Source organism: Vogesella sp. EB, assembly GCF_001037925.1.
GTDB lineage: Bacteria > Pseudomonadota > Gammaproteobacteria > Burkholderiales > Chromobacteriaceae > Vogesella > Vogesella indigofera.
Genome location: NZ_LFDT01000025.1, coordinates 1 through 46,402, shown reverse-complemented (window position 1 = coordinate 46,402; position 46,402 = coordinate 1). Strand labels below are relative to the sequence as shown.

At 65.1% G+C, this 46,402-nt stretch carries 49 protein-coding genes and 4 tRNA genes; 25 read left to right on the top strand and 28 right to left on the bottom strand.

Annotated features, from left to right (window positions below):
• Window positions 1–152: 152 nt before the first annotated feature.
• Together ACG97_RS13300 and ppsA are read right to left on the bottom strand one after the other, a co-directional pair.
• Window positions 153–1,151, bottom strand: a complete 999-nt coding sequence (locus ACG97_RS13300; RefSeq protein WP_047967851.1) for a class 1 fructose-bisphosphatase — start codon at window positions 1,149–1,151, stop codon at window positions 153–155.
• Window positions 1,152–1,333: 182 nt separating this feature from the next.
• Window positions 1,334–3,721, bottom strand: a complete 2,388-nt coding sequence (gene ppsA / locus ACG97_RS13295) for a phosphoenolpyruvate synthase (RefSeq protein ID WP_047967850.1) — start codon at window positions 3,719–3,721, stop codon at window positions 1,334–1,336.
• Window positions 3,722–4,018: 297 nt separating this feature from the next.
• On the opposite strand from ppsA, the gene ACG97_RS13290 reads away from it, so the two are divergent.
• The 4 genes from ACG97_RS13290 (at window position 4,019) to ACG97_RS13275 (ending at window position 6,821) form a co-directional block, all read left to right on the top strand.
• On the top strand, window positions 4,019–4,840 hold the full coding sequence (locus ACG97_RS13290; RefSeq protein ID WP_047967859.1) for a pyruvate, water dikinase regulatory protein: 822 nt from the start codon (window positions 4,019–4,021) through the stop codon (window positions 4,838–4,840).
• 220 nt (window positions 4,841–5,060) lie between these two features.
• A complete protein-coding gene (gene trpS, locus ACG97_RS13285; RefSeq protein WP_047967849.1) occupies window positions 5,061–6,086 on the top strand; it encodes a tryptophan--tRNA ligase in 1,026 nt (341 codons plus the stop codon).
• A gap of 106 nt (window positions 6,087–6,192) precedes the next feature.
• Window positions 6,193–6,507 carry a chorismate mutase gene (locus ACG97_RS13280; protein WP_047967848.1) on the top strand — a complete coding sequence of 105 codons (315 nt, stop codon included), beginning with the start codon at window positions 6,193–6,195 and terminating at the stop codon, window positions 6,505–6,507.
• Complete coding sequence (locus tag ACG97_RS13275) at window positions 6,504–6,821, top strand: chorismate mutase (protein WP_047967847.1); 318 nt, start codon at window positions 6,504–6,506, stop codon at window positions 6,819–6,821. The genes ACG97_RS13280 and ACG97_RS13275 overlap by 4 nt, the downstream gene beginning before the upstream one ends.
• Before the next feature lie 25 nt (window positions 6,822–6,846).
• Here ACG97_RS13275 and ACG97_RS13270 read toward each other — a convergent pair whose 3' ends face one another.
• The 11 genes from ACG97_RS13270 to ACG97_RS13220 form a co-directional block, all read right to left on the bottom strand.
• Window positions 6,847–7,197 (bottom strand): hypothetical protein, encoded by a 351-nt coding sequence (locus ACG97_RS13270; RefSeq protein ID WP_047967846.1) that lies wholly within the window; start codon window positions 7,195–7,197, stop codon window positions 6,847–6,849.
• A 13-nt stretch (window positions 7,198–7,210) separates the two neighbouring features.
• Window positions 7,211–7,978, bottom strand: coding sequence for an MBL fold metallo-hydrolase (locus tag ACG97_RS13265; protein ID WP_047967845.1), 768 nt, complete (start codon window positions 7,976–7,978; stop codon window positions 7,211–7,213).
• Between the two features lie 10 nt (window positions 7,979–7,988).
• On the bottom strand, window positions 7,989–8,774 hold the full coding sequence (locus ACG97_RS13260; protein ID WP_047967844.1) for a TatD family hydrolase: 786 nt from the start codon (window positions 8,772–8,774) through the stop codon (window positions 7,989–7,991).
• A 125-nt stretch (window positions 8,775–8,899) separates the two neighbouring features.
• Window positions 8,900–9,613 carry a hypothetical protein gene (locus ACG97_RS13255; protein ID WP_047967843.1) on the bottom strand — a complete coding sequence of 238 codons (714 nt, stop codon included), beginning with the start codon at window positions 9,611–9,613 and terminating at the stop codon, window positions 8,900–8,902.
• A gap of 165 nt (window positions 9,614–9,778) precedes the next feature.
• Window positions 9,779–10,150, bottom strand: coding sequence for a PilZ domain-containing protein (locus ACG97_RS13250; RefSeq protein WP_047967842.1), 372 nt, complete (start codon window positions 10,148–10,150; stop codon window positions 9,779–9,781).
• A gap of 12 nt (window positions 10,151–10,162) precedes the next feature.
• Complete coding sequence (holB, locus tag ACG97_RS13245) at window positions 10,163–11,170, bottom strand: DNA polymerase III subunit delta' (RefSeq protein ID WP_047967841.1); 1,008 nt, start codon at window positions 11,168–11,170, stop codon at window positions 10,163–10,165.
• Complete coding sequence (gene tmk, locus ACG97_RS13240) at window positions 11,170–11,796, bottom strand: dTMP kinase (protein WP_047967840.1); 627 nt, start codon at window positions 11,794–11,796, stop codon at window positions 11,170–11,172. The genes holB and tmk overlap by 1 nt, the downstream gene beginning before the upstream one ends.
• 2 nt (window positions 11,797–11,798) lie before the next feature.
• Window positions 11,799–12,788: an endolytic transglycosylase MltG gene (gene mltG / locus ACG97_RS13235; protein ID WP_047967839.1), complete on the bottom strand. Its 990-nt coding sequence runs from the start codon at window positions 12,786–12,788 to the stop codon at window positions 11,799–11,801.
• A gap of 120 nt (window positions 12,789–12,908) precedes the next feature.
• Window positions 12,909–13,466 carry a DUF2946 family protein gene (locus ACG97_RS13230; RefSeq protein WP_047967838.1) on the bottom strand — a complete coding sequence of 186 codons (558 nt, stop codon included), beginning with the start codon at window positions 13,464–13,466 and terminating at the stop codon, window positions 12,909–12,911.
• A 16-nt stretch (window positions 13,467–13,482) separates the two neighbouring features.
• Entirely contained in the window at window positions 13,483–15,960 is a 2,478-nt protein-coding gene (locus tag ACG97_RS13225; protein WP_047967837.1) for an ABC transporter permease, read from the bottom strand.
• Entirely contained in the window at window positions 15,957–16,652 is a 696-nt protein-coding gene (locus ACG97_RS13220) for an ABC transporter ATP-binding protein (protein ID WP_047967836.1), read from the bottom strand. The genes ACG97_RS13225 and ACG97_RS13220 overlap by 4 nt, the downstream gene beginning before the upstream one ends.
• Here ACG97_RS13220 and ACG97_RS13215 point away from each other — a divergent pair.
• Together ACG97_RS13215 and ACG97_RS13210 are read left to right on the top strand one after the other, a co-directional pair.
• Window positions 16,651–17,253: an arylesterase gene (locus ACG97_RS13215; protein WP_047967835.1), complete on the top strand. Its 603-nt coding sequence runs from the start codon at window positions 16,651–16,653 to the stop codon at window positions 17,251–17,253. The two genes, ACG97_RS13220 and ACG97_RS13215, sit on opposite strands and share 2 nt — an antisense overlap.
• A gap of 136 nt (window positions 17,254–17,389) precedes the next feature.
• Window positions 17,390–18,613, top strand: a complete 1,224-nt coding sequence (locus tag ACG97_RS13210) for an MFS transporter (RefSeq protein WP_047967834.1) — start codon at window positions 17,390–17,392, stop codon at window positions 18,611–18,613.
• 70 nt (window positions 18,614–18,683) lie between these two features.
• On the opposite strand, the gene ACG97_RS13205 is transcribed toward ACG97_RS13210, so the two are convergent.
• Window positions 18,684–19,298, bottom strand: a complete 615-nt coding sequence (locus tag ACG97_RS13205; protein ID WP_047967833.1) for a peroxiredoxin — start codon at window positions 19,296–19,298, stop codon at window positions 18,684–18,686.
• A 286-nt stretch (window positions 19,299–19,584) separates the two neighbouring features.
• On the opposite strand from ACG97_RS13205, the gene ACG97_RS13200 reads away from it, so the two are divergent.
• Window positions 19,585–20,775, top strand: coding sequence for a SpoIIE family protein phosphatase (locus ACG97_RS13200; protein WP_162199011.1), 1,191 nt, complete (start codon window positions 19,585–19,587; stop codon window positions 20,773–20,775).
• A 90-nt stretch (window positions 20,776–20,865) separates the two neighbouring features.
• Here the strand turns inward: ACG97_RS13200 and aspS are convergent, their stop codons facing one another.
• The 3 genes from aspS to ACG97_RS13185 all read right to left on the bottom strand — a co-directional run bounded on the left by aspS (window position 20,866) and on the right by ACG97_RS13185 (window position 23,646).
• On the bottom strand, window positions 20,866–22,668 hold the full coding sequence (gene aspS, locus ACG97_RS13195; protein WP_047967831.1) for an aspartate--tRNA ligase: 1,803 nt from the start codon (window positions 22,666–22,668) through the stop codon (window positions 20,866–20,868).
• A 98-nt stretch (window positions 22,669–22,766) separates the two neighbouring features.
• Window positions 22,767–23,402 carry a DUF502 domain-containing protein gene (locus tag ACG97_RS13190; protein WP_047967830.1) on the bottom strand — a complete coding sequence of 212 codons (636 nt, stop codon included), beginning with the start codon at window positions 23,400–23,402 and terminating at the stop codon, window positions 22,767–22,769.
• 7 nt (window positions 23,403–23,409) lie between these two features.
• Window positions 23,410–23,646 carry an FmdB family zinc ribbon protein gene (locus tag ACG97_RS13185; protein WP_047967829.1) on the bottom strand — a complete coding sequence of 79 codons (237 nt, stop codon included), beginning with the start codon at window positions 23,644–23,646 and terminating at the stop codon, window positions 23,410–23,412.
• A 252-nt stretch (window positions 23,647–23,898) separates the two neighbouring features.
• Here ACG97_RS13185 and fabI point away from each other — a divergent pair, with 252 nt between their 5' ends.
• Genes fabI through ACG97_RS13170 form a run of 3 tightly spaced genes read left to right on the top strand, consistent with a single transcriptional unit; the run spans window position 23,899 to window position 26,774 of the window.
• Complete coding sequence (gene fabI, locus ACG97_RS13180; RefSeq protein ID WP_047967858.1) at window positions 23,899–24,675, top strand: enoyl-ACP reductase FabI; 777 nt, start codon at window positions 23,899–23,901, stop codon at window positions 24,673–24,675.
• An 11-nt stretch (window positions 24,676–24,686) separates the two neighbouring features.
• Entirely contained in the window at window positions 24,687–25,607 is a 921-nt protein-coding gene (locus tag ACG97_RS13175; RefSeq protein ID WP_047967828.1) for a bifunctional enoyl-CoA hydratase/phosphate acetyltransferase, read from the top strand.
• A 3-nt stretch (window positions 25,608–25,610) separates the two neighbouring features.
• Window positions 25,611–26,774 carry an acetate/propionate family kinase gene (locus ACG97_RS13170; protein ID WP_047967827.1) on the top strand — a complete coding sequence of 388 codons (1,164 nt, stop codon included), beginning with the start codon at window positions 25,611–25,613 and terminating at the stop codon, window positions 26,772–26,774.
• A 75-nt stretch (window positions 26,775–26,849) separates the two neighbouring features.
• Here the strand turns inward: ACG97_RS13170 and ACG97_RS13165 are convergent, their stop codons facing one another.
• Window positions 26,850–27,950: a phospholipase A gene (locus ACG97_RS13165; RefSeq protein ID WP_047967826.1), complete on the bottom strand. Its 1,101-nt coding sequence runs from the start codon at window positions 27,948–27,950 to the stop codon at window positions 26,850–26,852.
• A gap of 101 nt (window positions 27,951–28,051) precedes the next feature.
• Window positions 28,052–28,318 (bottom strand): 30S ribosomal protein S20, encoded by a 267-nt coding sequence (rpsT, locus tag ACG97_RS13160; protein WP_047967825.1) that lies wholly within the window; start codon window positions 28,316–28,318, stop codon window positions 28,052–28,054.
• Between the two features lie 128 nt (window positions 28,319–28,446).
• Between rpsT and murJ the strand changes: the two genes are divergently transcribed.
• The 9 genes from murJ to ACG97_RS13115 all read left to right on the top strand — a co-directional run bounded on the left by murJ (window position 28,447) and on the right by ACG97_RS13115 (window position 35,620).
• Complete coding sequence (gene murJ, locus ACG97_RS13155) at window positions 28,447–29,982, top strand: murein biosynthesis integral membrane protein MurJ (RefSeq protein ID WP_047967824.1); 1,536 nt, start codon at window positions 28,447–28,449, stop codon at window positions 29,980–29,982.
• Between the two features lie 65 nt (window positions 29,983–30,047).
• Window positions 30,048–30,890: an NADPH-dependent 7-cyano-7-deazaguanine reductase QueF gene (gene queF, locus ACG97_RS13150; protein ID WP_047967823.1), complete on the top strand. Its 843-nt coding sequence runs from the start codon at window positions 30,048–30,050 to the stop codon at window positions 30,888–30,890.
• A gap of 117 nt (window positions 30,891–31,007) precedes the next feature.
• A tRNA-Arg gene (locus ACG97_RS13145) sits at window positions 31,008–31,084 on the top strand.
• A 7-nt stretch (window positions 31,085–31,091) separates the two neighbouring features.
• Window positions 31,092–31,166, top strand: a tRNA-Glu gene (locus ACG97_RS13140).
• A gap of 4 nt (window positions 31,167–31,170) precedes the next feature.
• Window positions 31,171–31,247: transfer RNA gene (locus ACG97_RS13135), tRNA-Arg, on the top strand.
• Window positions 31,248–31,256: 9 nt separating this feature from the next.
• Window positions 31,257–31,331, top strand: a tRNA-Glu gene (locus tag ACG97_RS13130).
• Window positions 31,332–31,542: 211 nt separating this feature from the next.
• Window positions 31,543–32,469 carry a sulfate adenylyltransferase subunit CysD gene (gene cysD / locus ACG97_RS13125; protein WP_047967822.1) on the top strand — a complete coding sequence of 309 codons (927 nt, stop codon included), beginning with the start codon at window positions 31,543–31,545 and terminating at the stop codon, window positions 32,467–32,469.
• A gap of 88 nt (window positions 32,470–32,557) precedes the next feature.
• Window positions 32,558–33,994, top strand: coding sequence for a sulfate adenylyltransferase subunit CysN (gene cysN / locus ACG97_RS13120; protein WP_047967821.1), 1,437 nt, complete (start codon window positions 32,558–32,560; stop codon window positions 33,992–33,994).
• A gap of 213 nt (window positions 33,995–34,207) precedes the next feature.
• Window positions 34,208–35,620 carry a sodium:proton antiporter gene (locus ACG97_RS13115; protein WP_047967820.1) on the top strand — a complete coding sequence of 471 codons (1,413 nt, stop codon included), beginning with the start codon at window positions 34,208–34,210 and terminating at the stop codon, window positions 35,618–35,620.
• Window positions 35,621–35,703: 83 nt separating this feature from the next.
• Here the strand turns inward: ACG97_RS13115 and coq7 are convergent, their stop codons facing one another.
• Complete coding sequence (gene coq7, locus ACG97_RS13110; RefSeq protein ID WP_047967857.1) at window positions 35,704–36,324, bottom strand: 2-polyprenyl-3-methyl-6-methoxy-1,4-benzoquinone monooxygenase; 621 nt, start codon at window positions 36,322–36,324, stop codon at window positions 35,704–35,706.
• Window positions 36,325–36,433: 109 nt separating this feature from the next.
• On the opposite strand from coq7, the gene ppa reads away from it, so the two are divergent.
• The 3 genes from ppa to ACG97_RS13095 all read left to right on the top strand — a co-directional run bounded on the left by ppa (window position 36,434) and on the right by ACG97_RS13095 (window position 38,582).
• Complete coding sequence (gene ppa, locus ACG97_RS13105; RefSeq protein ID WP_047967819.1) at window positions 36,434–36,964, top strand: inorganic diphosphatase; 531 nt, start codon at window positions 36,434–36,436, stop codon at window positions 36,962–36,964.
• A 72-nt stretch (window positions 36,965–37,036) separates the two neighbouring features.
• Window positions 37,037–37,930: a LysR family transcriptional regulator gene (locus ACG97_RS13100; RefSeq protein WP_047967818.1), complete on the top strand. Its 894-nt coding sequence runs from the start codon at window positions 37,037–37,039 to the stop codon at window positions 37,928–37,930.
• Between the two features lie 7 nt (window positions 37,931–37,937).
• The gene (locus ACG97_RS13095; protein WP_053068177.1) at window positions 37,938–38,582 is read left to right on the top strand and encodes a hypothetical protein; all 645 of its coding nucleotides are present in this window, start codon (window positions 37,938–37,940) and stop codon (window positions 38,580–38,582) included.
• A 63-nt stretch (window positions 38,583–38,645) separates the two neighbouring features.
• Here the strand turns inward: ACG97_RS13095 and ACG97_RS13090 are convergent, their stop codons facing one another.
• Window positions 38,646–39,677, bottom strand: a complete 1,032-nt coding sequence (locus tag ACG97_RS13090; protein ID WP_047967817.1) for a CDP-6-deoxy-delta-3,4-glucoseen reductase — start codon at window positions 39,675–39,677, stop codon at window positions 38,646–38,648.
• Between the two features lie 33 nt (window positions 39,678–39,710).
• Here ACG97_RS13090 and ACG97_RS13085 point away from each other — a divergent pair, with 33 nt between their 5' ends.
• Window positions 39,711–40,577 (top strand): SDR family oxidoreductase, encoded by an 867-nt coding sequence (locus ACG97_RS13085; protein ID WP_047967855.1) that lies wholly within the window; start codon window positions 39,711–39,713, stop codon window positions 40,575–40,577.
• Window positions 40,578–40,669: 92 nt separating this feature from the next.
• On the opposite strand, the gene ACG97_RS13080 is transcribed toward ACG97_RS13085, so the two are convergent.
• A complete protein-coding gene (locus tag ACG97_RS13080) occupies window positions 40,670–40,978 on the bottom strand; it encodes a hypothetical protein (protein ID WP_047967816.1) in 309 nt (102 codons plus the stop codon).
• A 241-nt stretch (window positions 40,979–41,219) separates the two neighbouring features.
• On the opposite strand from ACG97_RS13080, the gene trmB reads away from it, so the two are divergent.
• Window positions 41,220–41,900 (top strand): tRNA (guanosine(46)-N7)-methyltransferase TrmB, encoded by a 681-nt coding sequence (trmB, locus tag ACG97_RS13075; RefSeq protein ID WP_047967815.1) that lies wholly within the window; start codon window positions 41,220–41,222, stop codon window positions 41,898–41,900.
• A gap of 69 nt (window positions 41,901–41,969) precedes the next feature.
• Here the strand turns inward: trmB and ACG97_RS13070 are convergent, their stop codons facing one another.
• Entirely contained in the window at window positions 41,970–42,455 is a 486-nt protein-coding gene (locus ACG97_RS13070; RefSeq protein WP_047967814.1) for a glutathione peroxidase, read from the bottom strand.
• Between the two features lie 50 nt (window positions 42,456–42,505).
• Between ACG97_RS13070 and ACG97_RS13065 the strand changes: the two genes are divergently transcribed.
• Window positions 42,506–42,985: a DUF1841 family protein gene (locus tag ACG97_RS13065; protein WP_238377336.1), complete on the top strand. Its 480-nt coding sequence runs from the start codon at window positions 42,506–42,508 to the stop codon at window positions 42,983–42,985.
• 99 nt (window positions 42,986–43,084) lie between these two features.
• Here ACG97_RS13065 and ACG97_RS13060 read toward each other — a convergent pair whose 3' ends face one another.
• The 5 genes from ACG97_RS13060 to ACG97_RS13040 all read right to left on the bottom strand — a co-directional run.
• On the bottom strand, window positions 43,085–44,008 hold the full coding sequence (locus ACG97_RS13060; protein ID WP_053068176.1) for a MerR family transcriptional regulator: 924 nt from the start codon (window positions 44,006–44,008) through the stop codon (window positions 43,085–43,087).
• Between the two features lie 43 nt (window positions 44,009–44,051).
• Window positions 44,052–44,465, bottom strand: a complete 414-nt coding sequence (locus tag ACG97_RS13055; RefSeq protein ID WP_047967813.1) for a nuclear transport factor 2 family protein — start codon at window positions 44,463–44,465, stop codon at window positions 44,052–44,054.
• Window positions 44,462–45,235 (bottom strand): SDR family oxidoreductase, encoded by a 774-nt coding sequence (locus ACG97_RS13050; RefSeq protein WP_053068175.1) that lies wholly within the window; start codon window positions 45,233–45,235, stop codon window positions 44,462–44,464. Before ACG97_RS13050 ends, ACG97_RS13055 begins: the two co-directional genes overlap by 4 nt.
• Complete coding sequence (locus ACG97_RS13045) at window positions 45,232–45,774, bottom strand: DUF3833 domain-containing protein (RefSeq protein ID WP_047967812.1); 543 nt, start codon at window positions 45,772–45,774, stop codon at window positions 45,232–45,234. Before ACG97_RS13045 ends, ACG97_RS13050 begins: the two co-directional genes overlap by 4 nt.
• On the bottom strand, window positions 45,771–46,402 hold a 632-nt coding region (locus ACG97_RS13040), incomplete at its 5' end, for an MFS transporter (RefSeq protein ID WP_047967811.1). The genes ACG97_RS13040 and ACG97_RS13045, both read right to left, overlap by 4 nt.

Sequence of the window (46,402 nt, the reverse complement as noted above, 5' to 3'; positions counted from 1 at the left end):
CCCCGCCACCTCCGTCAACACCCCGCCACGCACTTTATCGCACAAAATCGGCAAGTCGTTGATTCCACAGCCACCCCGCCGCCAGGAAAAATGAAAAAGGTTGGCCGCAACGCTTGCGGCCAACCTTGAGCACTTCAAATACGGCGCGTGAATTACGCGTGATAAGCGGTGACGCGCTCCACTTCTTCCCTAGAGCCGAGGAAGACCGCCACCCGCTCGTGCAGACCGTTAGGCTGGATATCCAGAATACGCTGATGGCCGTTGGTCGCCACGCCACCGGCCTGCTCGATGATGAAGGCCATCGGGTTGCCTTCGTACATCAGGCGCAGCTTGCCCGGCTTGCCCGGGTCGCGGGCATCCTTCGGATACATGAACACACCGCCACGCACCAGGATGCGATGCACCTCGGCCACCATGGAGGCTACCCAGCGCATATTGTAGTCCTTGGCCAACGGGCCTTCGCTACCGGCCAGCAATTCGCCGATGTAGCGTTGCACCGGTGCTTCCCAGTGACGCTGATTGGACATGTTGATGGCGAATTCCTTGGTGGTTTCCGGCACCTGCATGCGCGTATTGGTCAGCACCCAGGAACCCAGCTCACGATCCAGCGTGAAACCGTACACACCCTGGCCGAAGGTCAGCACCAGCATGTTCTGCGGGCCGTACAGTGCATAGCCGGCGGCCACCTGGCGACTACCCGGTTGCAGGAAGTCCTGCTCGGTTGGCTGTTCGTTACCTTCCGGCGCTTCCAGCACCGAGAAGATGGTGCCGACCGAGATGTTGACGTCGATATTGGAAGAACCATCCAGCGGGTCGAACAGCAGCAGGTAACGGCCACGCGGCATGTGATCCGGGATCGAGTGCGGCAGCTCCATCTCTTCGGAGGCCATCGCACCGAGGTTGCCACCCCACTCGTTGGCTTCCAGCAGGATGTCGTTGGCGATCACGTCCAGTTTTTTCTGGGCTTCGCCCTGCACGTTGCCGGTACCGGCCTCGCCGAGCACACCAGCCAGCGCGCCCTTGTTGACGGAGTGGGCGATGGCCTTGCAGGCGCGGGCCACGGTTTCGATCAGCAGACGCAGGTCCGGCGGCAGTGCACCGTGCTGGCGCTGTTCTTCGATCAGGAAGCGGGAAAGGGAGATACGGCTCATCGTTGTCCTCGTATCGCAAGGTAGGTGGAAAAGGGCTATGGGCAAAGTTTACCATCGCCCTTCTGCCATCGGGGGTGTTACCTGCGAACTACATGAATTGACAAAGAAAAACGCCCGACTTGGGCGGCGAGTGCACTCGATGCGCTCGCCAGTCGGGCGTTGACAGGATCAGACGGTCAGGCTCAGGCGTTGAGTTCCTTGGCCAGGTACAGCCAGGTTTCCACCACGGTGTCCGGGTTCAGCGAGATGGTCTCGATGCCCTCTTCCACCAGCCACTTGGCGAAGTCCGGGTGATCGGACGGGCCCTGGCCGCAGATACCCACGTACTTGTCGAGCTTGCGGCAAGCCTGGATCGCCATGTGCAGCATGGCTTTCACCGCCTCGTTGCGCTCGTCGAAGGTGGTGGCGATCGGGCCGCCGGAGTCGCGATCCACGCCCAGGGTGAGCTGGGTCATGTCGTTGGAGCCGATGGAGAAGCCGTCGAAGAATTGCAGGAACTTCTCGGCCAGTACCGCGTTGGTCGGCAGTTCGCACATCATGATCAGGCGCAGGCCGTTTTCGCCACGCTTCAGGCCGTTGGCGGCCAGGATCTCGATCACTTTCTCGGCTTCGGCCAGGGTACGCACGAACGGGATCATCACTTCCACGTTGGTGAGGCCCATCACGTCGCGCACCTTCTTGATGGCGCGGCATTCCAGCTCGAAGCAGTCGCGGAAGCTGTCGGCCACGTAGCGCGCCGCGCCACGGAAGCCCAGCATCGGGTTTTCTTCGTGCGGCTCGTACAGTTGGCCGCCGATCAGGTTGGCGTACTCGTTCGACTTGAAGTCGGACATGCGTACGATGACCTTTTTCGGGTAGAAGGCAGCAGCCAGCGTGGACACGCCTTCGGCGATTTTATCCACGTAGAAGTCTACCGGGCTGGCGTAACCGGCGATGCGATCGGTAATGGTCGCTTTCAGGTCGGCCGGCAGGGTATCGAACTCCAGCAGCGCTTTCGGGTGGATACCGATCTGACGGTTGATCACGAACTCCATGCGCGCCAGGCCCACGCCTTCGTTCGGCAGCTGCGCGAAGTCGAAGGCCAGTTCCGGGTTGCCCACGTTCATCATGATCTTCACCGGCGACTTCGGCATCTTGTCGAGTTCGAGCTCGATGATTTCCACTTCCAGCAGGCCATCATAGATGTTGCCGGTGTCGCCTTCGGCGCAGGATACGGTTACCTGCATGCCATCACGCAGCAAGTCGGTAGCGTCGCCGCAACCCACTACTGCCGGGATGCCCAGCTCGCGTGCAATGATGGCCGCGTGGCAGGTACGGCCGCCACGGTTGGTCACGATCGCGGCAGCGCGCTTCATCACCGGTTCCCAGTCCGGGTCGGTCATGTCGGTTACCAGCACGTCGCCGGCCTTCACCTGGTCCATCTCGGACGCGTCCTTGATCATGCGCACGGTGCCCTGACCGATCTTCTGGCCAATGGCGCGGCCTTCGACCAGCACGGTGGACTTGTTCTTCAGGCGATAACGGCGCAGGGTGTCCTTGCGGTCTTCCTGCGACTTCACGGTTTCCGGACGCGCTTGCAGGATGTACAGCTTGCCGTCGGTACCGTCACGGCCCCACTCGATGTCCATCGGGCGGCCGTAGTGTTTTTCGATGATCAGCGCGTAGTGGGCCAGTTCTTCCACTTCCGCGTCGGAGATCGAGAACTGTTTTTGCAGTTCCGCTGCCACGTCGACGGTTTTCACCGAGCGGCCGGCTTGCGACGCGTCGGTGAACTCCATCTTGATCAGCTTGGAACCCATGTTCTTGCGCAGCACGGCCGGACGGCCGGCACGCAGGGTCGGCTTGTGGACATAGAACTCGTCCGGGTTCACCGCGCCTTGCACCACTGTCTCGCCCAAACCGTAGGAAGAGGTGATGAAGACCACGTCTTCGAAGCCGGATTCGGTATCGATGGTGAACATCACGCCGGCAGCGCCGCTATCGGAACGCACCATGCGCTGCACACCAGCCGACAGTGCCACCACATCGTGGGCAAAGCCTTTGTGTACGCGATAGGAGATGGCGCGGTCGTTATAGAGGGAAGCGAAAACGTGCTTCATGGCGTCCTTGACGTTGTCAAGGCCACGAATGTTCAGGAAGGTTTCTTGCTGGCCTGCGAACGAGGCATCGGGGAGGTCTTCTGCGGTTGCAGAGGAACGGACTGCGACGGAAATATCGGCACCACCGGCATCGGCGACCATTTTGTCCCAGGCAGTCTTGATGTCTTCATCAAGCTTGGCCGGGAATGGGGTGTCGATAATCCATTGCCGAATTTCCTTGCCGACGCGGGCCAGTTCGGTGACATCATCGATATCGAGTTTGCCAAGGGCTTGGTTGATTCGGTCGGCGAGGCCATTGTGCTGCAAAAAGTCACGATAGGCGTCTGCAGTAGTTGCAAAGCCTCCCGGTACTCGCACGCCGGAGTTTGCCAGCTGACTGATCATTTCGCCGAGAGAGGCATTCTTGCCGCCTACTTCTTCAACGTCGGTCATGCGCAGCTTCTCGAACCAGATGACGTAGTTCTCTGCCATCACTTCACTTCCTGTATGTGGATTGGACGATAGGGATAGCGCATTCTAGCCGAACAAGTCGCTGTTTGCGTAGCTACTTCTGCACTGCACAACACGGGGTTTGCCCTCACTCAAGGCACAATGCCGCTTTCTGGTGTTCCGTCCTGCACCACAATGTCGCAGTTTTGCCGACTGCCGCTGTAGTCGGCAAACTACAGCGCTCCGCCGCCAGGTGCCGCGCTTGCGGCTTGCATCCGCCGCCGCCTGCCCGCAGACTTGCCGCTGTAGACCGCCACTGGACATTTGCAGGAAATCACCATGCCGCATCGCCGTTCCGTTTTTTTTGTTTCCGACCGCACCGGGATCACCGCCGAATCACTCGGAAACACCCTGCTGACGCAATTTGATGCCCAAGAGTTCAAGCGTGAAACGGTGCCGTTTATCGATACCGTGGAGAAAGCGCAGGAGCTGACACGCCAGATTGACGAGGTCGGCGCCACCGACCACCTCAAGCCGCTGGTCTTTACCAGCATCATCAAGGCCGATGTCCGCGCCGCACTGCAGATCAGCCACGCGCTGGTGATCGATTTCTTCGAGACCTTCATTGGCGAGCTGGAACGGGAGCTGGGTGAAAAAGCGACACTACAGCTGGGCAAGGCGCATGGCATGAGCAACGAAGCGGAATACGATCACCGCATCGAGGCGGTGAACTTCTCGCTCAATCATGACGACGGCGTGAAGCTGAAGGATCTGGCCGAGGCCGACGTGATCCTGATCGGCGTGTCACGCTCCGGCAAGACACCGACCTGCCTGTATCTGGCACTGCAGTACGGCATCAAGGCGGCCAACTATCCGCTGACCCCGGAAGACCTCGACAGCCCGACATTGCCGAAAATGCTACTGCCGTACCGCAGCAAGATGTTCGGCCTGACCATCGATCCGGCGCGACTACACTACATCCGCTCCGAACGCCGTCCCGATTCGCGCTACGCCAGCATGGACAACTGCCGCCGCGAGGTGAACGAGGCCGAGTCGATGTTCCGCCATCATTCGGTGCCGTTCATCAGCACCACGCACAAGTCGATCGAGGAAATCGCCTCCACCATCATGCACAAGGCGCACCTCAACCGCCGCTTCTAAAAACGGCTTGACGCCCGCAGCAATGCCGTGATCTGATAAAAAACATGACTACCAAACCCGCAACCGCAGCTTTCTTTTTTTCCTGGTGGCGCCTCTGACGGCGGCACCGCGGTTGCGTACGTAAAGCAAACCCGGGAGCAGCCGACAAGGCGCCCGGGTTTTTTGTTGCACCATCCCCCCCTGCGCCAAGTCGGTCTCCCGCAAAATAACGGAGATCAGCATGGACATCCTCAGCACCGTATCCAGTAACGACATCATCCTCACCGGTGACCGCACCACCGGCCCGCTGCACCTCGGCCACTACGTCGGCTCGCTGCGCAACCGTGTCATCCTGCAGGAGCGCTGCCAGCAATTCCTGCTGCTGGCCGACGCCCAGGCGCTGACCGACAACATGGGCAACTACCTGAAGGTGCGCGACAACGTGCTGCAGGTGGCGCTGGACTACCTCGCCGTCGGCATCGATCCGGCCAAGAGCACCATCTTCATCCAGAGCCTGGTGCCGGAGCTGATGGAGCTGGCCTCCTACTACCTCAACCTGGTCACCGTGTCGCGGCTGGAACGCAACCCGACCATCAAGGACGAGATCAAGCTGCGCGGCTACGAGCGAGACATCCCGGCCGGCTTCCTCACCTACCCTGCCGCCCAGGCCGCCGACATCACCGCGTTCAAGGCCACCATCGTGCCGGTCGGTGCCGACCAGATCCCGATGATCGAGCAGACCAACGAGATTGCCCGCCGCTTCAACAGCAGCGTTGGCCGCGAGGTACTGGTCGAGGCGCGGGCGGTGGTGCCAACCGCCGGCGCGCGCCTGCCCGGCATCGACGGCAAGGCCAAGATGTCGAAATCGCTGGGCAATGCGCTGCCGCTGTCGGCCACCCCGGACGAGATCAGCCACGCGGTGAAGATGATGTACACCGACGCCAATCATCTGCGCGTCGATGATCCCGGCCAGGTCGAGGGCAATGTGGTGTTCGCCTATCTGGACGCCTTCGAGCCGGACAGCGCACTGGTGGCCGATCTCAAGGCGCACTACCAGCGCGGCGGCCTCGGCGACAGCGTGATCAAGAAACAGCTGGAGGAGCGGCTGCAGGCGCTGCTGGCCCCGATCCGCGCCCGCCGCGAACACTACGCGCAGGACCCAGCGCAGGTGATGGCACTGCTGAAGGAAGGCACCTACAAGGCACGCGCGGTGGCGGCACAGACACTGGCGGAAGTGAAGGCAGCGATGGGCCTCAACTACTACTGAACGCAGCCTGCGGCCAAGCTTGCCAGCGTTGGCCGCGACCAGCACACCCTCACCGGCACCTGGCAACCAGCAGGCGACCGACCATCACCAGCGCGGGAGAGACATCATGGAATGGGTTTACCAGTGCCGTAACTTGCAGGAAGTCCGCGACCAGATCGACACCCTGGATCGCGCCATCGTCAGCCTGATCGCCGAGCGCGGCCTGTACGTGCAGCAGGCGGCCGATTTCAAACAGCCCGGCGACGGTGCGGAAGACGGCAAGCGCCGCGACCAGGTGATGCGCCGCGTCACCCGCCTTGCCGGCGAGCTGGGTGCCGATGCCGCGCTGACCGCGAAGATCTACCGCGAGATGATCGGCCACTTCAGCCAACGCGAGCGCGCGGCACTGCTGGCAGCGCTGCCGGACGGTAACGCCGCATGAGCGCGCCACGTTTGCCGGCGCAGTGCCGCGACATGGCGGAAATCCGCGGCGAGATCGACCGTATCGACCAGCAGGTGATCGCGCTGCTGGGCGAGCGCTTCCGCTACGTCAAGGCCGCCACCGCGTTCAAGCACAGCGCCGACACCGTGCGCGCCAAGGCACGCTTCGATAGCATGCTGGCGCAACGCCGCGTGTGGGCCGAGCAACAGCAGCTGTCCGCCGACGTCATCGAACGGCTGTACCGCGAGCTGGTGAACTACTTCATCGCCGAGGAACTGGCGGCATGGCAGGTGCAGCAGCCAGCGAGTGGCTGAGCGCCGGCCGGCCAGCGGCGAGGACTTACTGCGCTACAGGACCGGCCGGTAGTGGCAGCAGCTTGCCCATGGCGCTGGCGCCCTGCGCCGCGTGCTCCGGCAGCAGCTGCATGCCGAGCCAGACGCCGCCGACGATCAGCAGCACCACCAGCCCGCCCTTCCAGATGAAGCCGAACGACCAGTCCGCCTCGGCACGGTGTCGCAGTGCAAACAGGAAGGACAGCGGCGGAATGAAGAAGGTCAGCGAGCCCCACACGATGCGCCCGTGGTTGAAGGCCGCCATCGTCGCGCCCAGGCAGCCGAGGTAGAACACCACCACGGCCACGGAAAATACCAGACCGATCAGCGCGACCAGCCCCAGAATCAGCATGCTCATTGTTTGTCAGCTCTTAGAAAGTCAGTTGCAGGCCATCGTACGCCACCGCCACCCCCGGCGGACACTGTGCCGACAGCACGTGGTATTCCAGCTGGTGCGTCATGTGGATCAGGAAGGTCTGCCTTGCGGCCAACCTTTGCGCCCACTCCAGCGACGCCGCCAGATGCAGGTGCGAAGGGTACGGCTCCGGCCGCAGGCAGTCGAGGAATAGCGTGTCCAGCCCCTGCAGCAGCGGCAGACTGGATTCGGGAATGTCGGACAGGTCGGTCAGCCACGCCACATCGCCGATGCGCCAGCCCAGGCATGGCCAGGGGCCGTGCTGCAGCGGAATCGGCGTCACCGTCACGCCGCTGATGGTCAACGGCGCAGTCACCAGCTCGGTATGCAGCACCGGCTTGTCCCACACCGGCGACGGCGGCGCCAGCGCGTAATCGAAGCGGCGGCGGATGTTGTCGAGGGTGAAGGCATTGCCGTACAGCGTGATCGGCCCCTTTTTCACGTAGCAAAAGGCGCGCAGGTCGTCGATGCCGTTGAGGTGATCGGCATGCGGGTGGGTGTACAGCACCGCGTCGACGCGGCTGATGCCCTCGCGCAGCGCCTGCTGGCGCAGGTCGGGCCCGGTGTCGATCAGCACGCCGGCGTCACCGATGCGCACATAGGCGGAGCAACGGGTGCGCCGGTTGCGCGTATCCGTCGAGCTGCAGCTAGGGCAGCCGCAACCGATGGCCGGCGTGCCGCTGCTGGAGCCGCAACCGAGGACTGTCCACTGCAGCTTGCTCATCGTCATCGCCTCAACCCTGTCCCGCGACGCGCTGCGCCTTGGCGAACAGGCGGAAGAAATTGTCGGTGGTGGCTGCCGCCACCGTCTCGAACGACAGGCCGCGCAGCTCGGCGATATGCGCCGCCACGTGCTTGACGAAGGCCGGCTCGTTGGTCTTGCCGCGGAACGGCACCGGCGCCAGATACGGCGAGTCGGTTTCCACCAGCAGGCTCTCCAGCGGCACCTTCTGCGCCACTTCCTTTACCACCGCCGCGTTCTTGAAAGTGACGATGCCAGACAGCGAGATGTAGAAGCCCAAATCCAGCGCGGCGCGGGCGGTATCCCAGTCTTCGGTGAAACAGTGCATCACGCCACCGGCCTGATCGGCGCCGTGCTCACGCATCATGCGCACGGTATCGGCGGCGGAAGCGCGGGTATGGATAACCAGCGGCAGGCCGGTGCGGCGCGCGGCGCGGATGTGCACCGCGAAGCGCTCGTGCTGCCACGCCAGATCGCCCTGGCACCAGTGGTAGTCGAGGCCGGTCTCGCCGATGCCGACCACCTTCGGGTGCGCCGCGTGCGCCACCAGCTCGTCCTCGCTGAACTCCTCCGCCTCCGGGTCATCCGGGTGGATGCCGACGGTGGCGAACAGGTTGGCATGCGCCTCGGCCAGTGCGAGCACCTCCGGATACTTCGGCCGGCTGACACCGATCACCAGCGCGTGGCCGACACCGTTGGCGGCCATATTGGCCAGCACTTCCGGCATGCGCGCGGCAAGGTCGGGGAAATTGATATGGCAGTGCGAATCGACCAGCATGATGGGCTTTCAAAAAAAATTGCGGCCAACGTTGGCCGCAACAGATTGACAGCAGAAATTGTAGAAGATTGCCCACTACTTGTGAACTTGCCTGCTCACAACGAACAGCCCCCCATTACTGCTGTTCAGAAAAAGGTGCTCTGGAGACTGCTACGCATCCTGACCAGCTCATCGCTCAGTTGCGGCAGCGCCCTGCCTTCCGCCGGCATGACCCGATACAAGCGGAACAGGTTACTGCTCCTCGTTTCATACAGTTCGGTAATGTACAGTTTTGTGCTGCCCTGGCTATCCGCCTGGAACAGCATATCGCCATAGGCATTTTCGACAGCACTGTAGATATCGGAACGCTTCGTCTCCAGTGCCGGGCTGCCTACCCGTACCGCGAGACAAGACATGCGCTGATTTCTGGCTTCGAGAATGTCCTGATAGACATAGTCTTCGCTTTTCTGGCACACCGGGAGAATATTGGTCAGATACTCGGTACGGACACGGCGGTAAAGGCTGACATCCAGCCGCATGAATTCATTCAGTCGCTCGGCATTGAATTTGCCGAGATAAAGATAAGCGGTCGCTACACCCCGCCCGGAAATCGGTGAGCCGACTTCGTCAACCGTATCCAGATAATAACCGCTATGCAGCACCTGCCAGGAGCTGCCCAACTCAAGCGGCTTGCTGCCCAGTGTCAAGCGACTCAGCTCGGTACCTTTCGGCAGGGCTTGCACGAACTTGTCCCCTTGCTCCTTGGCCGAGTCAAAAAAGCCGAAGTCGACACGGACTTCCGTTGCCTGCGCGCCGCCCATCAATGCCAACAGCACCAGCGCGCCAATGAAGCGTTTCATTTTTTCCCCTTTCCGGCGCTGCGCACCGGATCATTACGCATTATCAATATTCAGCCTGCTTTTCTGTTGCCATTGTCTTGCCACAGAAAAAACCAAAATGAATACTATTTCAAAAAGGAGAAAAACAAAACAATTTAAACCAAAAGCATAAATCGTGAGAAAAAACTACATGGTATGGGTTGGCCGCGTCGAGTTCAGCGCGCCGCCGAGCAGGCTCTCGATCTTCAGCCGCGCCTGCTTGCAGGTTTCGTCGGCGGCGAATTCGATGCCGATGCCCTGGTTGCGGTTGTTGTTGGCACCGGCGGGGGTGAGCCACGCCACCTTGCCGGGGATTGCCAGCTTCTGGGTGTCGTCCAGCAGCGTCAGCAGCAGAAACACCTCGTCGCCGAGATTGTAGTCGCGGTTGGTCGGCACGAAGATGCCGCCGTTGCGCAGGAAGGGCATGTAGGCCGCGTACAGCGCGCTGCGCTCCTTGATCGACAGCGACAGCACGCCGGGGCGGCTGGCGTCGGGCTTGATCTCGACTGCGTTATCCATGCTGATCCTGTGTCATGTGGGCTTGCCAGCAAAGGCTTTCAGGTAGTTCATCAACAGGGCTTCCAGTTGCAGCCTTGTCACCAGGGTGTGCTGGCCATACGGCGCCAGTGCGGTCAGTTCGCGCTGGCAATCCATTAAAGCATGGATATTCAGCCGTGGCAGCAGGCGCTGCATCGCCGCCTGCTGTGCCGGGAAGTAGCGCACCGCGCCGCCCAGCCGCAACGCGGCCAGGTCGTGCAGCCATTTGCCCAGCCAGCGCAGCGGCAGTTCCAGCGCCACCTTCTGTTTGTCGATGGCGTCGGCGAGGCTCAGCACGCTGCCCATGCTGCACTCGGTCAGCCCGGACACGAACTGCTTGCGCAGCGCCGCCTCCGCCGCGTCGTGCTCGAACAGCGGCATGCCGCCGTGAAACGCCAGCTCGGCCTCGGCGTCCTCGACGCCCTGTTCGTTCACCCACGCCAGCGCCTCAGCCGCCGACGGCAGGCTGAGCGGAAACTGGCGACAGCGACTCTTGATGGTCGGCAGCAGCCGCTGCGGCGCATCGGACACCAGCAGGAACACCACCTCGGCCGGCGGTTCTTCCAGCACTTTCAGCAGTGCGTTGGCGGCGGCCGGGTTCAGCGCTTCCGCCGGTTCCACGATCACCACCCGTCGTCCGCCACGGTGGGCGCTGAGATGGGCGAATTCGATCACGTTGCGCACGCCGTCGATCTTGATCACCGGCAGCTTGCGTTTCGGCGCCTTGGCTTCCTTGCCGTCTTCCGCCTCCTCGTCATCGCCGTGCGGTGTCAGCACGCGCAGGTCGGGATGGTTGCCGGCGGCAAACCAGTGGCAGGCCTGGCACTGGCCGCAGGCGTGGTGATCGGCCTGCGGCGCCTCGCACAGCAGCGAGCGCGCCACTTCCTGCGCGAATTCGCGCTTGCCGATGCCGGCCGGGCCGCTGAGCAGCCAGGCATTGGGCAGACGCTCGAAGTTGGCGGCCAACCTTTGCCAGTCGCTGGCTTGCCACGGGTAACGCATCAGGCTTGCGCTTTCAGCATGGCGAGACGGCCGGCCAGCTGCTGCTGGATGTCGGCGATGTCGCCGGTGGCGTCGACCACGAAGAAACGCTGCGGATAGGCGGCGGCGCGGGCGAGGTAGCTGTCGCGCACACGCTGGTGGAAGTCCTCGCGCTCGCGCTCGAAACGGTCCGGCAGCCGCGTCTGGCTCAGCCGCTGCTGCGAGACCTGCAGCGGCACGTCGAGCAGGATGGTCAGGTCCGGCTGCAGCCCCTGCTGCACCCACTCCTCCAGCTGCGCGATGCGCTTGGCCGGCACGCCGCGGCCACCGCCCTGGTAGGCGAAGGTGGCGTCGGTAAAGCGGTCGCTGACGACCCAGCGCCCCATGGCCAGCGCCGGGCGGATCACCGACGACAGCAGCTCCTGGCGGCTGGCGAACATCAGCAGCGTCTCGGTATCCAGCGTGGCTTCGGTGTCGACGTCGAGCAGCAGTTCGCGCAGCTTCTCGCCAAGCGGCGTGCCGCCCGGCTCGCGGGTGAACACGGTGTCAACGTTGGCCGCAGCCAGCCAGTTGCGGATGAAGGTCAAATGCGTGGTCTTGCCGGCACCGTCGAGTCCCTCCAGCGTAATGAAGCGCGCTCTGGACATCATCAACCTTTCTTCAGGATGTATTGGCGGACGGCGGCGTTGTGCTCGTCCAGTGTTTCGGAGAATTGGGTGGTGCCGTCACCGCGCGACACGAAGTACAGCGCGCGGCTGGGCGCCGGGTGCGCGGCGGCGTCCAGTGCCGCGCGGCTGACCAGCGCGATCGGCGTCGGCGTCAGCCCGGCGCGGGTATAGGTGTTGTACGGCGTGTCGCGGCGCAGCGCGTCCTTGCCGATGCGGCCGCGGTAGCGCTCGCCCATGCCGTAGATCACCGCCGGATCGGTCTGCAGCCGCATGCCGATGCGCAGGCGGTTGACGAACACGCTGGCCACCATGCTGCGGTCTTCCTCGCGCGCGGTTTCCTTCTCGATCAGGCTGGCCATGATCAGCAGCTGGTACGGCGTCTGGTACGGCAGGTCGGCGGCGCGCGATTCCCACACCGTCTGCAGCTGCTGCATCAGCGTCTGGTTGGCGCGGCGCAGCAGTTCCACATCGCTGCTGCCGGGCAGATAGTAGTAGGTGCTGGGGAAGAACAGGCCTTCGACACTGCCCTCGCTCATGCCCAGCTCGGCCAGCAGGCGCTGCTCGCTCCAGCCGGCGCTGTCCTGGCGCAGGTCTTCCTCTTCACGCAGCGCCGCGCGGAACTGGCGGAAGGTCCAGCCCTCGATGATGGTAACGCTGGCCTGGTCCGGGTGGCCGTCGTTGAAGCGCGACAGGTACTGCCACAGCGCGGTGGCGCCGGAGAACTGGTACAGCCCGGCCTTCAGCTTGCGGTCGCTGCCCATCATGCGCGAGATCGCCACCATCACCCAGCGGTTGCGGATGGCGCCATCCTCTTCCAGCGTGCGTGCCAGCTGGCCCATGGTGCGGTTGGGGGCGACGCTGACGGTGTAGGGCGAGCCGGGCGGGGTCACCGGCACGGCAACCACCCAGGCCAGCCACAGGGCAAACAGCAGCGCGAACGCGGCAAGGATACGGCCTATCAATCGGTGCATACGGACTTCATCAACTTAGCTAAAAAGAGGCGCTTGCGCCGGGTGAAAAGGCGCGCTGGCGCCGGACGCGCGATGATACCACGCACGCCGGCCGCCTTCCGCGCCAAAGCGGCACGCCGTTCAGGGCTGCGGCGACAGCACCACACCGTAGCGCTGCGACACGTCGGCGGCGGCCAGCGGCCGCAGCGGCAGGCTGCCTTCGGCCAGGCACAACTGCAGCGCCAGCGTGCCCTGCTGCCACGCCGTCCAGTCCGCCGCCGTCGGCGGCAGGCCGTCGGCGCTGCGCAACATCACCTCGCTCAGCGCCAGCAGCTCGCGGTCGTCCACCACCGCCAGCTCGCCGCCGGCCTCGACAAACAGCCGCCCGCCTTCGTCCAGCAGCGCCAGCCGCGGCGTGCCGGGGTCGATGTCCGGCAGCCAGTGCCAGCCGGCCTCACCGCGCCGCACCACATAGGGCGCGGCATCCAGCGCGACGTAGACCTTTTGCGGGCCGTTCTGCACGTAGTAGCGGCCGTCGCCGTCGCGCGCATAGTTGCGGCGGAAGAAATCCACGATCGCGGCCTGGTTCAGCCGCTCCTCGCGCAGCCACCACTGGCCGCGCGCATCCAGCCGCAGCCAGCCGAACACCGCCGGCACGTTCGGCCACTTGGCGAGTGACGCCAATACCATTGCATCCATGTCGTTCGCTCCTGTCTCAGCTGTTGCGCAGTATGTCGGTGGGTGGGGTGCGCGTGATTTTACGCAGCAGCGGCCAGCCGGCAAGGCCGACCACCGCGCCACCGCACAGCGCGCCCAGCAGCGGCAGCCACAGGTTCGGCGCCAGCGGCAGGTTGAACAGCTGCACCGCCACCAGGCTGCCGATCGCCATCGCGCCGATGCCGGCCATGAGCCCGGTCAGGCCGCCCAGCCACGCCAGCTCGGCGAGGATCACCGCGCGCACCTGCTGCCGCGAGGCCCCCAGCGCGCGCAACAGCGCGACATCGAACTGCCGCTCGTCGCGGGTGGCGGCCAGCGCCGCCCACAGCACCAGCACGCCGGCGGCCAGCGCCAGGCTGAACATGGTTTCCACCGCCAGCGCCAGCCGCCCGATCACCGCCTTCACCTCGCGCACGATGACGCTGATATCGATCACGGTGACATTGGGCAGCGCCGCCACCAGCCGGTTGTTGAAGTCCTTGTCCGGCGCGCGGTAGCTGGTGATGTAGCTGGCGCTCTCGCCCCCCATCCAGCCCTGTGGCGCGATCACGAAGAAATTGGGCTGGAAGCTGTCCCACGCCACCTTGCGCAGGCTGGTCACCGGCGCCTGCCAGCGGGTGCCGGCGATGTCGAACACCAGCACGTCGCCCATGCGGATGCCCAGCGTCTCGGCCAGCCCCTGTTCCACCGAGAATGCCGGCTGCGTGCTGTCCGCCGGCCACCACTTGCCGGCGGCAAAGCCGTTGCCCGGCGGCGGCGCGGCGCGCCACGACAGGTTGAACTCGCGCTCGGCCAACCGCTGCGCGCGCTCGTCCTCGTAGTCGCTGCCCTTCACCGCGCGCTCGTTGATCATCAAGAGCCGCGCCCGCGTCATCGGCGCCGCCTGCGGCGCGCTGCGGCCAACCTTGGCGAACAGCGCGTCCAGCGTCGCCTGCTGCGGCGCCTGCAGATTGATCAGGAACGAATCCGGCGCATCGGCCGGCAGCGACTTCTGCCAGGCGCCGATCAGGTCGTCGCGCACCACGGTCAGCGTCAGCAGCGCCATCAGGCTCACCGACAGCGCCGCGATCTGGATCACCGCCAGCCACGGCCGCCGCGCCAGGTTGGCCGCACCGTGGCGCCAGCCGACGGCACCGGACAGCGGCACGCGGCGCAGCAGGCGCACCACGCCCCAGGCCAGCAGACCGACCGCCAGCAGGAAGCCGACCAGCCCGCCCAGCAGCCACAGCGCCAGCGTGCTGTCGCCGACCTGCCACGCCGCCAGCCCGAGCAGCGCGACAATGGCCAGCAGCGGCGCCAGCAGCGAACGGCTGGAGGTCGGCATGTCGGCACGCAACACCGCCACCGCCGGAATACGGCGCAGCGCCAACAGCGGCGGCAGCGCAAAACCGGCGAGCAGGATCAGCGCCGACAGCGGCCCGCTCAGCCAGGCGGTGAGCGCCGGCGCCGGCAACCCCGCGCCCAGCCACTGCTGCGCCAGCAGCAGCAAGCCGGCCTGCACGCCATAGCCGGCGACGGTGCCGAGCACGCCGGCCACCAGCGCCAGCCACAGGAACAGGCTGCCCCACACCAGCGCTACCTCGCTACCGGTCTGCCCCAGCGCGCGCATCACCGCCACGCTCTGCCAGTGCCGCGCCAGGTAGCGGCGCACCGCCAGCGCCACCGCCGCCGCCGACAGCAGCACCGACAGCAGCGCGGTCAGGCCGAGGAAGCGCCGTGCCCGCTCCAGCGCCGATTTCACCTCCGGCCGCGCCTCCTCGACATCCTCCAGCCGCGTGCGGCGGTCCAGCTGCGGCGCCAGCCACTGGCGGTAGCCGGCCACGCTGGCGGCATCGCCGGCCACCATCAGCCGGTAGCGCACGCGACTGCCGTCCTGGACCAGGCCGGTGGCGGCCAGATCGGCGTGGTTGAACAGCACGCGCGGGATGAAGTTGTACAGGTCCATCGCCCCGTCCGGCTCGCGCAGCACTTCCGCGCTCAGGCGCAGGCTGACGTTGCCGAGGCGCACGCTGTCACCCAGACGCAGGCCCAGCTTCTGCAGCAGCCGCGAATCGGCCCACAGCTCGCCCGGCGCCGGCGCCAGCCGCCCTTCTTGCAAACCCTGTTGCGTGCGCAGCTGCACCTCGCCGCGCAGCGGATAGCCGGCGGTGACCGCCTTCAGCGTCGCCAGCACCGCCTGCTCGCGAGCGAACACCATCGACGGGAAGGTGGCCGCCTCCGCCTGCTGCAGGCCGCGCTGCGCCGCCTGCTGCCGCCACGCGTCCGGCGGCGGCCGGTTGCCGTTGGACACCAGGTCGGCGGCCAGCAGCTGGCTGGCCTGCCGCGTCAGCGCCTGCTCGATGCGGTCGGAAAAGAAGGCGACGCTGCTCATCGCCGTCACCGCCACCAGCAGCGCCAGCAGCAGCACCGTCAGCTCGCCGGCACGCAGCTCGCGCCGCAACAGGCGCCAGCCCATCTGCAGCGACAGCCGGCTCATGTCGCCTCCCGCTGCAGGCGGCCGTCGTTGAGGCGGTAGACCGCGGCACAGCGCGACGCCAGCGCGGTGTCGTGGGTGACCAGCACCAGCGCGGTGCCGGCCTCGGCGTTGAGCTGGAACAGCAGCTCGATCACCTGCCGCCCGGTGGCCGGATCGAGGTTGCCGGTCGGCTCGTCGGCAAACAGCAAGGTTGGCCGCACCACGAAGGCGCGCGCCAGCGCCACCCGCTGCTGCTCGCCGCCGGACAGGTGGCGCGGGTAGTGATCGAGACGGTGGCCGAGGCCGACACGCTGCAGCATGGCGCTGGCAGCGGCGCGGGCATCGCTGCGCCCGGCCAGCTCCAGCGGCAGCATCACGTTTTCCAGCGCGGTGAATTGCGGCATCAACTGGAAGTTCTGGAACACGAAGCCGACCTTGTCGCGGCGCAGCAGCGCGCGCTGGTCCTCGTCCAGCGCCGACAGCGCCTGGCCGGCCAGCCACACCTCGCCGGAACTTGCCGGGTCCAGCCCTGCCAGAATGGCAAGCAGCGTGGATTTGCCGCTGCCGGAGGCGCCGACGATGGCGACGCTCTCGCCGGCGGCGACACTGAAGCTGGCTTGGTGCAAGATGGTCAGCGTCTGGCCGTGGTAGTCGACCTGGCGCGCCAGCGCTTCGGCGCGCAGGATCACGTTATTTTCTGGAGAGGGATTCATGCTTTATCGCTGCTTTCTGCTGGTTGTCTTGCTGCTGGCGCCGCACATGGCACACGCCGCGCGTATCGTGGTGTTCGGCGACAGCCTGTCCGCCGCCTATGGCCTGCGCCCGGAACAGGGCTGGGTCAGGCTGTTGCAACAACAACTGGGCAGCACGCATCAGGTCATCAACAGCAGCCTGTCCGGCGAGACCACCGCTGGCGGCCTGGCGCGGCTGCCGGCGGTGCTGCGGCAACAGCGCCCGGAGGTGCTGATTCTGGAGCTGGGCGGCAACGACGGCCTGCGCGGCCTGCCGCTGCCGGCGATGCAGGACAACCTGTCCGCCATGGTCCGCCTGGCCCAGCGTGCCGGCGCGCGGGTGCTGCTGGTCGGCATGGCACTGCCCCCCAATTATGGCCCCGATTACGGCGCCAAGTTCCGGCAGGTGTATGACAAAGTGGCACGCCAGCACAAAGTGCCGCTGGTGCCGCTGCTGGTGGCCGGTTTCGAGCAGGATCTGGCGCTGTTCCAGGGCGATGGCATCCATCCGGTCGCGCAGGCGCAGCCGCGCATGGTGCGCAACGTGCTGCCGGCGCTGACGCCGCTAATCGCCAGAAAATAGCAGGAATCACTGTTTTTTGTGGTGAACGCAACGTTTCTCAGGCTTTTGCCACACTTCATGACATAAAGGTTAACCTTGTGACTGCGGCGGCCCATCCGGCTGTCCGCCCGCTGCCGCCTTCCCACAAGGATTCCCCATGCCCGCTCTTGCCGCCGCGCTCGCCCAGCGCCTGGTCACCCCGTTCCGCGGCCTGCCCGCCGGCGTCTACATCCAGATCGTCGCCACCATGATCAACACCATGGGCGGCATCGCCAAGCTGTTCCTGCCGCTCTATTTTCTGGAGCGCTACCGACTGCCCTACGGCAGCATCGGCCTGCTGATGGGCTGCTACGGTCTGGGCTGCGTGCTGGGCGCCTATGGCGGCGGCGCCCTCAGCGACCGCCTCGATACCCGCAAGCTGTGTGCGGCGCTGCTGCTGGCCAGCGGGCTGCTGACCATGTCGCTGGCGCTGCCGCTGCCGGTGTGGGGCTTCGTGCCGCTGCTACTGCTGACCGGTATCGCCGATGGCGGCTTCCGCCCCGGCAATATGCGGCTGGTGCTGGAGCCGTGCGCGCCGGCGCAGCGCGCCACCGCACAAGGGCTGTACCGGGTGGCGTTCAACCTCGGCACCTCGCTGGCCGGCATCACCGGCGGCCTGCTGGCGGTGTACGGCTACCAGTGGGTGTTCGTGGCGCAGGGCTGTGCCAGCCTGCTGGCCTGCCTGTGGCTGGTGGCCGCCTATCGCCGCCAGCCGCCGCAGCCGGGCCGGGCGCAAGCGTCTGCGGCCAACCTGGTGGAGCAGGACGGCTCGCCGTGGCAGGACCGCGCCTTTTTGCGCTTCATCGCCGGACAGCTGCTGATCCTGGCGGTATTCGACCAGATGTACGGCACGCTGGGCATGTTCCTGCGCGAACACTACCGGCTGGGTCCGGAGTGGATCGGCTACCTGTTCACCCTCAACGGGCTGATGGTGGTCGCGCTGCAGGTCAGCATTGCCCACCGTGTTGGCCGCTGGGGGCTGCAGCGCTGCTCGCACCTCGGCGTGCTGTGCATCGGCATGAGCTTTCTGCTGCTCAATGCCGGCGTCGCCGCCGGCTGGGCGCTGATGGCGATGCTGGTGCTGACCGTCGGCGAGCTGCTGCTGTCGCCGACCTGGTCGGTGATCGTGATGCAGCGCTCGGAGGGGCGTCAACGCGGCCGCTACCTCGGCGTCTACGCCGCGGCGTGGAGCGGGCGCACGCTGTATGCGCCGGCGATCGGCACCTGGGCCTACGGCCAGTTCGGCGGCGCGCTGCTGTGGTGGCTGTGCGCCGGGGTGGCGCTACTGACCGTGCTGCTGCAGGCCGGTGCGCTGCGCCAGATGCTGGCGCCGGCGCCATAAAAAAACCCTGCATCGCGGATGCAGGGTGGTGACTGCGGCCAACCTTAGGGCTGGCGCGGGCAGATGCTGATTATAGCGCGGCGGCGTTCTCGGCCAGGTAGGAAGCCACGCCTTCGGCGGATGGCTTCATGCCTTTCTTGCCCTTGTTCCAGCCGGCCGGGCACACTTCACCGTGTTCTTCGGTGAACTGCAGCGCGTCAACCATGCGCAGCATCTCGTCCACGTCGCGGCCCAGCGGCAGGTTGTTGACCACCTGGTGCTGTACCACGCCGGACTTGTCGATCAGGAAGGAGCCACGGAAGGCCACGCCACCGTCGGCTTCCACGTCGAAGGCCTTGCACAGCTCGTGCTGGATGTCGGCCACCAGGGTGTAGCCCACCTGGCCGATACCGCCTTTTTCCACCGGGGTGTTGCGCCATGCGGCGTGGGAGAACTGGCTGTCGATGGACACGCCGATCACTTCCACGTTGCGGGACTTGAACTCGGCCAGGCGGTGATCAAACGCGATCAGCTCGGACGGGCACACGAAGGTGAAGTCCAGCGGGTAGAAGAACACCACGGCGTATTTGCCTTCAGTCGCCTGCTGGAAGGAATAGTTGTCAACAATCTGACCATCGCCCAGAACGGCGGAGAAGGTTTTTTCGCCTGCAAAGAACGGTGCCTGTTTGCCTACAAGTACGGCCATGTGATTCTCCTTGGAGTTCGGTTATGTGTGAATCCTGCGGACGGTGATTCCGCAAACTGGCACGTTTATAAATCAGCGGTGGCGCCAGCTGCCAATTGAATATCCAAATTACCACCATTAAGACGGGCAATCACCACGCCGCAGTGTCCCCCCATCCCCGGCCGCCACGCGCCATGGGGTGGCCGGCCATGCAAAGCAGATAACGTTGGCCGCAATCTGGATTAAAATACGACAGGGGCGGCCGTTGGCGCCCCGCTCCCTTTCAACCACCCGCTGCGGGATGACCATGAGCAAACAGCTGACCATACTGGCGGTAGACGATGTCAGCCTGCATCGCACCATGCTGGCCCGCTTCATCCGCCAGCTGGGACACCTGCCGGTGACTGCCAGCAACGGGCAGGAGGCGGTCGAATATTGCGCCACCAGCATGCCGGACATGATCCTGATGGACATCCTGATGCCGGTGATGGATGGTTTCAGCGCCACCCGCCACATCCGCCAGCAACTGGCCGGGCACTGGATCCCGATCGTGTTCCTGTCGGCGATGAACGAAGAAGCCGACTACCTGCACGGGCTGGAGGCCGGCGGCGACGACTACCTGACCAAGCCGGTCAACCTGCCGCTGCTGTCGGCCAAGATCAGCAGCCTGCTGCGCATCATCGACATGCAGGCGCGCCTGGGCGACAGCAACCGCCAGCTGGAGCAGTACTACGCCACCACCCAGCAGGAACACAGCCTGGCGCAGCACGTGCTGGAAAGCTTCAACACCGCCGCCAATGCGCAGCAGCACAATATTCACAGCTGGCTGAAGTCGGCGGTACACCTCAGCGGCGACGTGATCTGCATCGCGCGCTCGCCATCCGGCGCCGACCACGTGATGCTGGCCGACAGCACCGGCCACGGTCTGGTGGCGGCCATCTGCTGCCTGCCGGCGATCGACAGTTTTCACGCGATGACCCGGAGTGGCTTCGGCATCGGCCAGATCGCCGAGTCGATCAACCGCAAGCTGTACCAGACCCTGCCCACCAGCCACTTCGTCGCCGCCGCGCTGCTCGCCATCGATTACCGCAGCCGGCGCATCACGGTGTGGAACGGCGGCATTCCCTGCTGCAGCTTCCTCAACCGGCACGGCGAACTGGAAAAGACCTTCCGCTCCGCCCATCCGCCGCTGGGCACGCTGCCACCGGAGGCGTTCGAGCAGCAGCAAGAGCAGTACCACTGGCAGCATGACGGCGAGATCATCGTCTGCTCCGACGGCGTCACCGAGGCGCGCAACGCGGCGCAGCAGCAGTTTGGCGAGGACGGCGTGCTGCAGGCCGCCCGTGCGGCACAGGGGCACGACACCGCGACGCGGATCGCCGCCGCGTTGCAGCAGCACCTGCAGCGGCAGCCGCACCTGGACGACGCCTCGCTGGTGGTGATCGGCTGCCAGCAGCAGCCGGCACTACCGCCCGACGAGGAAAGCCCCGCAAACTAGCCGCCCCCGCCGCAGGCCTAAGCAAGCGCGCGGCACATGAAAAAACGGGAGCCGCGGCTCCCGTTTGCTGTTGCTGCCTTGCGGCCAACCTTAGGCGGTCGGCTCGGCCTTCTGGCGCAGGCGCAGGTTCAGTTCCTTCAGCTGCTTCTCGTCCACCGCGTTCGGCGCGCTGGTCAGCAGACACTGCGCACGTTGCGTTTTCGGGAACGCGATCACGTCGCGGATCGACTCGGCACCGCACATCAGCGTCACCAGACGATCCAGACCGAAGGCCAGGCCACCGTGTGGCGGTGCGCCGAACTTCAGGTTGTCGAGCAGGAAGCCGAACTTGTTCTGCTGTTCTTCCGGGCTGATCTTCAGCGCGGCGAACACCTTTTCCTGGATGTCGGCGCGGTGGATACGCACCGAACCGCCACCGATTTCCCAGCCGTTGAGCACCATGTCGTAGGCACGCGCGATGCACGCACCCGGATCGGTGTCCATCAGGTCTTCGTGGCCCGGTTTCGGGCTGGTGAACGGATGGTGGCAGGCAGTCCAGCGGTCGGCGTCTTCGTCGTGCTCGAACATCGGGAAGTCCACCACCCACAGCGGGCGCCACTCCTTGACGAAGTAGCCGCCGGCTTCGCCGCGCTCGTGGCCGATCTTGATGCGCAGCGCGCCGATGGCCTCGTTCACCACCTTGGCCTTGTCGGCGCCGAAGAAGATGATGTCGCCGTTGTCGGCACCGGTACGCGCCATGATTTCGTTCAGCGCGTTCACCGACAGGAACTTGACGATCGGCGACTGCAGGCCGCTGCTTTCGTCATTGGTGATCTTGCTCTTGTCGTTGACCTTGATGTAGGCCAGACCCTTGGCGCCGTAGATGCCGACGAACTGGGTGTAGTCGTCGATGTCCTTGCGCGACAGCGCGGCACCGCCCGGCACGCGCAGGGCCACCACGCGGCCATTGGCCATGTCGGCGGCGCCACGGAACACCTTGAACTCCTCGGTCTTCATCAGATCGGTCAGTTCGGTGAACTTGAGCGACACGCGCAGATCCGGCTTGTCGGAGCCGTAGTAGAACATCGCGTCGTTGTAGGCCATGCGCGGAAACTTGCCCAGCTCCACGCCCATCACGTCGCGGAAGATCTCCTGCGCCATGGTTTCGGTGATGTCCATGATCTCGTCCTCGTTCAGGAACGAGGTCTCGATATCGATCTGGGTGAATTCCGGCTGGCGGTCGGCACGCAGGTCTTCGTCACGGAAGCACTTGGTGATCTGGTAGTAGCGGTCGAAGCCGGCCACCATCAGCAGCTGCTTGAACAGCTGCGGCGATTGCGGCAGCGCGAAGAATTCGCCCGGATGCACGCGCGACGGCACCAGGTAGTCGCGGGCGCCTTCCGGGGTGGAACGGGTCAGCATCGGCGTTTCGATGTCGATGAAGCCCTGCTTGTCCAGATGGTTACGCACGCCCATCGCCACGCGGTAGCGCAGGCGCAGATTCTTCTGCATCGCCGGACGACGCAGGTCGATGACGCGGTTGGTCAGGCGCACGTTCTCGGACAGGTTTTCGTCGTCGATCTGGAACGGCGGCGTGGCCGCGGCGTTCAGGATCTCGATGTGCTTGGCCAGGATCTCGATCTCGCCGGAGATCATCTTGCTGTTGGCGGTGCCGGCCGGGCGCTCGCGCACGATACCGGTGATCGCCAGCACGAATTCGTTACGGGTGCTGTCGGCGGTCTGGAATGCTTCCGGGGTGTCCGGATCGATCACCACCTGCACCAGACCTTCACGGTCGCGCAGGTCGATGAAGATCACGCCGCCGTGGTCACGACGACGATGGGCCCAGCCCTTGACCGTAACGGTCTGGCCGAGGAATTTTTTATCAATCAAGCCGCAGTAGTCGGTTCTCATGCAGAAGCCTTTTAGCCTTAAATTCGAAGATTCTTTTAATAAAAACAAAGGCAGAGGCGGGACGACCGGCCTCTGCGGAGTTCATTCAATAACGCATTTTACTTGCGTTTTTCACTATCGGGGGCACTGGGCGCGACAACGCCCATGGAAATGACGTATTTCAGTGCCGCATCCACCGACATGTCCAGTTCGCGCGTGTCCTGCTTCGGCACGATGATGAAGTAGCCGGAGGTCGGGTTCGGCGTGGTCGGCACGTAGACGCTGATGAAGTCATCCTCGCCCAGCTGCTGCTTCACCTCGCCGGAAGGGGCGCCGGTCTGGAAGGCGATGGTCCACGCGTTCTGGTGCGGGAAGCGCACCAGCAGCGCCTTGCGGAAGGCCTGGCCGGAGTCGGACAGCAGGGTGTCGCTGACCTGCTTCACACTGTTGTAGATGGTTTTCACCACCGGCGTGCGCGTCAGCACCAGCTCCCACAGGTCGAGCAGGCGCTGGCCGAGCACGTTGGCCGCCATGAAGCCGGTGCCCAGCAGCACCGCGAACGCGAGCACCACGCCGAGGCCGGGGATGTCGAAGCCGAACAGGCTCTCCGGACGCCAGCCCTGCGGCAGCACGTTCACGGTCTGGTCCAGGGTGCCGATGATCAGGTTCAGCACCCACAGCGTGATGGCGATCGGCAGCCAGATCAGCAGACCGGCGATCAGGTAGCCGCGCAACGTCATTTTGATATGTTTCATCGGTATCTCAGGCACATCCGCCACTTCCGCAACCACCGCTACCGCAAGCCGGACCGCTGCCACTGTTCTTGAAATCGGTAACGTACCAGCCGCTGCCCTTGAGCTGGAAGCCAGCCGCAGTCAGTACCTTGTTGTAACTCTGGCTGCCGCAGGACGGGCAATCGGTCAGCGCCGCATCGCTCATCTTCTGCAGATGTTCGTTCTGCACGCCACAGGCATCACAACGGTATTCGTAAATCGGCATGATTTAGCACTCCACAAACAAAGACGATGACATAATGCGATCAGATATTGCAGTGCATCAAAGCTTGCTGCAATAAAACCCTGCATGATAATGGGGTCACAAGCGTTGGCGATCAAGTAGCTCGCCAAGTAAACGGATGATTATATCCGACTGATAGAACAATAGAAAACGCTCGCTTCATTGCATTGCAACACGTCCGCGCGATGCTTTGCCGGCAGCGTCATCCTTACTTACCTACTGGAGTTGATCAGCATGAGCCCATCCCACCTGCCCCTCGCCGGCAAACGCGGCCTGATTGTCGGTATCGCCAACGAACACAGCATTGCCTACGGTTGCGCCAAGATCATGCGGGAACAGGGCGCCGAAGTCGCCATCACCTACCTCAACGAGAAGGCGGAAAAATTCGTGCGCCCGCTGGCCGAAGGCTTGGCCGCACCGCTGATCCTGCCACTGGATGTACAGGCTGACGGCCAGCTGGAGCAGGTGTTCGCCGCGATCGAGGAAACCTGGGGCCAGATCGACTTCGTGGTGCACTCCATCGCCTTCTGCCCGATGGACGACCTGCACGGCCGCGTCACCGACTGCTCGCGCGACGGTTTCCTGCAGGCGATGCGCGTCTCGTGCTACTCCTTCATCGAGATGGCGCGCCTGGCCGAGCCGCTGATGAAGAACGGCGGCGCGCTGATCACCATGAGCTATCACGGCGCCGACAAGGTGGTCGAGAACTACAACATCATGGGGCCGGTGAAGGCGGCGCTGGAAAGCACCACCCGATACATGGCGCACGAGCTGGGCCCGAAAGGCATCCGCGTACACACCATCTCGCCGGGACCACTGAAAACCCGCGCCGCCAGCGGCATCGCCCACTTCGACCAGTTGATCGACGACGCCATCGCCCGCGCGCCGCAAAACCGGCTGGTGGACATTGAGGACGTCGGCAACACCTGCGCCTTCCTCGCCTCCGACGCCGCCCGCGCGCTGACCGGCGAAGTCACCTATGTCGATGGCGGCTTCAACATCATGGCCTGAGGACTGACATCATGATCCGCGACGCACACGCCTTTAGCGACATCATCAGCCAGGCCACCGCCAACGGCCCGCAGCCGATGGCGGTGGCCCACCCCTGCAGCCCGGAAGCGCTGCTGGGCGCGGTCGAGGCCGCCGACCACGGCATCGCCACCCCGATCCTGATCGCCCCGCGCGCCAAGCTGCTCAAGCTGGCCGCCAGCATGGACATCGACCTCGCCCGCTTCGAGGTGATCGACGCCGAGCACAGCCACGCCGCCGCCGAGCGCGCGGTGGCGCTGGTGCGCGACGGCCGTGCCGACAGCCTGATGAAGGGCAGCCTGCACACCGACGAGTTCATGAGCGCGGTGCTGGACCGCACCAAGGGCATCCGCACCGACCGCCGCATCAGCCACGTGTTCGTGATGAAGGTGGAAAGCTACCCGCGCTACCTGTTCATCACCGATGCCGCCATCAACATCGAGCCGGACCTGATGACCAAGCGCGACATCTGCCAGAACGCCATCGACCTGACCCACGCCCTGGGCGTGGCGCAGCCGAAGGTGGCGATCCTGGCGGCGGTGGAAACCATCAATCCGGCGATGCGCGCCACGCTGGACGCGGCGGCGCTGTGCAAGATGGCCGACCGCGGCCAGATCCGCGGCGCACTGCTCGACGGCCCGCTGGCCTTCGACAACGCCATCTCGCACGCGGCGGCCGACACCAAGGGTATCGAGTCGCCGGTGGCCGGCGAGCCGGACATCCTGTTGGTGCCGGACCTGGAATCAGGCAATATGCTGGCCAAGCAGCTGACCTATCTGGCAGCCGCCGCCAGTGCCGGCATCGTGATGGGCGCCCGGGTGCCGATCGTGCTGACCAGTCGTGCCGATGATGCGGCCGGACGGCTGGCCTCGGCGGCGGTGGCCAACGTCTTTGCCGCCTACAAAAAAGGATAAGTAATGGGCAAGGCTCTCATCGCCATCAATGCCGGCTCCGCCACGCTGAAATTCCGTGCCTACCAGCCGGACGGCGTGCAACTGCTGGCACGCGGCCTCGTCGACCGTTTCGGTGCCGCCGGCGCCAGCCTGGAGCTGGACTACGGCGGCCGCCAGACGCGGGTGACGCTGGCCGGCAGCGGCCGCGACGAAGCGGTGGCGGCGGTGCTCAACGTCCTCGCCGACAAGGGACTGGAAGCGGTAGCGGTGGCGCACCGCGTGGTGCATGGCGGCGACCGCTACACCAGCCCGGTGGTGCTGACCCCGGAAGTGGTCGACCACCTGGCGGAGCTGATTCCGCTGGCACCGCTGCACCAGCCGGCCAGCCTTGGCGTGATGAGTGCCTTTGCGCGACTGGACAGCAAGCTGACCCAGATCGCCTGCTTCGACACCGCCTTCCATTGCGGCCAACCCGAGGTCGCCACCCGCTTCGGCATCGCCCGCCACTGGCATGAACAGGGCATCCGCCGCTACGGCTTCCACGGCCTGTCCTACGCCTCCATCGCGCGACGGCTGGGCGACATGGCGCTGGCCAGCCAGCGCGTGGTGGTCTGCCATCTGGGCAGCGGCGCCAGCGCCTGCGCCATCCACGACGGCCGCAGCATCGCCTCCAGCATGGGGTTTTCCGCGGTCGACGGCCTGATGATGGGCACCCGTCCCGGCAACCTCGATCCAGAAGTGGTGCTGTACTGGCTGGAACACGAAGGCATGGACATCGCGCAGGTGCGGCAGGAGCTGTACAAGCACAGCGGCCTGCTCGGCGTGTCCGGCCTGTCCGCCGACATGCGCGAGCTGCTGGCCAGCAAGGAGCCGGCGGCGAAGGAAGCGATCGAGCTGTTCTGCTACCGTGCCGCGCGCGAAGTGGCGTCGCTAGCCACCGCGATGAAGGGGCTGGACGCGGTGGTGTTCACCGCCGGCATCGGCGAGCGCTCACCGGAGATCCGCGCCCGCATCCTGAAGCAGCTGTCCTGGCTCGGCTTCGAGGTCGACCTTGCGGCCAACCTTGCCCGCTCGCAACGCATCACCACCCCGCACAGCGCGCGCCACGCCTATGTCATGGCTACCGACGAGGAAGGTGAAATGGCGCGCGAGGCCGCCGCACTGCTCAGCGGCGACGTGCAGCTGTAATCCCGCACCAATAGAAAAGCGGCGGGCGGCGGATCACTCCGCCGCCCGCCGCTTTGTCTTGCCGCCGCGTCTCAGTTAGTTAGCCAGCCAGTCGGTTAGCATCAGGCCGATACCGACCCCGCGCGAATGGTGGTTATAGTCGAGCAAGCTTTCGCCGTAGCCGGAAAAGCCCTGCACATAGCCGCGCAGCCGTCCCGCCACCGGGAAGGTCCAGTCCAGCTGCAACGCGCCCTTGCCGTGCAGCGGGTTGTAGCGCACGCGGCCGCCGAGGGTGTGATCGTTCCAGCGGTATACCGCCTGCACGTCGCCGCGTCCCATGTAGCGGGTAATGTCCGGATTGTCGTCAGTAGCGTCGGATTCCGGCAGCCGGTACCACCAACGCCCGGTCAGGCTGAGGTTGCCCTTTTCCGCGCCGGCCATCACATAGACCCGGTTCCAGCTGCGCGACAGCGGGTCGGTCTGGCCGTTGGACTGGTGCACCACGCCGACACCGGCCATGCGCAGGCGCCAGCCCTGCCACGTCCAGTGCGCCGGCAGCGGCGTGGTCAGCATCACTTCCGGCTCGTAGTCGGTCTCACGGAACGGCGACGACTGCCCCTTGTTGTACATCTGCCAGTGCGACTGCTGGGTGTAGCCAAACCACAGGTCGGCCGGCGTGCCGAGCACGTTCTGCCACAGCTTGCTCTTGAACGACAGCTGGTACTTGGTTTCGACATTGTTGAGCTTGGTGCCGAACAGGCGTACCGATTCCTGCGTCGGCGACGACGGCTGCGAATTGGGCGAGAACAGGTGCCACAACGGCAGGATGTAGGTCGGCTGGTGCGCACGCAGCACGAAGGTGCCCAGCTTGTTGTCCTCGTCCAGATCCCACTGCCTGGCCAGCCCCGAGGCGGAGAAGCGCGGCGCGAGCGGTGGCGTGCCGGCGTCATCCGCCACCGGCGCGGTGGTCAGTTGCGGCAATTCGTTTGCGGCCAACGTGGTCACCGCGGCCGCGGGTGCCGGCGCGACCGACAGCTCCGACGGCAGCAGCAACGGTGCCGGTGGCAGCAGCGCGTCGAAGCAGGCCAGGCGCTCGGCATCGGCCAGAATGCCTCGGCAGTGCTTGAACGGTGACAGCGCCTCATCGGCATGGACTTGACTGGCTAGCAGCAACAGGACTGGCGGCAACAACTTCATCGACTCACCCGCAATTCAGGAACAAAGCACGGTAGACCACGCAGAAACACAAAAGGCTCCGCGTTTGCGGAGCCTTTGCGTATTCTTGCGTCAAACTCGGATCAGGCAGCCATGGCCTTGATGTGAGCAGACAGACGGCTCTTATGGCGAGCTGCCTTGTTCTTGTGGTACACGCCTTTGTCAGCCAGACGATCAATCACTTTAACGGAAGCGAGGAACACAGTGTTTGCTACTGCCTTGTCGCCGGCTTCGATTGCTTTGATCACTTTCTTAACGGCGGTACGGAAGGCCGTACGCAGGCTTGCGTTGTGCGCGCGCTGCTTAAGGGCCTGGCGTGCACGCTTGCGAGCTTGTGCGCTATTAGCCATGGAATTCTCCTGATGAGCTGAATCTGAAACGGCAGATTTTAAGGCCTAAGATCACGTTTTGCAACAACAATACCTCCCGCGTAAACTACGGCCCTCGATAAAAGCGTTATCAACCCGTTCGGTAAAGCATGAATTTACTCAAAGCACTGGCAAAAGTCAGCAGCATGACCCTGGTTTCGCGCGTGCTCGGCTTCGTGCGCGACGCCATCATCGCGCGTGTTTTCGGCGCCGGCATGGCCACCGACGCCTTCTTTGTCGCCTTCAAGCTGCCCAATCTGCTGCGCCGCATTTTTGCCGAGGGCGCCTTCTCGCAGGCCTTCGTGCCGGTGCTGGCGGAATACAAGGAACAGCAGGGCGAGGACGCCACCCGCCGCTTCCTGTCGCACATCAGCGGCACCCTGAGCCTGGTGTTGCTGGCCGTCACCGCGCTGGGCATGCTGGCCGCCCCCGCCATCATCTGGATATCGGCGCCCGGCTTTGCCCATGATCCGGACAAGATGGCGCTGACCAGCGAGCTGCTGCGCATCACCTTTCCTTATATCCTGTTCATCTCGCTGTCGTCGCTGGCCAGCAGCGTGCTGAATACCTGGAACCGTTTCTCGGTGCCGGCGTTCACGCCGACGCTGCTGAACGTGTCCTTCATCCTGTGCTCGCTGCTGCTGACGCCCTACTTCGACCCGCCGGTACTGGTGCTGGCGTGGGCGGTGTTCATCGGCGGCATCGCGCAACTGCTGTACCAGCTGCCGCACCTGAAGAAGCTGGACATGCTGCCGTGGCCGCGCCTGGACCTGAAGGACGCCGCGGTGTGGCGCGTGGTGCGACAGATGGGGCCGGCGATCTTCGGCGTGTCGATCGCGCAGATCTCGCTGGTGATCAACACCATCTTTGCCTCCTTCCTGGTGTCCGGCAGCGTGTCGTGGATGTACTACGCCGACCGGCTGATGGAGTTCCCGACCGGCATCCTCGGCGTGGCGCTGGGCACCATCCTGCTGCCGTCGCTGTCCAAACATGCGGCGCGCGACAGCGGCGAGGAATTCAGCCGCCTGCTGGACTGGGGCATCCGCCTGTCGCTGCTGCTGGCGATTCCGTCCACCGTCGGTCTCGCCCTGCTGTCACAACCACTGATCGCCACCCTGTTCATGTACGGCAAGTTCAACGCCCATGATGCGCTGATGACGCAGCAGGCGCTGATCGCCTACGCCATCGGCCTGCTGGGGCTGATCCTGGTCAAGGTGCTGGCGCCCGGCTTCTACGCGCGGCAGAACATCAAGACCCCGGTCAAGATCGCACTGGTGACGCTGACCGCCACCCAGCTGATGAACCTGGCCTTCATCGGCCCGTTCCGCCACGCCGGCCTCGCGCTGTCGATCGGCCTCGGGGCCTGCCTCAACGCCGCGCTGCTCTATCACCAGCTGAAACGGCACGGCATCTACCGGCCGCAAACCGGCTGGGGCGGCTTCCTCGGCAAGCTGCTGCTGGCGGTACTGATGATGGCCGCCGCGCTGCTGGCGCTGCAGCAGGTCTTGCCGATCGACTGGCACGGCCACGCCTGGCAGCGCGCGGCGTGGTTACTGCTGCTGGTCATCGCCGGTGCCGTCGCCTACTTCGCCACCCTGCTGGCACTGGGCATGCGCCCGCGCCAGTTCATGCGCCGCGAGAGCTGACGACTCGCTACCATTAAACATCAAGCTGTTGCCGCCCCAAGGTTGGCCGCAAGCCAAGGAAGACCATGATGAACCCGAGCTACACCCCCGAATTCTCGCCACTGGGCAAGAAGGTCGACTACCAGGACCAGTACGACGCCAGCCTGCTGTTCCCGATCGCGCGCCAGCAAAAACGCGACGAGATCGGCGTCACCGAAGACGCGCTGCCGTTTGGCGGCGTCGACCTGTGGACCGGCTACGAAGTGTCCTGGCTCAATGCCCGCGGCAAGCCGCAGGTGGCGATTGCCACCTTCCGCATTCCGGCCGACAGCCCGCGACTGATCGAGTCCAAGTCGTTCAAGCTGTACCTGAACAGCTACAACCAGACCCGCATCGCCAGCTGGCAGCAGGTGGCCGCGCAGCTGGAGCTGGACCTGTCCAACGCCGCCGGCGGCAAGGTGCAGGTCAGCCTGCTCTCCCCCGCCGACTTCGGCCGCGAGCGGATCGTGGAACTGGCCGGCGACTGTATCGACGAACTGGACATCGAAGTCAGCAGCTACGCGCCGTGCCCGGAAGCGCTCAGGGCCGATGCGGTCAACGTGGTCAGCGAAACGCTGACTTCGCAGCTATTGAAATCCAACTGTCTGGTCACCGGCCAGCCGGACTGGGGCAGCGTGCAGATCAGCTACACCGGGCCGCAGATCGACCGCGAGACGCTGCTGCGCTACCTGATCGGCTTCCGCCAGCACAACGAATTCCACGAGCAGTGCGTGGAGCGCATCTTCGTCGACGTGCTGCGCGCCTGCGCGCCGAGCCGGCTGACGGTGTACGCACGCTACACCCGCCGCGGCGGGCTGGACATCAACCCGTGGCGCAGCAACGACCCGGCCGCCGTGGCTCCGGACAACACCCGCACCGCACGGCAATGACACATTGCCGCCGTGCCGGGCACGGCCGGCAAAAGAAATTGCCGCCACCGGCTTGACAGGCGGCGGCGGCATCCGTATAGTTCGCGTCTCTCGCAAGCAACAGCAAACGAGAACAGTGCACCCGTAGCTCAGTTGGATAGAGTATTTGGCTACGAACCAAAGGGTCGGGCGTTCGAATCGCTCCGGGTGCACCACCACAGCGTCCCTATAGTTTAGCGGTTAGAACACTGCCCTTTCACGGCGGCGGCCGGGGTTCGATTCCCCGTGGGGACGCCAAGTTGCACCCGTAGCTCAGTTGGATAGAGTATTTGGCTACGAACCAAAGGGTCGGGCGTTCGAATCGCTCCGGGTGCACCACACAATTCAGTCCCTATAGTTTAGCGGTTAGAACACTGCCCTTTCACGGCGGCGGCCGGGGTTCGATTCCCCGTGGGGACGCCAGATTCAGCAAAAACACCACCTTCGGGTGGTGTTTTTGTTTCTGCCTCGATATTCCCGCCTTGCCATTGTTTTTGCTCTCGATATCGCATATTGATATATAAAATCAGTCTTTCTGGCCGCGTCCGCGCTCCGGTACAGTTCAACTGTCGGAATCCCCGGCACGGCAGAGATGCTGCCGACGATGCCAACAGCCAGAGAATTGAGCGCAAAGATGAATATCAGTCAGGAGAGGCTGACTCACCTCAAGCAACTTGAAGCCGAGTCCATCCACATCATCCGTGAAGTCGCCGCCGAGTTTGACAACCCGGTGATGCTGTACTCCATCGGCAAGGATTCGGCGGTGATGCTGCATTTGGCACAAAAGGCCTTTGCCCCCGGCCGGCCGCCATTCCCGCTGATGCACGTGGATACCACCTGGAAATTCCAGGACATGATCGCGCTGCGCGACAAGCAGGCGAAGGAATACGGCTGGGACCTGATCGTCCACGTCAACCAGGAAGGCGTCGACGCCAACATCAACCCGTTCACCGCCGGCAGTGCCAAGCACACCGACGTGATGAAGACAGAAGGCCTGAAGCAGGCGCTGAACAAGTACAAGTTCGACGCCGCCTTTGGTGGCGCCCGCCGCGACGAGGAAAAATCGCGTGCCAAGGAGCGGGTGTACTCCTTCCGCGACAAGAACCACCGCTGGGACCCGAAAAGCCAGCGTCCGGAACTGTGGAACATCTACAACGCCAAGATCAACAAGGGCGAGTCGATCCGCGTGTTCCCGCTGTCGAACTGGACCGAGCTGGACATCTGGCAGTACATCTTCCTCGAGAACATCGAAATCGTGCCGCTGTACTTTGCCGCCGAGCGCAAGGTGATCGAGCGTGACGGCACGCTGATCATGATCGACGACGAGCGCATCCTGCAGTACCTCAGCGACGAGGAAAAGGCGAAGATCGAGACCAAGAAGGTCCGCTTCCGCACCCTCGGCTGTTATCCGCTGACCGGCGCGGTGGAATCGGAAGCCACCACGCTGGCGGAAGTGATCCAGGAAATGCTGCTGACCAAGACCTCCGAACGCCAGGGCCGCGTGATCGATCACGACTCGTCCGGCTCGATGGAGAAGAAGAAGATGGAAGGCTACTTCTAAGCGCCCGTTCAAGGCCCTCTTCGCCCCTACCGAATGTTCAAAGGTTGGCCGCATGCGGCCAACCTTGCTGATGCAAGGCACGACGCTCATGGCACACCAATCCGACCTGATCGCCAGCGACATCCTGGCGTACCTGAAGCAACACGAAAACAAGGACCTGCTGCGCTTCATCACCTGCGGCAACGTCGACGACGGCAAATCGACGCTGATCGGCCGCCTGCTGCACGACTCCAAGCTGATCTTCGAAGACCAGCTGGCGGCGATCCAGCGCGACTCGAAAAAGTACAACACCACCGACGAGGAGATCGACCTCGCGCTGCTGGTGGACGGCCTGCAGGCCGAGCGCGAACAGGGCATCACCATCGATGTCGCCTACCGCTACTTCAGCACCGACCGCCGCAAGTTCATCATCGCCGACTGCCCGGGCCACGAGCAGTACACCCGCAACATGGCCACCGGCGCCTCGACCTGCAACCTGGCGGTGATCCTGATCGACGCCCGCTACGGCGTGCAGACGCAGACCCGCCGCCACAGCTACATCGTCAGCCTGCTGGGCATCAAGCACGTGGTGGTGGCCATCAACAAGATGGACCTGCTGGACTTCGACGAGGCGGTGTTCAATCGCATCCGCGACGAATACCTCGCCTTTGCGGCCAACCTCGACATCGCCGACATCCGCTTCGTGCCGATCTCGGCGCTGCGCGGCGACAACGTGGTCACCGCCAGCGAGCGCACGCCGTGGTACGACGGCCAGACGCTGATGGGCATTCTCGACAGCGTCGAGATCGACCACGACGTGGCGCAGAATGCCTTCCGCCTGCCGGTACAGTACGTCAACCGCCCGAACCTGGACTTCCGCGGTTTCTGCGGTACCGTCGCCAGCGGCGAGATCCGCCCCGGCGACCGCATCGTCGCGCTGCCGTCCGGCAAACAGAGCACAGTGGAAAACGTGGTGGTGTACGAGGGCAAGCTCGATGTGGCGCGCAGCGGCCAGGCCATTACCCTGACGCTGGCCGACGAGATCGACATCTCGCGCGGCGACATGATCGTGCGCGTCGACGAGACGGCACCGACGGTCAGCCAGGCGATCGAGGCCCACCTGGTGTGGATGGACGAAAACCCGCTGGTGGTGGGCAAGGACTACGGCTTCAAGCTAGCCGGCAAGAACGTTACCGGCCGCGTCGAGCGCATCGTGCACCGTGTGGACGTCAACACGCTGGACGCCTTCGAAGCGGAAAAGCTGCAGCTGAACGAGATCGCGCTGGTGCGCATCGTGTTCACCGCACCGGTGGTGTTCGACGCCTACAAAGACTGCCGCGCCACCGGCAGCTTCATCGTCATCGACCGCCTGTCCAACGGCACCGCCGGTGCCGGCATGATCCGTAGCGCGGTGGCGGTGGACAGCGCCAGCCAGGACCAGAGCGACCTCGCCCGCCTGCGCGCGTTCGAGATCGAATTCAACGCGCTGGTGCGCAAGCACTTCCCGCACTGGGAAGCCAAAGACGTCAGCAAGCTGTTCGGTTAACCCTGCGGCGCCGCCCCCCCACAACGACCAGCCCTGCGGCTGGTCGTTTTGTTTTGTGCGCGGCACACCGGGGGCAGGGCAGTTCCCGATGGCGCGGCGACGGATGCGGCGGTTACAATTGCCGCCTTCCGGTCGCCTCGAACGAGTCATAACAATCAAGGGTGCGCGCACTCGCCGGAAGCGCAGCGCCCCCTGCCCAACCCAGAGTCGAACATGTCCCTACCCCGCTTGCTACGTCCTGTGCTGCCGCTGGCACTGACGCTGCTGCCGTCGCTGGCCCACGCCAGCGTCAATGGCGCAGAACTGTCCATGCTGTGGGCCGTGCCCTTTGCCGGCCTGCTGTTAAGCATTGCCCTGATGCCGCTGCTGGCTCCCGCCATCTGGCACCACCATTTCGGCAAGATCGCCGCCGGCTGGGCGCTGGCCTTCGTGCTGCCGTTTGCGGCCAACCATGGTCTGGCCGGCGTCAGCCACGACATCCTGCACACCATGGTGCTGGAGTACGTGCCGTTCATCATCCTGCTGGTGGCGCTGTTCACCGTTGCCGGCGGCATTTTCATTAACGGCAATCTGCACGGCTCGCCGCTGCTCAATAGCGGCGTGCTGGCCACCGGCACCGTGCTGGCCAGCTTCACCGGCACCACCGGCGCCTCGATGCTGCTGATCCGCCCGCTGTTGCGCGCCAACGACAACCGCCGCTACAAGACCCACGTGTTCGTGTTCTTCATCTTCCTGGTCGCCAATATCGGTGGCTCGCTGACGCCGCTGGGCGATCCGCCGCTGTTTCTCGGCTTCCTCAAGGGCGTCGGCTTCGGCTGGACCATCGAGCACATGCTGGCGCCGATGTTCAGCGCCAGCCTGATCCTGCTGCTGGTTTTCTTCGTGCTGGACAGCTACTTCTACCGCAAGGAAAGCGCGCAGACGCTGGCACGCGACCCAACCCCGGACAGCCCGCTGCGCATCGAGGGCAAGCTCAACTTCCTGCTGCTGGGCGGCGTGGTGGTGGCGGTGCTGCTGTCCGGCGTGTGGCAGCCGGGCGTGGTGTGGCAGGTGTACGGCCTCGACATCGAGCTGCAGAACGTGGTGCGTGACCTGCTGCTGCTGGCGATGGCGGGGCTGTCGCTGAAGCTGACGCCGCGCCACTGCCGCGAGGCCAACGCCTTCAACTGGGCGCCGATGCTGGAGGTGGCCAAGCTGTTCGCCGGCATCTTCATCAGCATGATCCCAGTGCTGGCGATGCTGAAGGCCGGCTCGGACGGCGCCTTCGCCGGCCTGGTGCGCATGGTGACCGCCCCCGACGGCACCCCGGTCAATGTCGCCTACTTCTGGCTCACCGGTGCGCTGTCCAGCTTCCTCGACAATGCGCCGACCTACCTGGTGTTCTTCAACCTCGCCGGCGGCGACGCGCAGCAGCTGATGGGCGCCGGCGCCAACACCCTGCTGGCGATCTCGATGGGCGCGGTGTTCATGGGCGCCAACAGCTATATCGGCAACGCCCCCAACTTCATGGTGAAGGCGATCGCGGAAGAGCGCGGCGTGGTGATGCCGAGCTTCTTCGGCTACATCGGCTGGGCCTGCGCCTTCCTGATCCCGACCTTCCTACTGCTAACCGTGCTGTTCTTCTGATGCAGGCCTTGCGGCCAACCTTGCGCAAGGTTGGCCGCCAACAAAAAAGCCGCCCGAGGGGCGGCTTTTTCATGCGGCGGTATTCACAGCCGGTAGCTGCTCACCGTCATCAGCTTGGCGGACAGCTTCATCATGCCCTTCACCGGCAGCGGCAGGCTGGCCGCCCCCAGCTGCTGCGCCATGTCGGCGTGCTTGAGCTCGTCGTCGCGCATCTGGCTGACGATGGCACGGCTCTTGTCGTCCTGTGCCGGCAGCTCGCTGAGATGGCTGTCAAGATGGGCGCCGACCTGGTGCTCGGTTTCCTGCAGGAAGCCGAGGTTCCACTTGTCGCCGAGCAGGCCGGCGGTGACGCCGATCGCCAGCGAGCCGGTGTACCACAGCGGGTTGAACAGGCTGGGACGGCCGCCCAGTTCGCGGATACGGCGCTCGGTCCACGCCAGATGTTCCACCTCCTCGAACGCGGCATGACGCAACGCCTCGCGCGCCGCCGGATCGCGCGCGGTCAGCGCCTGGCCCTGGTACAGCGCCTGCGCGCACACCTCGCCGCAGTGGTTGACGCGCATCAGTCCCAGCGCGTGGCGTTTGTCCGCGGCGGATAGCTCCGCCTCGGCGACATCGCGGTCGGGGTGCGGGCGCGCGCTGCTGGCTGGCGCAAACAGGGTGCGCAGGCCGCGGTCGAATTCGGAAATCAGGTTATCTAGCATCATGTGCGGTTATGGCCTTCATCAATAGACGCGATTATACCTCGGCTGGGCTGCTGGTATAATCACCGGGTTTATTCCTGACGACTCAACCGGAAAAGGACTTTCACGCATGAATATCGACCTCATCAGCCCGGGCAAGAACATGCCGAACGACGTTAACGTCGTCATCGAGATCACCGCCAACAGCGCCCCGATCAAGTACGAATTCGACAAGGAAAGCGGTGCGCTGTGCGTGGACCGTTTTATGGGCACCTCGATGTTCTACCCGGCCAACTACGGTTTCGTGCCGCAGACCATCGCCGGTGACGGCGACCCGGTCGACGTGCTGGTGGTGACCCCGTTCCCGCTGCCGCCGGGCGTACTGATCCGCGTGCGCATGCTGGGCCTGATCAAGATGGAAGACGACGGCGGTGTCGACGCCAAGCTGATCGCGGTGCCGGTGGAAAAACTGTGCCCGATGTACAAGGACATCCAGAAGCTGGAAGACCTGCCGCAGCTGCTGCGCGACCAGATGGTGCACTTCTTCGAGCACTACAAGGATCTGGAAAAAGGCAAATGGGTCAAAATCCAGGGTTGGGGTACACTGGAAGATGCCACCCGCGAACTGGAAGAAGGCATCGAGCGCGCCAAGCAGGGTTGATCCCGTGATGGCCGACACAGCCGGTGGCACGCGCCACCGGCTTTTTTTATCCTGCTTTCAGGCTGCCCCACCATGACCCGACTCTCCCTCGACGCCCTGCTGGTACTGGACGCCATCGACCGCCGCGGCAGTTTTGCCGCCGCCGCCGAGGCGCTGTTCCGCGTGCCGTCCGCCATCACCTACAGCGTGCAGAAGCTGGAGCAGGACCTGGGCGTGATGCTGTTCGACCGCAGCGGCCACAAGGCCAAGCTGACCTCGGCCGGGCAGCTGCTGCTGCAGGAAGGGCGCGCGCTGCTGGATTCGGCGGCGATGCTGGAGCAGCGGGTGAAGACCCACGCCACCGGCTGGGAGGGCGAGCTGCGCATCGCCATCTCCGAACTGCTGCCATTCGCACGCGTGATCCAGCTGGTGCGCGAATTCAACGAGCTGGGCGCGCAGACCGAGCTGCGCCTGACGCGCGAGAACTTTGGCGGCATGTGGGATGCGCTGATCGACGGCCGCGCCGACCTCACCATCGGGGCGCCGGACATGCCGGTACAGGGCAACCTGTACTGCCGCGAGATGGGCCACGCCGCCTTCGGCTTTTGCGTCGCACCGTCGCACCCGCTGGCACAGGCGGCGGAGCCGATCCCGGCACACGAGTTGCGCAAGCACCGCATCATCGTGCTGGCCGACAGCTCGCGCACGCTGACGCCGCGCAGCGCCTCGATCCAGGAAGGCCAGGCGCGGCTAACGGTGTCCAGCCTCGACGACAAGATCAACATGCAGTGCGCCGGCCTCGGTATTGGTTTTTTGCCACTGCAGCATGTACAAAAACCGCTGGCCGACGGCCGTTTGCTGCTCAAGGCAGTGGAAGACGCGCGCGATCCCGTGCCACTATATTACGCATGGCAAACCAAGGAACCGGGGCAGGCGATGGCCTGGTTCCTGCAGCGTTTGCGCGACTTTGACTGGCAACTACTGTAAACACCGGATGGAACTGCCCGCCTCTCCCGCCACCACCCTCGACGCTTTGCAACAGCGGCTGGCTGACTGCGGCCTGCAGCCGGCGGCCAGTCGCCACGGCACGGCGCTGTGCTGGCAGGGCTTGCGCCTGGGCGGCAGCGACTGCGCGGACATCGACGTCGAACTGGCGGTCACGCCGCACCCGGCGGCGCGGCAGTACGGTTTCATGCTGTTCGTCGGCTGCACCCCGGCCTTGCGCGAGCAGGCACGGCCGCTGCTGGATGCCCTCGCCCCAGCCGCCGGCGCCTGGCTGTGGTGCGGCCCGCGCGGTGCCGGCCGCTTCTGCCAGCGCGTGTTTGACGCCTTTCTCTACATCAACGGCCCGCTGCTGCGCGAGGCGATGCAGCACGGCCAGACACAGCCGGACTGGCCGGCGTTCTTTGCCAGCCAGCTGCAGCTGGGACAGCAGCTGCTGGCGCTGGCGCAGCAATACCGCCGTGCGCAGCACGACGACAGCCAGCCGGAGCTGGGCGCGCTGCTGCAGGAGTTTGCGCGGCCGCCGCTACTGCACAGCCACTACGCGCTGACGCTGGCCCGGCTGCTGGAGCTGGGCCTTGGCCAGCAGCAGCTGACGCAGGGCATCTTCGAGCAGCTGCTGCGGCCGGCGCCCTGAGCCCGCCGCCCACACGCAAAAAAGCCGCCTTTGCAGGCGGCTTTGTCATCGGCGGAGGCCGGCTTACGGCTTGCTGCCGCTCATGTCCTTGGACAGGAAGAAGGCGTCGGAGAAGAACTCATCCTCCGGCAGCTTGCGCTCGGCGATGAAGGACTTGTGCGCGGCCTCGACCATGATCGGCGCGCCGCAGGCGTACACCTGGTAGCCGGACAGGTCGTCGAAATCGTCCAGCACCGCCTGGTGCACGAAGCCGCTGCGGCCAAGCCAGTTGTGCTCCGGCAGCGCGTCCGACACCACCGGGATGAAGGTGATGTTGGCGTTTTGCGCCTGCCACTGGCCGGCCTGCTCCGCCATGTACAGGTCGTGCGGTGTGCGCGCGCCCCAGTAGAACACGATCGGGCGGGTGATGCCGTGGTGGATGGCGTGCTCGATGATGCCCTTGATCGGCGCAAAGCCGGTACCGCTGGCCACCATGATGATCGGCTTGTCGGAATCCTCGCGCAGGAAGAAGGAACCCAGCGGCCCCTTGAAGCGCATGATTTCCTTTTCCTTCATGCTGTTGAACACGTACTCGGAGAAGGTACCGCCCGGCTGGTTGCGGATGTGCAGCTCGATGAAGGCGTCGTCGTGCGGCGCATTGGCGATGGAGAAGCTGCGCTTCTTGCCGTCTTTCATCAGGATGTCGATGTACTGGCCGGCCATGAACTGCAGGCGCTCGGAGACCGGCAGCTTCAGCTTCAGCACTGCCACGTCGTGGATCTTCTCGATCGACTCCACGCGGCAAGGCAGGGTCTTGATCTGGATGTCGCCGATGCCGGCCAGCTCGCGCACTTCGATGGTGATGTCGCCCTGCGGCTTGGCACAGCAGAACAGCGCCATACCCTGGGCGCGGTCGGCGGCGGACAGCGCCTTTTCCTGCGCGCCACCGTGCTCTACCTCGCCGGCGACAACCTTGCCCTTGCAGGCGCCACAGGCACCGTCACGGCAGCCGTAAGGCAGGCCGACGTTCTGGCGCAAAGCTGCCTCAAGAATGGTTTCATGCGTTTCAACCGCAAAAGAATGGCCGCTCGGAAGCACCTTTACCTGACACGTCATCTTGTTCCCTTAAACTTCGCTAAAATGGCCGTCATGCGAACCCTGTTGATCATCGGCACCGGCGACATCGCCCGGCGTGCCCTGCCCCTGCTGCTGCCGCACTGGCGGATACTGGCGCTGACGCGCCGCCCGGAAACCGCCGCGCAATGGCGACAGCTGGGCGCCCAGCCAGTGCCGGGCGATCTGGATGATGCGCGCAGTCTCGAGCGCCTCGCCGGTATCGCCGACGCGGTTCTGTACACCGCACCGCCGCCGGACAGCGGCAATATCGACCCCAGAATGCGCAAGGTGTTGTCGCGACTGGCAAAAACGCCGAGTTTACCACAGCAGCTGGTCTATATCAGCACCAGCGGCGTGTACGGCAATGCCGATGGCAAGTGGCTGGACGAGTGCGCGCCGCTGCGGCCAACGTCGCCGCGCGCGTGCCGCCGCGTCGATGCCGAGCGCGCGTTGCGCAGCTTCGCCATCGCCCACGGCAGCGCGCTGACCATCCTGCGCGCACCGGGCATCTACGCCGCCGAGCGGCTGCCGCTCACCCGCCTCGTCAACGGCACGCCGCTGATCGATGCCGCCGAAGACAGCGTCAGCAACCACATCCACGCCGACGACCTGGCGCGGCTGTGCGTCGCCGCGCTGCAGCAGCCGCGCGGCGGCATCCGCGTCTACAACGCCTGCGACAGCCAGCCGCTGCCGGTCGGCGAGTGGTACGACAAGCTGGCCGATACGCTGGGCTACCCGCGCGCACCGCGGCTGCCGCGCGCGGTGGTACAGCAGCAGGTGTCGCCGGGGCTGTGGTCGTTCATGGCCGAATCGCGGCGCCTCTGCAACGCGCGGCTGCTGCGCGAGCTGCCCGGCTGCCTGCGCTACCCGACGGTGGACGAGCTGCTGCGCCAGCTGTAGCGCCGCCGTGCGGCCAACCCTGGCCGCCGCCATAAAAAAGCCCGCAGTGGCATACGCCGCTGCGGGGGATTCCGTTATCGGCTGCTGCTGCGTCAGATCGCTTCGCTGGCGTCCTCGCAAGGGCTGCACAGCCGGTCGCGTGCCATTGCGGCCAGCGCGTCAAGATCGTCGTTGAGGTGCAGCTGCATATGGCGCAGCGCACCGCGCAGGATGGCACTGGCCAGCAGTGCCTCGTCACACTGGAACACCTCGGCCATGGCGCGCAACTCGGCGCAGGTCTCATGGCACAAGGGCAGCGACAGGTGGCGCACCGGCTCCACGCACAGCAACGTGCCCAGTTCCTGCCCTTCGGCGCGGTACTCTTCCAGCAGTTTTACAAAGTCATGCAGTTCATCATTCATGAGACACCTCCCGTGTCCATTGCTACGTCCGCTTTCCCCTCACACAGCATGGCACATGCTGCCGCTTTGCCAAGGTGAATCGGTGACGGAGTTGATCTGCACCAAGTGGCCGCCGGCAGCGACCCAGGCGGGGCAAGGCCGGGCGCTGCCGCAGCGCGTGCCGCGCCGGTGGCCCAGCCCTACCGCTAGCGGCCAAGATTCGGTAACATCGCGATCTTTTTGCAGTTTTTGAGTGACGACCATGGAAAATCCGGCCTTCAACCGCGCCATTCGCAGCTTCGTGTTGCGTCAGGGCCACCTGTCTCCTGCGCAGCAGCGCGCCATCGACGAAGGCATGCCGAAATGGGGCATCGAGTATCAGGCGGCGCCGCTCGACCTGCAGCAGGCCTTCGGCCGCGCGGCCCCGAAAATCCTGGAAATCGGCTTCGGCATGGGCGGCGCCACCGCCGAAATCGCCGCCGGCAATCCGGACAAGGACTACCTCGGCATCGAGGTGCACTCGCCGGGGGTAGGCAACCTGTTCAAGCTGATCGACGAGCAGAATCTCAGCAACCTGCGCCTGATCCGCCACGACGCGGTGGAAGTGCTGGACAACATGCTGCCGGACGGCTCGCTGGACGGCGTGCACATCTTCTTCCCCGATCCGTGGCACAAGAAGCGCCACAACAAGCGCCGCCTGATCCAGGCGCCGCTGGTGGAGAAACTGGTACGCAAGCTAAAGCCGGGCGGCTACCTGCACGCGGCCACCGACTGGGAAGACTACGCCATCCAGATCATGGAAGTGTTCAGTGCCAATGCCGAGCTGGCCAACAGCGCCGACGGCTACGCGCCGCGTCCGGACTACCGCCCGCTGACCAAGTTCGAGGCGCGCGGCATCCGTCTCGGCCACGGCGTGTGGGATGTGATCTTTACCCGCAAGTAAGCATCTTGCCGGCATGACACTGCGGCCAACCTTGCGCGCAAGGTTGGCCGCAGTGTTTTGTGGCAGCGCTCAGGTGGCGGCCTGCAGCAGCGCCTCGATGTCGCCGGCGATGTCGTGCGGCTCCGCCGCCGGCTCGTAGCGTTTCACCAGCCGCCCCTTGCGGTCGATCAGGAACTTGGTGAAGTTCCACTTTACCGGATGCGGGTGCTTGCCGTCCGCGCCGGTCAGCCAATGCCACAACGGGCTGGCGTTGCCGCCGTTGACGTCGCCTTTCTCGAACAGCGGGAAGCTGACGCCGAAACGGCTGACGCAGAAATCACGGATCGCGCCGGCGTCACCCGGCTCCTGGCCGCCGAACTGGTTACAGGGAAAGCCCAGCACGCTGAAGCCCTGTCCCTGATAGGTGCTGTGCAGCTCCTGCAGACCGGCATACTGCCGGGTGTAGCCGCATTCGCTGGCGGTGTTGACGATCAGCAGCACCTGGCCGCGGTACTGCGCCAGAGGTTGCAACAGGCCATCGCCAAGGTTGGCCGCAAAGTCCGCAATCGTGGTCATGGTGGGTCTCCATCCGTATAATGCTGCTTTTCCGAGTAAATCAGTCAACCATGATGTTCGCACCCAGCCGACAGGATGCCCGCCGTTTCTTTTTCGATACCTGGCAGAAGCAACAAGCCGGTCAGCCGCTGACCGATCTGGAGAAGCTGCTGTTCAGCGTGATCATGCTGCATCCGGAATACCACGACCTGCTCAACCGCCCGCAGCAGTACGCCGAGCGCGAGTGGATGCCGGAGCAAGGCGAAACCAACCCCTTCCTGCACATGGGCATGCACCTGGCGCTGGAAGAGCAGCTGTCGATCGACCAGCCACCCGGCATCCGCGCGCTGTACCAGCAGCTGTTGCAGCAGACCGGCAGCGAGCACGACGCGCAGCACGAGGTGCTGGACTGCCTCGGCGAGATGATCTGGCAGGCGCAGCGTTACGGCGGCGGGCCGGATGTCAACGTGTACCTGTCCTGTATCCGCGGCAAGCTGGGGCAGGATCCGGAAGACACCCCGCGCCTGAACCTGAAAGACATGGACGACTGACTCCGCGCCGTCAGCGCGGGACCGCGCCACCACCACCCCAGGGCCATCCGGCAACATGCCGTGATGGCCTCTTTGTTATGGCCAAGGTCGCCGCCTTTTTCAAACGGCAATTGCGGGCGGCTGCCGTTCGCGCCAGCGGCCGACGCTGGCGTCGAGCTGGTCCAGCGTCAGCAAGGTGGCGCGCGGCGGCAGCCGCTTCAGGCCGCGGCAGCCGGCACCGCCGAGCCACAGCTCGACGCCGGCCGGCAGCAGCGTGTCCAGCAGCGCGATGTCCGCCTGCGGACTGGCCTCGTAGGAGGCGGAAAAGGACAGCACCACCACGTCGACGCGGTGCTTCTGCGCCGCGCTGGCGATGTCGGACAGCGGCATCTGCGCGCCGAAGGCGATGGCGTCGCAGCCGGCCAGGCGCAGCAGCGCTTCCACCATCAGCAGCCCGATCAGGTGCAGCTCGCCGGGACAGGTGGTCAGCATCACCCGCGGCGACTGCTGACCGGAAGGGATGCCGGCCAGGGTCTCGCGCAGCACGCGCTTGATCTCTTCCGAGTACAGGTGTTCCTCGTGCACGCGCAGCTCGCCGCGCATCCACGCCTCGCCGACCAGCTGGTTGGCCGCCGCCAGAAAATCGCAGATGAAGTGGCGCAGGCCGAGCTCGAACAGGCGGTGGCGCAGCAGCTCGCGCACCGCCAGCGCGTCGTGGCCACTCAGCGCGTCGATCAGGCCGGCACAGACATCCGGCACCACCCGCGCCGGGGTGTGCGCCAGCGCCAGCGCCTCCAGCTGCGCCATGCTCTGCCCGACCAGCTTGCCGGGGCGGAAGCCGAGATCCATCAGCCGCCGCACCTGCTTCAGCTTGCCGACCTGCGCCGCGTTGTACAGGCGGTCGCCGGCGGCATCGCGCGCCGGCTGCGGAAAGCCGTAGCGGCGCTCCCACATCCGCAACAGGTCCTTCGGGATGCCGGTTTCGCGTTCGACGGCGGCGATGGGCAGGCCGCCATCACTCAGGGCAGAGTCTTCGTTCATCATTTGTACAACCTGGCGTCCCGACAAGACATCGACAAGGCCCGCATTATGCCATGCGCCGTTTGATCACACGCAGCAAGGCACCGATGAGCGGCAGTTTTTCGTACACCCCTTCCGCCGCATCCCAGTAGTCGCGGTGCGCGGCGATGCGGCCGTCGGCGGCGAGGGTCAGCAGCGTGCCGCCGTGGATCTGCTGCGCCCGGCCGAGCAGCACGAAGCTGAAATCCCAGCTGACGAAGGCCTGCTCGCCCTGCGCCACCACCGCGCCGATCACGAAGCGCGGCGCCTGCAGCCGCTGGAACATGCGCGCGTACAGCGCCTTGATCGCGGCGCGGCCGTGCAGCGCCTGGAACGGATCGCGGAAGGTGGCCGACTCGGCGTAGACGGCGTCGATGTCTTCCAGCGTCACTGGCGACAGCGAGGCAAACCAGTCCAGATGGCGGGCAAGATGGGGATTCATAGTCCGGTAACCTTGTGGGCGAGCCAGAAATACAGGCGGTAGGGCAACAGTGCGGCCAACTTCAGCGGCCACGAGAAGCGCTTCGGGAAGTGGATGTCGAACTCGCCGCGGGCAAAGCCGCGCACGATCTGCTGCGCCGCTTCCTCCGGCGTCAGCAGGGCCGGCATCGCAAACTCGTTCTGCGCGGTAAGGCGGGTGGCGACAAAGCCGGGATTGATCACGTGCACGCCGATGCCGTGGCGGTGCAGGTCGAGGTACAGCGTCTGCGCGAAGTGGTTCACCGCCGCCTTGGTGGCGCCGTACACCAGGCCGTTGGGCATGCCGCCCCAGCCGGCGACGCTGGCCACCAGCGCGATGGCGCCGCCGGACTGCGCCATCAGCTGCGGCACCAGTGCCGCGCTGCCGTACATCACCCCCAGCAGGTTGACGTCGACCATGCGCCGCGCCAGCTCCGGCGTCAGCTGCCAGGCGCGCAGCGGGGTGTAGTCGCCGGCCAGCATCACCACCAGGTCGATGCCCTGCCACTGCTGCAGCAACTGGTCGCGGCAGCGCTGCCAGTCCTCGGGGCGGGTCACGTCCAGCGGCAGCAGCCACATCCGCTCGTGGCCGCTGGCGACCTCGCGCAGCGCCGCCTCGTGGCGGCCGGACAGCGCCACCCAGGCACCGAGGCGGTGCAGCTCGCGCGCCAGCGCCGCGCCGATGCCGTGGCCGGCGCCGACCAGCCATACACGGCGGTTGTGCCAGTCCTGCAGCTTGGGGTTCAGGCTCACGGCTGCTCCCCCTTGCGGAACATCAGCGTGACTTCGCCGAGGCGCACGCCCCACTTGCTCATCACCGAGCGGTTCAGCACCGTGTGCTCGTCCAGCTGGTACATCCAGTCGTCAAAACGCACCTCGTACACCGTGCCGTCCACCGGCAGGCGCAGCGTGTAGTCCCAGAACAGCGCAAAGCCTGCACTGCGGCCGCTGGCCTGCCCCACCACGTCGCTGGCGGTGCCGCTGTAGCGGCCATCGGGCAGCTTTTGCAGCGTCCACACCCGGCGCTGTTTTTCGCCGTCATCGTAAGTAAAGTGCTCGTCCAGCACGCCGCGGTCGCCCTGCCAGCTGCCGCTCATCTGCACACTGAAGCGGCGCAGCACCTTGCCGCTGCGGTCCTGGAACATGCCCTGCGCCGTCACCGGGCCGTTGAAATACGTTTTCAGGTCAAAGCCTGGCCGCGTGCCGCGGTAGTCGTCGATGCTGGCGCTGGAACACGCCGCCAGCAGCCCGCACAACGCCGCCAGCACGGCGGCTTTCAGTATCCGGATCATGTTCTTGCTCCCGAGAAGGTCACTGCCGGCGGCAAGGCCAGGCAGGCCGCCAGCTTGAATAGCGCCGGCAGGCCGGCATACAGCCACGGCAGCGCCGAGGCGTCGCCACCGGGCTGGTAGCCCAGCTGCGCCGCCAGCGGCAGTGCAAGGCCGGCGGCACAGGCCAGCGCCAGCTTGTTCATCATCGACACCGCGCCGAAGGCGGCACCGCCCTGCGCCGCGACGCGTTCGCCGAGCACGTCGGCCACCAGCGCGCTGCCGAAGGCCAGGTCGGCCCCCAGCGCCGCGCCCGTCAGCAGGCACACCACCGCGAACAGCCCGCCCTGCCCCTCGCCCAGCCCCAGCACCGGCAGGAACACCAGCAGCGCCAGCAGCATGCCGCCGCGCCAGGCGGCGACGCGGCCGATGCGGTCGGCGAGGCGCACCCACAGCGGCAGCGACAGCACCGCGGCGAGGAAGTACAGCAGCAGGAACAGCCCGGCCAGCGCCGGCGTGCGCAGCAGGTCGGCGATGTAGAAATTGAGCAGCGTCGCCGGAATCGCCATCGCGGTGGCGTTGAGCAGCAGCACCAGCAGCACGCGGCGGAAGGCGGCGTCACGCCACAGCTGGCGCCAGTGCGGCGCCGCAT

What these genes read in the sequence shown, in the direction of transcription:
- ACG97_RS13300 (WP_047967851.1), bottom strand. Translation starts at nt 1,151, where the DNA reads ATGAGCCGTATCTCCCTTTCCCGCTTCCTGATCGAAGAACAGCGCCAG.
- ppsA (WP_047967850.1), bottom strand. Translation starts at nt 3,721, where the DNA reads ATGGCAGAGAACTACGTCATCTGGTTCGAGAAGCTGCGCATGACCGAC.
- ACG97_RS13290 (WP_047967859.1), top strand. Translation starts at nt 4,019, where the DNA reads ATGCCGCATCGCCGTTCCGTTTTTTTTGTTTCCGACCGCACCGGGATC.
- trpS (WP_047967849.1), top strand. Translation starts at nt 5,061, where the DNA reads ATGGACATCCTCAGCACCGTATCCAGTAACGACATCATCCTCACCGGT.
- ACG97_RS13280 (WP_047967848.1), top strand. Translation starts at nt 6,193, where the DNA reads ATGGAATGGGTTTACCAGTGCCGTAACTTGCAGGAAGTCCGCGACCAG.
- ACG97_RS13275 (WP_047967847.1), top strand. Translation starts at nt 6,504, where the DNA reads ATGAGCGCGCCACGTTTGCCGGCGCAGTGCCGCGACATGGCGGAAATC.
- ACG97_RS13270 (WP_047967846.1), bottom strand. Translation starts at nt 7,197, where the DNA reads ATGAGCATGCTGATTCTGGGGCTGGTCGCGCTGATCGGTCTGGTATTT.
- ACG97_RS13265 (WP_047967845.1), bottom strand. Translation starts at nt 7,978, where the DNA reads ATGAGCAAGCTGCAGTGGACAGTCCTCGGTTGCGGCTCCAGCAGCGGC.
- ACG97_RS13260 (WP_047967844.1), bottom strand. Translation starts at nt 8,774, where the DNA reads ATGCTGGTCGATTCGCACTGCCATATCAATTTCCCCGACCTTGCCGCG.
- ACG97_RS13255 (WP_047967843.1), bottom strand. Translation starts at nt 9,613, where the DNA reads ATGAAACGCTTCATTGGCGCGCTGGTGCTGTTGGCATTGATGGGCGGC.
- ACG97_RS13250 (WP_047967842.1), bottom strand. Translation starts at nt 10,150, where the DNA reads ATGGATAACGCAGTCGAGATCAAGCCCGACGCCAGCCGCCCCGGCGTG.
- holB (WP_047967841.1), bottom strand. Translation starts at nt 11,170, where the DNA reads ATGCGTTACCCGTGGCAAGCCAGCGACTGGCAAAGGTTGGCCGCCAAC.
- tmk (WP_047967840.1), bottom strand. Translation starts at nt 11,796, where the DNA reads ATGTCCAGAGCGCGCTTCATTACGCTGGAGGGACTCGACGGTGCCGGC.
- mltG (WP_047967839.1), bottom strand. Translation starts at nt 12,788, where the DNA reads ATGCACCGATTGATAGGCCGTATCCTTGCCGCGTTCGCGCTGCTGTTT.
- ACG97_RS13230 (WP_047967838.1), bottom strand. Translation starts at nt 13,466, where the DNA reads ATGGATGCAATGGTATTGGCGTCACTCGCCAAGTGGCCGAACGTGCCG.
- ACG97_RS13225 (WP_047967837.1), bottom strand. Translation starts at nt 15,960, where the DNA reads ATGAGCCGGCTGTCGCTGCAGATGGGCTGGCGCCTGTTGCGGCGCGAG.
- ACG97_RS13215 (WP_047967835.1), top strand. Translation starts at nt 16,651, where the DNA reads ATGCTTTATCGCTGCTTTCTGCTGGTTGTCTTGCTGCTGGCGCCGCAC.
- ACG97_RS13220 (WP_047967836.1), bottom strand. Translation starts at nt 16,652, where the DNA reads ATGAATCCCTCTCCAGAAAATAACGTGATCCTGCGCGCCGAAGCGCTG.
- ACG97_RS13210 (WP_047967834.1), top strand. Translation starts at nt 17,390, where the DNA reads ATGCCCGCTCTTGCCGCCGCGCTCGCCCAGCGCCTGGTCACCCCGTTC.
- ACG97_RS13205 (WP_047967833.1), bottom strand. Translation starts at nt 19,298, where the DNA reads ATGGCCGTACTTGTAGGCAAACAGGCACCGTTCTTTGCAGGCGAAAAA.
- ACG97_RS13200 (WP_162199011.1), top strand. Translation starts at nt 19,585, where the DNA reads ATGAGCAAACAGCTGACCATACTGGCGGTAGACGATGTCAGCCTGCAT.
- aspS (WP_047967831.1), bottom strand. Translation starts at nt 22,668, where the DNA reads ATGAGAACCGACTACTGCGGCTTGATTGATAAAAAATTCCTCGGCCAG.
- ACG97_RS13190 (WP_047967830.1), bottom strand. Translation starts at nt 23,402, where the DNA reads ATGAAACATATCAAAATGACGTTGCGCGGCTACCTGATCGCCGGTCTG.
- ACG97_RS13185 (WP_047967829.1), bottom strand. Translation starts at nt 23,646, where the DNA reads ATGCCGATTTACGAATACCGTTGTGATGCCTGTGGCGTGCAGAACGAA.
- fabI (WP_047967858.1), top strand. Translation starts at nt 23,899, where the DNA reads ATGAGCCCATCCCACCTGCCCCTCGCCGGCAAACGCGGCCTGATTGTC.
- ACG97_RS13175 (WP_047967828.1), top strand. Translation starts at nt 24,687, where the DNA reads ATGATCCGCGACGCACACGCCTTTAGCGACATCATCAGCCAGGCCACC.
- ACG97_RS13170 (WP_047967827.1), top strand. Translation starts at nt 25,611, where the DNA reads ATGGGCAAGGCTCTCATCGCCATCAATGCCGGCTCCGCCACGCTGAAA.
- ACG97_RS13165 (WP_047967826.1), bottom strand. Translation starts at nt 27,950, where the DNA reads ATGAAGTTGTTGCCGCCAGTCCTGTTGCTGCTAGCCAGTCAAGTCCAT.
- rpsT (WP_047967825.1), bottom strand. Translation starts at nt 28,318, where the DNA reads ATGGCTAATAGCGCACAAGCTCGCAAGCGTGCACGCCAGGCCCTTAAG.
- murJ (WP_047967824.1), top strand. Translation starts at nt 28,447, where the DNA reads ATGAATTTACTCAAAGCACTGGCAAAAGTCAGCAGCATGACCCTGGTT.
- queF (WP_047967823.1), top strand. Translation starts at nt 30,048, where the DNA reads ATGATGAACCCGAGCTACACCCCCGAATTCTCGCCACTGGGCAAGAAG.
- cysD (WP_047967822.1), top strand. Translation starts at nt 31,543, where the DNA reads ATGAATATCAGTCAGGAGAGGCTGACTCACCTCAAGCAACTTGAAGCC.
- cysN (WP_047967821.1), top strand. Translation starts at nt 32,558, where the DNA reads ATGGCACACCAATCCGACCTGATCGCCAGCGACATCCTGGCGTACCTG.
- ACG97_RS13115 (WP_047967820.1), top strand. Translation starts at nt 34,208, where the DNA reads ATGTCCCTACCCCGCTTGCTACGTCCTGTGCTGCCGCTGGCACTGACG.
- coq7 (WP_047967857.1), bottom strand. Translation starts at nt 36,324, where the DNA reads ATGCTAGATAACCTGATTTCCGAATTCGACCGCGGCCTGCGCACCCTG.
- ppa (WP_047967819.1), top strand. Translation starts at nt 36,434, where the DNA reads ATGAATATCGACCTCATCAGCCCGGGCAAGAACATGCCGAACGACGTT.
- ACG97_RS13100 (WP_047967818.1), top strand. Translation starts at nt 37,037, where the DNA reads ATGACCCGACTCTCCCTCGACGCCCTGCTGGTACTGGACGCCATCGAC.
- ACG97_RS13095 (WP_053068177.1), top strand. Translation starts at nt 37,938, where the DNA reads ATGGAACTGCCCGCCTCTCCCGCCACCACCCTCGACGCTTTGCAACAG.
- ACG97_RS13090 (WP_047967817.1), bottom strand. Translation starts at nt 39,677, where the DNA reads ATGACGTGTCAGGTAAAGGTGCTTCCGAGCGGCCATTCTTTTGCGGTT.
- ACG97_RS13085 (WP_047967855.1), top strand. Translation starts at nt 39,711, where the DNA reads ATGCGAACCCTGTTGATCATCGGCACCGGCGACATCGCCCGGCGTGCC.
- ACG97_RS13080 (WP_047967816.1), bottom strand. Translation starts at nt 40,978, where the DNA reads ATGAATGATGAACTGCATGACTTTGTAAAACTGCTGGAAGAGTACCGC.
- trmB (WP_047967815.1), top strand. Translation starts at nt 41,220, where the DNA reads ATGGAAAATCCGGCCTTCAACCGCGCCATTCGCAGCTTCGTGTTGCGT.
- ACG97_RS13070 (WP_047967814.1), bottom strand. Translation starts at nt 42,455, where the DNA reads ATGACCACGATTGCGGACTTTGCGGCCAACCTTGGCGATGGCCTGTTG.
- ACG97_RS13065 (WP_238377336.1), top strand. Translation starts at nt 42,506, where the DNA reads ATGATGTTCGCACCCAGCCGACAGGATGCCCGCCGTTTCTTTTTCGAT.
- ACG97_RS13060 (WP_053068176.1), bottom strand. Translation starts at nt 44,008, where the DNA reads ATGATGAACGAAGACTCTGCCCTGAGTGATGGCGGCCTGCCCATCGCC.
- ACG97_RS13055 (WP_047967813.1), bottom strand. Translation starts at nt 44,465, where the DNA reads ATGAATCCCCATCTTGCCCGCCATCTGGACTGGTTTGCCTCGCTGTCG.
- ACG97_RS13045 (WP_047967812.1), bottom strand. Translation starts at nt 45,774, where the DNA reads ATGATCCGGATACTGAAAGCCGCCGTGCTGGCGGCGTTGTGCGGGCTG.